The organism is Ruminococcus sp. BSD2780120874_150323_B10 (assembly GCF_015553695.1).
GTDB classification, from domain to species: Bacteria; Bacillota; Clostridia; order Oscillospirales; family Acutalibacteraceae; genus Ruminococcoides; species Ruminococcoides intestinale_A.
In genome coordinates, this window is record NZ_JADNHD010000006.1 from 83,550 (window position 1) to 137,980 (window position 54,431).

The following is a 54,431-nucleotide window of genomic DNA, read 5'->3' on the forward strand; positions in this document are numbered from 1 at the left end:
CCGAATGCATCATTTAAGAAGTTTATGACAGAGGAAGAGCTTTCCGCTATTTACGAAAGACTCGGCGCAGAGAAGGGCGATGTAATCTTCATTGTTGCCGATAAGAACAGCACAGTTCTTACAACTCTCGGTGCATTAAGACTTAAGGTCGCAAAGGTTCTCGACATTATTCCCGATGAATTTAAGTTCCTCTGGATTGTTGACTTCCCGTTCTTTGAGTATGACGAAGAGAGCGGCGAGTGGCTTGCAATGCATCATCCGTTCACAATGCCTAAAGAGGAGTGCTTGCAGTACCTTGACACAGACCCGTCAAAGGTTATTGCAAAGGCTTACGACCTCACTCTTAACGGAACAGAGCTTTCAAGCGGTTCAATGCGTATTACTGATTATGAGTTACAGCAGAGAATGTTTAAGGCATTAAAACTTACCGACGAGGAAATTGAAGCAAAATTCGGCTTCCTTGTAGAAGCGTATAAGTACGGCGCTCCGCCACACGGCGGTATGGGCATTGGCCTTGACCGTGTTACAATGCTTATGTGCGGTACAGACAGCCTTCGTGATGTTACGGCATTCCCTAAGGTTCAGAATGCAAGCGAGCTTATGTCAGCTTGTCCGTCCGTTGTTGACGATGAGAGCCTCGATGTTCTCGGAATTTCAGTAAAACCGCAGGAGTAAACGATGAATCAATTGTTTGTCGGAGCGGTTTCGGCAGGTGTGCCTGTCGGACTTATAGTTACACTTGTATTGATTGCAGCGGCTGCCATTGCCATTGCGGTGGCAGTCTATAAAATAAAACACGGAATCAGACAGATTTCAAGAAATATGTTCGGTACGGATTCTTTTGTACAGGGAATCAATAATCAGAAAAGGGAAATGAGTGAAACTCCACGCTCTTTGCAGGCTATGACGGGTCTTTGTCTGCCGAGAATACAAAGAGATTTCCCGGAGTTTGACTATGACGATTACAAACAAAAAGCAGAAACCGTACTGCGCAGTTATATGAACTCCATTGAGGAAAAAAATCCGGAGCTTTTATACGGCGAGTGTTCCACAGCCTTAAAAGACAGCGTAAAGAGTATTATTACCGACCTGTCAAACAGAGGCTACAAGCAGAATTACGATGATATTGTAATTCACCGTACGGAGATTTCACGATACACAAAGGACGGCGCAACCGCAAGGATTTTGTTTGTATCGTCTGTAGGTTCTTATGCCTATACCACCGACGCCGCAGGCAGTGTGGTTTACGGCAGCAGGGATATGAAAACTCAAAGTGTTTACGAAACCGAGCTTGTGTACATACAGAATGTTGACATGGTTGCAAACGGCAGTGAGGGACTTGGTATTAATTGCCCTAACTGCGGCGCACCGATTAAGAACTTAGGTCAGAAATTCTGTGAATACTGCGGCACAGGCATTACGGAAATCAACATAAGAGCGTGGAAATTCTCGTCAATAAGAGAACAAACCAACGCTACAAGACCATATTAATTTATAAACAATTGCACTTAGGCGATGTTGAAAATCAGAGTGAATTATGGTTTAGCAAATTGTTTTGTTTAACTTGTGTGTTAAATAATAATTTATTTGTTACCCCAACATTTTTGAAACCAAACCTGTAACAGATTAAGAAGATTTAATCTAAAGCAAAAGCCTTCGTTTCAGTGCAATTATATCAGCTCACAAAAATTTAAAAATAAAGAAAATTTCTTGTAAAGGAGATAAGACTATGGGCATTATCAGAGCAGCCATTAACTCGGTTAAAGGCGGATTGGCAGATTCTTGGCAGGAGGTTATCCAGCCAAGACCAATGAGCGGAACTCTCGCAATGGTTCCCGGTGAAAAGATAACACACGGCACATCTCAAAACACAAAGGGCACACCAAACATCGTATCAAACGGTTCGGTTATTCAGGTATATGACAACCAGTGTATGCTCCTTATTGACGGCGGTAAGGTAGTTGACTTTACTGCGGAACCGGGTTATTACCAGGTAAGCAACAGCTCAATGCCGTCGCTTTTCTGCGGCCAGTTTGGCGACTCTCTTAAAGAAACATTCTCCCGTATTAAATACGGCGGAATTCCGTCACAGTCGCAGTATGTAATTTACATCAACCTTGCCGAAATTACAGGTATTCTTTTCGGCACAAAGAATGTTGTAAACTACTTCGACAGTTTCTACAATGCAGAACTTTTCCTCCGTGCGCACGGTACATATTCTATTAAGATTACCGATCCGCTTAAGTTCTATCAGGAAGTAATCGACAAGGGCCTTGTAACAGCTTGTCAGCCGTTTGACTACAAGTCAAAGTCAATCCAGTATAACACAGAGTTTGAGGCAGCTTTAAGTTCTGCTATCAACAACTTCTCTGCTGACGGTTACAGAATCAGCTTTATTAAGGGTAAATCCCGTGAATTCGGTCAGTATATGGCTAAAACTCTCGACCAGGAATGGGAGCAGCAGCGTGGTTTCCAGGTTCAGGCAGTTGCTATCAACATTTCTTATAATGACGAGAGCACAGAGCTTATCAATATGAGAAACAAGGGCGCAATGCTTTCGGACGCAGCAGTTCAGCAGGGCTATGTAGCAACTAATGTTGCGGAAGGTATGAAAGCGGCAGGCTCAAACTCAAACGGCGCAATGGCAGGCTTTATGGGTATGGGCATGGGTATGAATGCAGGCGGTAATATCCTCGGCGGCTATCAGCAGAACCCACACTACAACAATCAGCAGCCACAGCAGCCTCAACAGCCACAGGGCAATCCGCTCGGCGGCGCACAGCCTGCTCAGCCGCAGCAGAACGCTCAACAGCCTGTACAGCCTCAGTCGGCAGACAGCTGGACTTGCGCTTGCGGTGCGGTAAATACAGGCAAATTCTGCCCTGAATGCGGCGCAAAAAAGCCTGATGCACCTAAAAAGCATTTCTGTGTAAACTGCGGATATGAATTAAAAGAAAATCAGAAGTTCTGTCCTGAATGCGGTACAAAGGCAGAATAATTTAAGAGGAATAAGGCAATAAATGGGTACAGTCAATTATAACTGTCCATCCTGCGCCGCACCACTGACATTTAACCCCGAAAGGCAGAGATTTTGTTGTGAATACTGCCTTTCGGAGTTTTCTCCGGAGAAGATTCAGCAAATTTACGCCGAAAGGGAACAAAGCGGTGCTGACAGTCAACAGGAATTTAAAGAGGAATTGCACGACGGTTATGTGTTCCATTGCGATTCCTGCGGCGCAGAGGTTGTTACCACTTCATCTACAGCGGCAACAACCTGCTTTTACTGCCACAATCCTGTTGTAATGAAAGGCAGATTGTCGGGAGATTTCAGACCCGACAGAATTATTCCGTTTAAGTTGTCACGAGAACAAGCTGTTTCAGCTTTCATGGATAAAACAAAAGGCAAAAAGTTTTTGCCCAAAGATTTTTTAAGCGACTCAAATATTGAGAAAATGACAGGAGTGTATTTCCCATATTGGTACATAGATACTCAACAGGATTCTCATATGACGGCAAGGGGCAAAAAGTACAGGCACTGGAAATCCGGTGACAGACGATATACCGAAACTTCGTATTATGACCTGTTCAGAAGCGGCGATGTTTACATACGCAATGTTTTTGAAAGGGCGCTTTCATCTACCGACAGAGAAATGCTGCAGTGCATACATCCGTTTGATTTGTCAGAGGCACAGCCGTTTTCAATGTCGTACCTGTCGGGTTTTCAGGCAGAAAAAAGAGATATAGAAAAGTCCGATATTCAGATAATGGTTGACCAAAAGATTGACGAGTATTGCAAAGAGGTGCTTAAGGGTGCTTGCAGTGAATATTCTGGTATTGAAGTAACCAATTACTATGACCGCACAGATATTGAAAGTTGGAGTTATACGCTTTTGCCTGTGTGGATTATAACTTATAAGTATAAGGGCAAAATTTATCCGTTCGCAATTAACGGTCAGACAGGTAAGCTCTACGGCAGTTTGCCTGCCGATACCGGCAGATTAATTGCAATGTCTTCATTAATAGCCGGCATAGCTTTTGCGTTCGGTATGTTGGGAGGTATATTTTTAATATGAAAAATGTACTTTCCGTTGCGGCCGTATCGCTTGCCGTAACCGCCGTATTTGCCCTGTCGGTAACACCGGCTTTTGCAGAGAGCAGCAAAAAGCTGACAGACGATGCGGATATTATAACTTCTTCGCAGGAAGAAACCATAGAGAATAATCTGAAAAAATGTACGCTTGCCACAGGCTGGGACACAATAATCTATACCAATAACAACAATGTGGATTCGTATGATATGGAAGATTATTGCAACGATTATTTTGATAATCATAATTACGGCTGCGGTGATAAAAAAAGCGGAGTTATGCTCACTATAGATATGAGTTCCCGTGAAATGTATATAATCACCAAGGGCGAGGCGATGTACTGTTTCAGCGATGCCCGAACAGACGATTTGCTCGACAGCGTTCAGTACGAGCTTTCAAGCGGCGACTATGACGGCGCTTGCGATGAATTTATCGAAACGGTTGAGCAATACTATAATGCGGGTGTAGATACAAGCAAAGACGCAAGCTACAGCAATATAATTGAAGCACAGCTTACTCCGCTTGAGAAGGTTATAAAAGGCTTTCTCTACGGTATAATGTTTATGCTGATGGGCGGTTTGGCAGGATTCCTTGTCAGTCTGGGCGTTCGTTACGCTTACGGCAAAAACGGCAAGGGTGCGAGTTATGACCTTGATAAAAACAGCTCGCTTAACCTTACGGAAAGCAGAGATCAGTTTTTATACAAGAATGTGACTTATACTACCGTGTCGAGTTCAAGCTCAAGCTCGTCGTCGCACAGAAGTCACAGGAGCAGCAGCAGTCACCGTTCAAGTCATTCATCACACGGCGGCGGTGGCAGACATTTTTAAATTTGCAACAACGGCGTTCTTTATATCGGCTTAAGAACAAAATCAGAATTTTTACAAACTGTCGGCAGGAATTTTGTTCCTGCCGATTTTTAAAAGAATATTTTTGATGCAGATGAGTTGCGGTTTGATAAAACATACTTTTTACAAAATTATAAAAGTTTGGTCAACCTTTTTAAAGGCTTGAGCTAAATTTTAAAAATTATTTAATCATTACTCCAAACCAAATCCCAACAGGCAATGCAAAAGTATTACCCGTACAGCGTTTTATTAAAGAATATGAAAAATTATGAAATTATAGATAAGCTCTACGCCTATCACAATGCGGACAGAGCAGAGTTTACAGCATTAATAAATACTGTTACAGACGAAGAACTTGAGTACCTGCGCAAAAAGGCACAGCAGACGGCACAAAAATACTACGGTAACAAGGTGTATATCCGTGGTTTGATTGAAATTTCAAGTATTTGTAAAAATGACTGCCTTTACTGCGGAATACGCAGGTCGAATGCAGATGCCGTTCGTTATCGCCTCTCAAAAGAGCAGATTTTACAGTGCTGCGATACAGGCTACCCGCTCGGTTTTCGCACCTTTGTTTTGCAGGGCGGAGAGGACGGATATTTTACCGATGATGTTATGTGCGATATTGTGCAAAAAATCAAGCAAAAATATCCCGACTGCGCAGTAACGCTTTCTCTCGGCGAACGCAGTTACGAAAGTTACAAAAGACTGTTTGATTCGGGTGCAGACCGATATCTTCTTCGTCACGAAACGGCAGACAAAGAGCATTACGAAAAATTACACCCTGACAATATGTCGCATCAAAACAGGCTTGATTGCCTGTACAATCTTAAAAAAATAGGTTATCAGACAGGTGCAGGTTTTATGGTCGGTTCGCCTTTTCAGACCGCCGAAAATCTTGCGGATGATCTGATTTTTATAAAAAACCTCAATCCGCAGATGTGCGGTATAGGCCCGTTTATTCCGCATAAAGACACACCGTTTGCCAAGCAGCCTACAGGCAGTGTGCGGCTTTGCCTTATGCTCATCTCAATAATAAGACTGCTGTTGCCGAGCGTACTGCTGCCGTCAACAACCGCACTCGGTACGGCGGACATCAACGGCAGGGAAAAGGGGATACTGCACGGCGCAAATGTGGTTATGCCAAACCTTTCTCCGCTTGAGCACAGAAAGGACTACTCTCTGTACGATAATAAAATTTGTACGGGTGACGAGTCGGCACAGTGCATAAGTTGTATGAAAAACAGAATGAAGTCAATCGGCTACGAAGTTGTGACCGATGTGGGAAATTATATTGCTCCTTAGTTGCGACAGGAAAGGAAATATGAAATGTATGACAAAAAATCTCTTAAAGCAGAGGAATTTATTAACGACGGTGAAATCCTTGACACTCTAAAATATGCAGACGAAAACAAAGATAACCTTGCGCTCATAGACAAAATCATCGACAAGGCAAGGCTTAGAAAAGGACTTGACCACAGGGAGGCAAGCGTATTGCTTGCGTGCGAGGACAGCGAAAGAATTGCAAAAATTTATGACCTTGCCGAGCAGATAAAAAAAGATTTTTACGGCGACAGAATCGTTATGTTTGCCCCTCTTTATCTTTCAAATTATTGTGTAAACGGTTGTGTTTACTGCCCGTATCATCTTAAAAATAAACATATATGCCGAAAAAAACTTACGCAGGAAGAAGTGAAGAGCGAGGTTATCGCATTGCAGGATATGGGGCACAAAAGGCTTGCGATTGAAGCGGGCGAAGACCCCGTAAACAATCCGATTGAGTACATTCTTGAGTGCATAAAGACGATTTATTCAATTAACCATAAAAACGGCGCAATCAGACGAGTTAATGTAAATATTGCCGCCACCACGGTTGAAAATTACAGAAAGCTAAAGGATGCCGGCATTGGCACTTACATTCTTTTTCAGGAAACCTACAACAAAAAGAGCTACGAGGAATTGCACCCCACAGGGCCAAAGCATAATTATGACTACCACACAGAGGCAATGGACAGGGCAATGCAGGGAGGAATTGACGATGTGGGAATTGGCGTGCTGTTTGGATTGGAACTTTACCGCTATGAATTTGCGGGACTTTTAATGCACGCAGAGCATCTTGAGGCGGTTCACGGAGTAGGGCCGCATACAATCAGCGTCCCACGAATTAAGCACGCAGACGATATAGATCCCGATTCATTTGACAACGGAATAGATGATGAAACTTTTGCGAAAATTTGCGCACTGATAAGAATTTCCGTACCGTACACGGGTATGATTATTTCGACCAGAGAGAGTAAGGCGGTGCGTGAAAAGGTAATAAGACTCGGTGTATCGCAAATCAGCGGTGCGTCCTGCACAAGTGTTGGCGGTTATGCCGAACCCGAAGAAGAGGACGAGAATACGGCTCAATTTGATGTGTTGGACAACCGTACGCTTGACGAGGTTGTAAATTGGCTTATGAGCCTTGGCTATATCCCGTCATTCTGCACGGCTTGTTATCGTGAGGGCAGGACGGGCGACAGATTTATGTCGCTTTGCAAAAGCGGTCAAATTCAAAACTGCTGTCATCCAAATGCGCTTATGACGCTTAAGGAGTATCTTATGGACTATGCAAGCGAGGACACAAGAAAAATCGGAGAAAAGCTGATTGAAAAAGAGCTTTTGAAAATTCCCAATGAAAAAGTAAGAAAAATTGCCGCACAACACATTGCAGAGATAGAAAACGGCAGTCGGGATTTTCGCTTTTAAGAGGTGCTTATGGGACTTAATGACACACCGCTTGCAGAAAGAGTGCATATTGCATTTTTCGGCAAGCGCAATGCAGGAAAATCAAGCCTTGTAAATGCGGTTACGGGGCAGAATTTGTCGGTTGTATCCGATATTAAGGGCACTACTACGGACCCTGTAATGAAAGCTATGGAACTGTTGCCGCTCGGTCCTGTTGTAATAATTGATACACCGGGTATTGACGATGAGGGCAGTCTTGGTGAAATGCGGATTGAAAAAGCAAGACAAGTGCTTGACAAAACGGATATTGCAGTGCTTGTGGTTGACGGTTCGATGGGAAAAACAGCGGCAGATTCTGAACTTATAAATCTGTTTGAACAGAAAAAGATACCGTATGTTGTGGCTTATAACAAGGCTGATTTGCTGAAAAATCCACCGCATACAGATGACGGAATGTTTGTAAGCGCAGAACAAAATACAGGTGTTTTTGAGTTGAAAGAAAGAATAGCAAGCCTGTTAAAATCCGACAGAGAGCAGAGAACGCTTTGTTCGGATTTAATTAGCGCAGGTGATACGGTAGTGCTTGTTGTGCCGATAGACAAGGCGGCGCCAAAGGGCAGAATAATTTTGCCGCAGCAAATGGTAATACGTGAAATTCTCGATTCGGGCGCAATCGCCGTTGTAACGAGGGACAGCGAATTTGAACAGACTTTGAACTCGCTAGCCAAAAAGCCGTCGCTTGTAATTACCGACAGTCAGGCTTTTGCGGCAATCGCAAAACTCACCCCGAAAGACATCAGACTTACTTCTTTTTCAATTCTTATGGCAAGGTATAAGGGCGTGCTTGACACTGCCGCAAAGGGTGCAAAAGCTATAGATTCGCTTTGTGACGGTGACACGATTCTTATAAGCGAGGGATGTACTCACCACCGCCAATGCGACGATATCGGCACGGTAAAACTTCCACGGCTTTTAAGAAAATACACGGGTAAGAGCATAAAAACAGAAACAAGCTCGGGCAGAGATTTTCCCTCTGACCTTACAAAATATAAACTTGTAATACATTGCGGCGGCTGTATGCTTAACGAAAAAGAAGTTGACAGCCGCAGACAAAAAGCCGAAAACGCAGGCGTACCGTTTACAAACTACGGCATAGCAATTTCATATATGCGTGGAATTTTTAACGGCAGTTTGTTTGTAAATAAAATATGATGAAACGACCTCACAAAAGTTATCTGCTTTTGTGGAGTAAATTATGGTTTAGCAAATTGATTTGCCAATCAATTATAAAAGTTTGGTCGACCTTTTCAAAGGTCGTGGGTGTGGGCAAAGCCCACAAATACTTTCCGTTTAAGCAGTATGACGATAGCCAAACAGCTCGCTGTTTGGCGGCTTGAACACAACGGCGTTAGCCTTTAAATGCGAAAGCACCAAGAAAAGGAATTCGTTATTTCATTAATAAAATATATTTTTTTAATGGCTGTCGCCTGTTTTAACAAACTTAGTTTCAGCACGCAAACAGCGTGGCTGTTTGCGCCTGATAAATTGTTGTATCGGAAGATTTTATGGGCGCTGCCCAAACCCGCAATTTTTGAAAAAATTGAGTAAACTTTTTTGCTTTTGGGAGGATAATGTAGCGTTAGCTAAATTTCAATGCCCGACCGACATTCCGCTAAACCATAATTTTCTTACACTTTGAATAAAAATCGTAAAAAATAATTCTCTGTTAAACAGCAAAAATCCGACCTCATAATGAAGTCGGATTTTGCTGTTTATTTATTTGAGCTTTGCATTAAGCTAAACCGCATTTTTCGATAAAGTCGTAAAGACCTTTCTTGTTATTCTTAATCATCTTTGCTCTGATGTTGAACATCATAATTGTGAGGAGTGTAAAGATAATTGCAATTGAGAGAAGAACGATTGTTACTTCAAGGATATTGCCGTTACCTGAAATTGTACCTCTGAATGCGTCAACAGCATAGCTGAATGGCAACCACTTGTGAATTGTAGCAACGAAGTCGCCTGAAATTTCGATTGGGTAAGTACCTGCAGAACCTGCAAGCTGTACAACCATGAAGATAAGCATTAAGAAACTGCCTACCTTACCAAGCCATACATTGAAGAAGTAAAGAATTGACATAAATGCGATTGCGGTAATTCCTGCTACGAGGAATGTGTTTAAAAGCTCGGTAGGTTCAAAGTGTAAGAACAACTGGAGTGAACCTATCATTGCATAAGCGGCAACAAGTGCTACGAGATAAGCAATGCCTGCTTTGCTTAGCCACCAAGAGAAGCCTGACTTGATTGTGCCATGGTGCTCGGTGAGAGGATACATAATACAGAATGCTATGCAAAGTACCCACAAGCCAACGCACATCATATAAGCCGCCATTGCGTGACCGTTATTTTCTACATTTGAAATCTTAGTTTCGTTTGATTTTACAGGGCTTGAAATCATTTCATATACTGCATCGTCGCCCTTGTTTTCGTCTATTGTCTTTTGTCCGTCTTCAAGACCTGTCTTTAAGGTGTTTGCACCGTCCTTAAGGTCTGAAAGTCCGTTGCCGAGTGTAATCGAACCGTCATAAAGCTGACCTGCGCCGTCGTTAAGTGTTACTGCACCGTCGGCAAGCTGATTAGCACCGCTTGTAAGTTTTGAATTGTTTGCTGTAAGTGTAGCAAAACCGTTTGTAAGTGTTTTTGTACCATTGTCAAGAGTTTTAGTACCGTCTGCAAGAGTCTTAGTACCGCTCTTTAATTCGTCCGCACCGCTGTCAAGTGATTTAGCACCGCTTGAAAGCTGACTTGCACCGCTTGAAAGCCGACTTGCACCTGAATTTAATTGAGCCGAATTATCGTTAAGCTGTGTAAGTCCGCTACCTACCTGTGCAACACCGCTTGTGTATGATGTAAGACCGCTTGATAGCGACTTAGCACCGTCAGATACCTGTGAAATACCTCCGTCAAGAGTTGACATACCCGGAATAATCTGAGTATCAAGTGCGTAGCTTACATTTGCAAGACCGCTGTACATTCCGTTTACGGCTGTCTTAGCGCCGCCGAGAACCAACTCTTTGTTTTCGTTAAGCTCTGCAACGCCGTTCTTAAGCTCGGTTACCTTTGAAAGTGAAGGAGTAACCTGCTCAAATACTGCGCCGATTGCTGTTGCGTCATTTGCGGCAGATGTAACATTTGCCGCAAGGCTGTCTGCAATTTCCTTTACCTGAGCGGCTGTCTGTAAATCACCGCTTGCCTGCAACTGAGCTGCAAGCACATAAAGTGATTTTGCATTGTCGCCTGCATTTGTAAGGCTGTTTGTAAGATCGGTTTTAACAGCATTGAGAGCTGCAAGCTCTTCCTCGCTCGGAAGTGAAGTGTTCTGCAATTCATCGTTCATCTTGCCGATAGCTGCCGAATAAGTATCAAGTCCGCCGCTTAATTCGGTGATTTTATCCTCGCTCGGCAAACCGTTTTTTACGGTACTGCTCATCAGGTTTAAACCTGCAAGAAGCTGTGAACTGCCCGATGAAAGCTGTTCGTTGCCTGCGGTAAGCTGCTGTGCGCCGGCTGTAAGTGCCGAACTGTTTGCGTTAAGTGCAGCCGCACCGTCATTAGCCTGTTTTACACCGTCTGTATAGGTTTTTAAACCGCTTTCAAGTGTTTTTGCGCCGCTCTCAAGAGTGGCTGTACCTGATGTGAGAGTTTTTGTACCGTCGGAAAGTGAATTTGCACCTTCATTAAGTTTTAAAGCACCTGTAAGTAAAGATGTAGCACCGTTTGCAAGTGTGGTTGAACCGTCTGAAAGCTGATTTACACCGTCAAGGTAAGATGAAAGTCCAACCTTTAATTCGCTTGTGCCGTCTTTAAAAGTAAGTGTACCTTCCGACAAAGTTTTTAAATTATCTGAAATAGTTTTGTTGCCGTCAGCGAGTTTTTCTGTGCCGTCATAAATTTCGCCTGCACCGTCTGCGGCGTCTTTCATACCGTCACCCGCCTCGGAAATCTTATCAAAGATTGTTTCGGCATAGGTCTTTGTGACCTCCTGAGCGACCGATGTCTTGATTTTTTCAAGAGCGGTTTCGCTCATTTTCATTGCTATATAATTTGTACCCGGATTTGTCTTGTAGTCAAGTTCCATCTTCTTTGGAACTGTGTCCATAAGAGTGGTAGCGTTTTCAGAGAAATTCTTTGGAACGGTGATTACCATATAGTAAGTACCGTTTTTAAGTCCACGCTCGGCTTGGTCTGCGTCTGTAAAGTTAAAACACAGCGAGCCGTCTTCTTTGAGCTTGTCAACAAGTTTTTGACCTACATTAAGGGTTTCGCCCTCATACTCGACCGGTTCGTCAAGGTTTACCACTGCGACAGGCAATTCATCGAGTTTGCCGTATGGGTCCCACATTGAACCGAGGAAAAGCGTGGTGTAAATTGCAGGGATTGCAATGATGAATACTAATACAATCATCAGTATCTTGTTACGCCACAGGCTTTTCCATTCCTGTTTTACCATAACAGTATTCTCCTTTCTTTGCACTAATCAACTCCGTTGTTATTAAACTATATTATATATTTTAATAGATAAGGTGTTGATTTTCTTTGTGATATATATTATAATATCTATAAAAGAAACATTCAAGCATTAAAATTAACGCTTATGTTTAATAATAGACATTTGATGTAATAATGTTGAGGATTGGTGAATAAATTATGGCAGTACGAACAGACAGGCGTGTAAGAAAAACAAAGGCGGCGTTGAGGCACGGACTTGCGGTACTTACAAAGAAAAAAAGCATAAAGGAAATCACGGTAAAAGAGCTGGTTGAAGAGGTTGATATTAACCGTTCGACTTTCTATCTGCACTATACCGATATATACAGTATGGTGGCTGAACTTGAAAGCGAGCTTTTGGAGGAATTTAAGAATGCAATAGATTTGTATCCGCCGACAAACAGTGAAGAAGAGATGTGCAGATTCTTTGAGCACATTTATAATATTTTGAATGACAACCGTGAAATCTGCGTTGCTCTTGTAAGCGAAAACGGCGACATTTCTTTTATCCGTCAGGTCGAAACCTTTGTGTCGGAAAGGATAAAGAAAATATTTGAAAGCGGTATGGTTAAAAATGTGTATGATATAAGATATGTTTTTGATTTTTGCATTTCCGGCGGTATGGGACTTTTCAAGCATTGGCTTACCGATGAAAACGCTCTTGAGCCTGCGCATATGGCAAAGATTACCACGGATATGGTTGTGGGCACTTTAAAGAGTTTTGACAATAACTTTCGGGTGTCGGATTATTCAAAAATAAAGCTATGATTTTTGCGTATTATATAATGTATAGGAAAATCGACTGCGAAAATTTATATACACAGGAAAATTTTGCGTAAAAAGAAAGAAAATCAGAGTTTTTTTCTTAAATCTCTTGCATTTTTTGAAGTTATATGCTATTATAATTGACATATGACTGATACTTTAAGGAGGTGGGACAATGCCAAACATTAAATCTGCAAAAAAGCGTGTAAAGGTTATCGCTACTAAGACAGCTCAGAACAAGGCTGTAAAGTCAGCTTTAAAGACAGTTATCAAAAAGGCTTACTACGCTGTTGACACTAATGCTGCCAACAAAACAGAGGCAGTTAGTCTTGCTATGAAGAAAATCGACCAGGCAGCAGCTAAGGGTATTATGCATAAGAATACAGCTGCAAGAAGCAAGTCATCTCTTGCAAAAAGACTTAATGCATCTGCATAAGTTAAAGATTTTGAATTGCAACCTTAAAAGCAGAGATTTTTCTCTGCTTTTTTTGTTTTTATGTTGACATTTTTTTGAAAAATGGTAGAATATATTTAGATAATACGCATATAATATTGCCGTTAATTTAACATAATCGGGAGGAATAACATATGAAAAAGAAACATTTTTGGCTCATAATCAGCATTATTTCGGCGGTTGCCGTAGCTTCTGCTGCACTTACAGCTTTCTTCATTGTTAAAGATAAGCAGAAGAAAGACGATGAAGAGCTTATGGAGTACCTCGACAGCTCTATTGAATAAAATTCTTAAAGGTCATCCGCTTGGGTGACCTTGTTTGTTACGGAGTGATTTTGTGATACAACACGAGCTTGACAGACTTTTAAAAGAAGCTAAGGGCAATAAAGAGTTGAAAGAAAAATTAATTGCCACAAAAAATGCGGAAGATCCCGTATACGAATTTTGCTCGCTTTGTCAAAGTCTTGGCTATGATATAAAGATAGGCGAACTGTTTGCCTGCGGTCAGGATATGAACGATTCAAAGTTAAGAAGCGTGAACGGCGGCGGAGTAAACGGAATTGACGGTTGGGACGATACCTACGAGCAATTTTTCATTACTCTCGAATGGTGCAAATAAAAAAGCAGGGATTGTGCCCTGCTTTTGTTATTGATTTTAACTTATAAGTGCTGTATAATAAAAGTGTAAAGAAACGGCTTTAGCTGTTTCGCTAAAACGATTTAGTTATTTTTTAATAACCGCCTTGTACTTGCACTACAGGGCGGTTATTTCTTTCTTATGTTCTTTATGATTTCATTTACTGCTGTCAAAGCAATAGCAAATGCAATTAAGTATGTAATACTCTCGACCATAAAATATAACACCCATTTTCACAAGGGAGCTGAAACAGCCGCCACCGTTTCTTTACATTTGACATTATAACAAATTTTTTAAAGCTGTTCACCGAAAAATTTTGTTACACACCGTTGCTTGCAAAATGATAATAATATTGCAATTTTTCGCCATATGTGGTACTATAAATGATGGATAGTATTCGCTTTGAAACTGTACCACTTTAAATTTTTACTATTATCCGTTCGCCTGTATCCGCTCGGAACAGGACTATACGGAAAGCGGTACGGGATTTACTTAGTTTTTGTAAATCCTTTTATTTCTTTTTAGCGGTATGTTCAAATACTTTTAAGGAGAATTACCAATGAAAAAAACTGTAACAACATTTGCCAAAGCTAAGCAGTCGGGAGAAAAGCTTACAATGCTTACCGCCTACGATTATTCAACTGCAAAGCTTATGGATGAGTCCGGTGTAGATGCTATTTTGGTCGGCGATTCACTGGGTAATGTAATTTTAGGATATGACAGCACGGTTGCCGTTACTATGGAAGATATGATTCATCACGGTGCGGCGGTTGCAAGAGGCGCAAAAGAGGCAATGGTAGTTGTGGATATGCCGTTTATGTCATACCAGACCTCTGTTTATGACGCACTTGTAAATGCGGGCAGACTTATGAAAGAGGCTAACGCAGGCGCAGTAAAACTTGAGGGCGGCGAAAGTGTTTGCGAGGCAATCAAAGCTATTACACAGGCAGGTATTCCTGTTATGGCACATCTCGGACTTACTCCGCAGTCTGTAAATGCTTTCGGCGGATTTAAAGTTCAGTGCAAGGACGAGCTTTCCGCTAAAAAACTTGTAAAAGACGCTCTTGCCGTACAAGAGGCAGGCGCTTTTGCGGTTGTGCTTGAGTGCGTTCCCGCAAAACTTGCGGAATATGTTACAAGTATTCTTGATATTCCGACTATCGGTATCGGTGCAGGCGCAGGTTGTGACGGTCAGGTGCTTGTATATCAGGATATGCTCGGAATGTTCAGCGACTATACACCAAAATTTGTTAAGAAATATGCAGATGCCGGTACATTTATGCGACAGGCATTTACCGATTATATAAACGAAACCAAGTCTGGTGCTTTCCCAAGTGAAGAGCATTGCTTTAAGATAGATAAAGATGTGATGGAAAAGGTTATGGAGGAAGAAAAATGATTAAGCGTACAGGTTCTGTTGCGGAAGTAAGACAGCAGGTTAAAGAATGGAAAAAGCAGGGACTTACAGTAGGTCTTGTGCCGACAATGGGATATCTTCATGAGGGTCACAAGAGCCTTATTGACAGAGCGGTAAAAGAAAATGACAGAGTAGTTGTAAGCATTTTTGTAAATCCTATTCAGTTTGCTCCGAACGAGGATTTGGAAAGCTACCCGAGAGATATTGAAAAGGATACCGAGCTTTGCACAAATGCAGGCGCAAGCCTTATTTTTAATCCGACACCCGAGGAAATGTATCCGAACGGATTTTCAACAAATGTTGTAATGAATAATCTTACAAAGGAGCTTTGCGGCAAAACAAGACCTACCCATTTTGGCGGCGTTTGCACAGTTGTAAGCAAACTCTTTAATATTGTTGCTCCTGACAGAGCGTATTTTGGCGAGAAAGACGCTCAACAGCTTGCTATTATTAAGAGAATGGTAGCTGACCTTAATTTTGATATTGAAATCAAGGGTTGCCCTATCGTTCGTGAGGCAGACGGCCTTGCAAAAAGTTCAAGAAACACTTATCTTTCAGCCGAAGAAAGACAGGCGGCACTTGTGCTTAGCAAGAGTATTGCACTCGGCAAAAAGATGGTTGAGGACGGCGAGCGTAACGCTCAAACCGTAATTGACGCTATGAAAAAGTGCATTTCGGCAGAACCGCTTGCAAAGATTGATTATGTAAGCGCAGTTGACGCATTGAGCATTACACCGATTGAAACATACAGCGGTTATGTGCTTACCGCAATCGCCGTTTATATCGGCAAGACAAGACTTATTGACAACTTTATTGTTGACATCGACACACTGTAAGCGTGTTTTCAGAAAGGGAGAGGGTTATGACAGTTACAATGCTTAAAAGTAAAATTCACCGTGCAACTGTTACTCAGGCAGAGCTTGATTATGTAGGCTCAATCACCATTGACGAGGCATTAATGAAAGCGTCGGGCATAATGGAGTACGAAAAAGTACAGATTGCCGATGTAAACAACGGTCAGCGTTTTGAAACCTATGTTATTGCAGGTGAGGAAGGCTCGGGTGTTATCTGTCTTAACGGCGCAGCGGCAAGATGTGTGCAAAAGGGCGACAAGGTAATTATTATGAGCTATGCTCAAATTGACAATACAAAGGCTTTAGAGCACAAGCCAAAGGTTGTGTTTGTCGATGACGACAACCGCATTACAAGAATTACATCATACGAAAAACACGGTCTTTTAAAGGATATGGAGGACTGAAATGTTTAAAGGCAAGAACATAATTCTTGGTGTGACAAGCAGCATTGCCGCTTACAAATCGGCAAATGTTGCAAGCGCACTTGTTAAAAAAGGTTGTAATGTCAATGTGCTTATGACTGAAAATGCAACAAATTTTATTAATCCTCTAACCTTTGAGGAGCTTACAAAGCACAAATGCATTATTGATACTTTTGACAGAAATGTTCAGTATAATGTTGCGCATATTTCTCTTGCTGTAAGTGCTGACGCATTTATAATTGCGCCTGCATCCGCAAATGTTATCGGCAAAATAGCAAACGGAATTGCAGACGATATGCTTACTACCACTGTTATGGCATGCAAGTGCCCTGTTATTATTTCGCCTGCCATGAATACAAATATGTACGAAAATCCAATTGTTCAAGACAATCTTGCAAAACTTGAACGATTCGGATATATTATAGTTCCGCCTGCCGAGGGCAGACTTGCCTGCGGCGCAATCGGTAAGGGCAAAATGCCCGATGAGCAGGTATTGCTCGACTATCTTGAAAGAGCATTGTCGGATAAACAGGATTTCAAAGGAAAAAGGGTGCTTGTTACCGCAGGCCCTACTCAAGAGAGTATCGACCCTGTTCGCTATATTACAAATCATTCTTCGGGCAAAATGGGTTATGCCGTTGCAAGACAGGCCATGCTTAGAGGTGCGGAGGTTACTCTTGTGTCGGGCAAGGTGAATTTACCGCCTGTTCCTTTTGTAAAAATGATATATATAACCACTGCAGAAGATATGTACAATGCGGTCACTGCGGAATTTGAAAATACCGATATTGTTATAAAGGCAGCGGCGGTAGCTGATTTCAGACCAAAGCGGATTGCAGATGATAAGCTGAAAAAAGCAGACGGAATGGACAGCATAGAGCTTGAACCGACAAAAGACATATTAAAAGAACTCGGAAAAAATAAAAAGAATAGGTTTATTTGCGGATTTTCGATGGAAACCAAAAATATGACCGAAAATTCAAGAAAAAAACTTGAAAATAAAAACCTTGATATGATAGTTTGCAACAACTTAAAGGTTGAAGGTGCAGGCTTTCAGGGTGACACGAATGTTGTTACCGTTATAGACAAAACGAATATAACAGAACTTGGTATAATGTCCAAAACAGAGGTTGCGGACAAAATCCTTGACAGAATCGCAGAAATTAATAAATAATAATTTAAAATAAGATTTTCAGATTGGATGATTTTTATGCATGAGAAAATAGTTGAACTTCTCTCTCAAACAGAAGATTATATTTCCGGACAAGAGCTTTCGACACAGCTCGGAGTTTCCCGTCAGGCCGTATGGAAAGCCATAAACACTCTCAAATCACAGGGATATGTTTTTGACTCGATTACACGCAAAGGCTACAAGCTGGTTGCGTATCCGGAGCATCTTAACAAATATGCGGTAAAATCACATCTGAATACAAATCTTATCGGTAAAAATCTTATTGTTCTGGATTCGGTAACATCTACAAACGATTATTTAAAAACTCTCGGTGCAGAGGGCTGCGAAAGCGGAACTTTGGTTGCGGCAAGAGAACAGACAAAAGGCAAGGGCAGACTCGGCAGAGTATGGCAGACAAAGAAAGATTACGGAATTGCATTTTCTTTTCTGCTCCGCCCCGACCTTGCGCCCAATGAAATTACAGGTATCACACCGCTTGCGGGTCTTGCGGTGTGCAAGGCAATAAGGGATTATACAGGCATTGACTGCAAAATCAAGTGGCCTAACGATATTATCACCGGACATAAAAAACTTGTGGGCATACTTACCGAACTAAGCGCTGAATTTTCTGCGGTTGAATACACAATTACGGGTATAGGCATAAATGTTGAGCATACGCAGTTTCCGCAGGAAATTGCGCACAAAGCTACATCAATATTCCTTGAAACAGGCAAGCATATCGACCGCAACGAGTTTTTGGCGGTTGTTATCGAATATCTTGAAAGAGAACTTTTGACTAATGATTTACGACTTACCGAAAAGGCTCTCAAAGAATACACTTCGCTCTGTGCAACTATCGGCAGAAATGTCAGCTTTTTCAGAAATTCACAGCAGCTGAACGGAGTAGCTGAAAAAATTGACAATAACGGCGAGTTGGTCGTAAAACTTGAGGACGGTACTCTGCACACAGTAAATTCCGGAGAAGTAACGGTTCAGGGTATCTATTAATTGGAGGAAGAAATGCCGATATACAAAATAGCCGACCTTAATATTGAGATAAACCCAAAATATGAAAAAACAAGCAAACAGCTTGCAGCTTATATCACAGATGAAAAGACGGCTGACTTTTGTGTTGAGGCAGAGCAAAGCGAGATTGACAGATTGGTTGCCGACGGCGGAATTGATTACCTTAGCGAAAGCTGTATAATCAATACCTTGGTTTGCAGAGAAATTCTTGACAACTATGACGGACTTTTCTTTCACAGTTCAGCTTTAATGTTCGACTGCAAAGCATATATCTTTTCTGCGCCGAGCGGAACGGGAAAATCCACACACACTGCACTTTGGCAAAGACATTTTGGCGGCAGGGTGCAGATGATTAACGATGACAAACCTATAATCAGAAAAAAAGGCGGAGTTTTTTATGTTTACGGAACTCCGTGGATGGGCAAGTCAAATATCGGAGCAAATATTTCTGCGCCGCTCGGAGCGGTGTTCCTGCTTGAGCGTGACAGAGTAAATTATGCCGAAAAGGTAAGTGCGGGAAAAGTTTTTCCGAAACTGCTTGAGGCAACTTTAATTTCCAAAAAACAAGACAGAATGAGCAAAATTCTTGAATTGTACGACGAGATTTTCTCGGCTGTCGATTTGTATTCATTGCATTGCACAATAAGTGACGATGCGGTTACGGCGGCGTACGACGCAATTTGTAAATAACGCTTATCGAAAGGAAATTACTATGGATTTTGAAAAAGTAGTATCTGTTAAAAATATGAGAGAAAGTGACGCACGCACAATTGCGGAGCGTACCCCTTCGGCAGAGCTTATGATGAGAGCGGCACAGGGTATTTTTGATAAAGTGAAGTTTGCGGGAAAAACCTGCGTTGTATGCGGCAAGGGCAACAACGGCGGCGACGGTTATGCGCTTGCGTGTATTCTTGCAAGACATTCTATGGCTTGTACAATTGTGAGAGCTGTTGAAGGCTTTTCAAAAGACGGACTTTATTATTATCAACTTGCAAAATCACTGGGCGTTAATGAAATATCACTTTATGATGCAGGCAATTTTGAGGGATACGACATTGTTGTGGACTGCCTGCTCGGTACAGGATTTTCGGGCAAGGTTGAGGGTGAAATTGCACAGGCAATCACTCAAATAAATATGACTCCTGCGTATGTTGTAAGCGCCGACATTAACAGCGGCATTAACGGCGACACAGGTTACGGCGAACTTGCGGTAAATTCAGACATCACAGTGTCTATCGGCAGTCTTAAGACGGGACTTTTCCTGAATGACGCACCGTATTATATTGATTCGCTTACAAATGCCGACATTGGCATTGAACTTTTGCTTGACGAGTACAAGCTGATAGATTACGATAATCTGGAACTTTTTGAGGGATATAATTCGGAGGTATATACAACCGAAGAATTTATGGAGAAGTTTAATTATTCTCCCGAAACCTGCAACATTACCGAAATCGTAGCAGAGATGAGCGTTAAGAACAAGAAAACAATTGTTGTAAAGACAGAACATTCGGCGGTTATTGCAGATGTAAAATATGTGTATTTCTGCGCCGATTATATAAGAAATTAATAATGCCTTTATTTTGGCTTTTGTATATTGCAAAACATAAAAGCGTATGATAAAATAGCTTTTGAAAGGGATTGATGTTATGCGAAATTTAATGCAGAAATTTGCAGTTTTTATGCAGGGCAGATACGGTACAGATAAGCTTAACAACTGCCTTTTTGTGCTGTTTCTTGTGCTATGGTTTGTAAATATCTTTGTGTTTGCACCGATACCGACGCTGATTATCGACGCCTTTGAAATTGCGATAATTGTTATTACCGTGTTTCGTTCGCTTTCACGCAATATCTCCAAAAGAAGTGCGGAAAACCGAGCTTTTATGCCTGTTTACAATGCCGTTGCAGGTTGGTTTAAGCTGACTTATAAAAAAATCCGTGACCGCAAAGAATACCGTTACTTAAAGTGCCCTATCTGCAAGGCACAGCTTAGAGTACGAAATGTAAAAGGTAAACACAGAGTTCACTGCCCTAAATGCGGAAGTGAATTTGATAAGAAAATATAACCGATAAAAAGCCGCTTGTTCAGAGCGGCTTTTTTGTTTGTACTGCTTTTGTCAAAAATTGGGGTGATTTATTGATATTACTAAACATTTTAAACAGAACCGTTTTTATATAGATTTTCCTATATTTCTTTTTGGCAAATAAGCGTATTATATGAGTTCTTACTGTTGAATTTAGCAATTAATTATGATACAATAATCTATATATGCAATTACAAAATTTTGTTTTGACAGATTACCGAAAGGGGTTTTATATATGTGCGGTATTTGTGGCTTTACAGGCGAAGTTATCGACAGAGATAAGGTCATTAAAAATATGACCGATGTCATCACTCACAGAGGACCTGACTCCGACGGTGTGTTTATGGACGATCACATCGCAATGGGTTTTCGCCGACTTTCAATTATTGACCTTGACGCAGGTCATCAGCCGATTTATAACGAGGATAAAACACTTGTTCTCACTTTTAACGGAGAAATTTATAACTACAGAGAGTTAAGAAAAGTTCTTATTGAAAAGGGACATAAATTCTATACAGACACCGACAGCGAAGTGCTTATTCACGGCTTTGAGGAGTGGAGAGAGGATCTCCTCTTAAAGCTCAGAGGAATGTTCGGCTTTGCTATTTATAATACAAAGGATAAGTCCGTTTTTGTTGCCCGTGACTTCTTTGGCATTAAGCCGATGCACTACACAATGATTGACGGCGAATTTGTTTATGCGAGTGAAATCAAGAGTATTCTTGAGCACCCTAAGTTTGTTAAGAGGTTTAACAAGAGAGCACTCGATACCTACCTTTCATATCAGTACGCTGTTCCGCCCGAAACTTTCTTTGAGGGTGTATTCTGCCTTATGCCGGGTCACTACCTTTGGTACAAAGACGGCGAAGTGGAAACTACACGCTATTGGGAGGCTCGTTTTAATCCCAATGAAGAGCTTACCGAGGAAGAGGCTGTCAACTCAATTGAAAAGGTATTTGAAAATTCGGTAAATGCCCACAAAATCGCTGATGTTGAGGTTGGTTGTTTCCTTTCAAGCGGTGTTGACTCAAGCTATGTTTCAACATATTTTGCAGACCAGAAAACCTTTACGGTAGGCTTTGATTTTGGTGAGCATTACAACGAAATCAGTTGGGCAAAGGGCCTTAGTGAGAAAATCGGTGTTGAGCATCATACACACCTTATTTCAAGCGAAGAATTCTGGGACGCAGTTCCTACCGTGCAGTATCATATGGACCAGCCGCTTGCCGACCCGTCTTGTATTGCGCTTTACTTTGTATCAAGACTTGCAAGCGAGTATGTAAAGGTTGTACTTTCGGGTGAGGGCGCAGACGAATTGTTCGGCGGCTATACTTGCTACAATGAGCCGAGAGTATTTAAAATTTATCAGACAATCGTTCCGCATTGTATCAGAAAAGCAATCAGAGCCGTATGTAAAAAACTCCCTGACATCAAGGGCAGAGATTACCTTATCAGAGCGACAGACCCGCTTGAGGAGCGCTATATCGGTAATGCCTTTATGTATGATTATGCAGAAAAGAGAGAACTTTTAAAAGACCCTAACATTGCAAGCCGTCCGCAGGATTATGCAAAGAAATATTACTACCGTTGCCGCAGATATGACGATGTTACAAAGATGCAGTATCTTGACATCAATATGTGGATGGTAGGCGATATTCTTTTAAAAGCCGACAGAATGAGTATGGCAAACTCTCTTGAGCTTAGAGTTCCGTTCCTTGATAAAGAAGTATTCAAGGTTGCGTCCACCCTTCCTACAAGGCTTCGTTGCAACCGTCACAATACTAAGTACGCTATGCGTAAGGCTGCCGTTCGCCATATGCCGGAGGCTACAGCCGAAAAAGAAAAACTCGGTTTCCCTGTTCCTACAAGAGTATGGCTCAGAGATGAGAAGTATTATAATGTTGTAAAGAAAAAGTTTAAGGGCAAAACTGCCGAGAAATTCTTTAATACAGATATTCTCATTCGTTGGCTTGACGAGCATTTCAGCAACAAAGAGGATAACAGCCGTAAGGTATGGACAATCTATGTATTCCTTGTATGGTATGATATTTACTTTAACGAGGACAACGAAAAGGTAGAAAAGCCTGTAAATCACCTTGACGAATTAAGAGCAATTGCCGAGGCAAGACAGGAAAAAAAGCTTAACGAGTTTGGCGAGGCTATTATGACGGAGGCTGAAAAGCTTGACAAAGATTATGACGCACCAAACTTTGGCATAGATAAATCGGCACAAAAGGCTGAAAAGGCGCAGACAGCGGAAAAAGAACCCGTAAAGGCGGAAAAAGCCGAAAACGAGGCAGAACCTGTTAAAGAAGATGCCGTTGAAGAAGTTAAGGCGGAAAATCAGCCGGAAGAGGTTAAAGCCGAAGAAGTTAAGACGGAAAATCAGCCGCAAGAGGTTAAAGCCGAAGAAGTTAAGGCTGAAAATGAAGAGCCTGCAGAAGAGGTAAAGTCCGAGGAAGAAAAATTCGAGGACGAGCCTGTAATTGAAGATGAACCGCAGGAGCAAGAGCCTGCACAGGTTGAAGAAACACCAAAGGAAGAGGAATATGTAAATATTTCAAATCCGGAGGACAAAGAGGTTTATGAAGAGCCAAAGAAACCGAGAACTCCGCAGGAGGAGCTTGAAATGGCTATTGAGGGCATTGAAAAGCGCTCAAAATATCTTGATGAACCGAATGTAATTTCAGACGAGGCAATTGACGAAATCGTAAAGTCAATTAAGTTCTTTGATGACGAGGACTGATTAAAAACCGTATAAAATATAACTGCCCGACACCACTAAGCGGTTGTCGGGCAGATGATTATAACCACAGAATAAAATATTTTTCAGTTGGAAAATTAGGATTAGTAAGTCGGCTTTTTATCAAAAGGCGGAGTGAATTATTGTTTAGCGCACGGTTAAGATTAAAAGATTTTAGAATTCAGGTCAAGCCTTTGAAAAGTTTGACCGAACTTTTATAATTTTTGCAAAACTCTCTGCTGAATTCTGATTAATTTACTGACATAAAAACTCAAAAACAGAAAAATTATACAATAACTCCGAGGCAGAGCATATTCAGCATAATTTTGTATTCGGGTTCAAAATCGGAGAGTGGCAAGGGGTTTTTGCCTTTTCCCATTTCTATGGTGAGAGCCGGACGGCGGAATTTTTCAATAAACCAATCTTTAAAGCCGCCGCCTGTCGCAATATCCTCGGGTACGGAGATATTGTAACCGCTTGCTTGGGAGAGTACGGACGCAAGCCGAAAACTCATAACGGGAGTGTGCTTGCCGAACGAGCAGTAAATCTCTCTGCCCTGACTGTGAAAAGCAATGGCACGGTCAAAGTTGTTGCGTTTGCACAGGTTTGTGAGCGCCTTGGTTTCGGGCTCGCTTTCGGGAGCGTTGCCGCCGAAACGGGTGGCGGACGGAGCTTTTATGTTCATACTCAGTTCACGGTTTTTAAGCTCGTTCCAACCTGCGTTGAAGTTGTGGTTAATGTCCACACCCCTTGCGTTTGCCTGCCAGACTTTGTTTTCTTTAGAGGCTTTTTCCACAAGAGCTTTGTATTTGAGAGCGGCATCCGAGCCGTGAATTGCGATTTCAACTCCGTCGGGATTTACGCAAGGCACAATCGTAAGTCCTTTTTCACGGAGAAAATCTCGGATTTTATAGCGACCGACAACGGAATCGTTTTCCATTGCATCGGCGCATTGTTCAAAAAATTTGAGAACCGCCGTAACGGTAAGATATTCGGAACCGTGAAAGCCTGCGCAGTAAAGCACGCAGTTTTTTGTGTTGCCGATGTGCAAAACATCAATACATCTGCCGCATACGCTTTTGCCTGCGAATGAATGATGAACAAAACTGTATTTTTCGCAGATGTCGTTAATAATTTTTCTTCTGGTTTGGTAGTCGGGCATTACATTGTAGTCTGTCATAAAAATTTCCTTTCTGTTTTTTTCCTTAAATTAAAATTCAAATGAGGTATAGGTATGAAACTTTTTGAAAAAACCATAAACAGCACTTCTGTTTTTGACGGCAGAATTTTGCATATTACCCTTGACGATGTTGAACTTGAGGACGGTAAAAAGTCTAAAAGGGAAGTTGTAAATCACCCCGGCGGAGTTACCGTAGCCGCCCTTGACAACGACAACAACCTGCTTTTTGTAAGACAATTTCGTTATCCGTACAAAGAGGTTGTGCTTGAGCTTCCTGCAGGCAAGCTCGAAAAAGGCTCAACTCCGCTTGAAAACGGCAAGCGTGAATTGCTTGAAGAAACAGGCGCACAGGGATATTCTTATACTTCACTCGGTCAGCTATATCCGTCACCCGGCTACACCAACGAGATAATTCATCTTTATGTATGCAGAATAAAGAGCGAGGGTGAAAGCAAGCCTGACGAGGGCGAATTTTTGGATGTCGAGAAAATTCCGCTCGACAAGGCGGTTGAAATGGTGCTCAACAATCAGTTGCCGGACGCAAAAACTCAAGTAGCCGTGCTGAAAACGGCAATGCTGCTTAAAAGCGGAAAAATTTAACTTGCAGATGCTCTGCAATTAAGGTATGAATAAATATATGCAAACTTTTTTTGAATTATTACCCGAAAAACAAAATACATCAGCGGCACTCGGCTTTTTTGACGGCTTGCACATCGGTCACCGCAAGGTTATCGGCGAGGCGGTAAGGGGCAGTGAAAACGGACTTGTGCCGATTTGCTTTACCTTTGCACAAAGTCCGAAAAGTGTGCTTAAAAATCAACCGCAAGAGGCGTTGATGAGCGTTGAAGATAAAAAAACAGTGCTGTCCGAAATCGGAATACAGCACCTGTATATGTGCGATTTCAAGTCGGTTGTTGATGTTGCGCCACGAAAATTTGTGGAAGATATGTTAATAAAAACTCTGAAAGCAAAAAAACTTTGCTGCGGTTTTAATTACACTTTCGGTAAAAACGGCGAGGGAAATACCGAGCTGCTCGCCGAAATTTGCAAGGAAAACGGAATTGAACTGCAGGTTTTGCCGCCTGTTGAAGAAAAAGAGGGAGTAGTTTCGTCAACGCTTATCCGTGAACTTATTAAGGACGGAAATGTGCGCAGGGCAAACGAACTTTTAGGTTCATATTTCGGATTCGGCGGAGAGGTTGTACACGGTCAGCACTTGGGCAGAGAACTCGGAACACCGACTCTTAATCAGTCTTTGCACGAAGAGCTTGTTGTGCCGAAGTTTGGCGTGTATGCATCGTGCGTTACTCTTGATGACGGCAGGAAATTCTGCGGCGTTACAAATATAGGAGTAAAACCGACAGTAGGCAATTTTGCCCCGCTTTGCGAAACCTGGATGCCCGACTACAGTGGAGAAGAGTTGTACGGCAAGACGGTAGATGTGCGGCTTATAGATTTTATAAGAGGCGAAAAGAAATTTTCTTCGCTTGATGAATTGAAAAAAGCTATCTTTGACAATGCAAAGACAGCCGAGAAAATGTTTGACGAAAAAATAAAATACAACAGTTAATAATGGTATAACATTAAAATATATTTAATTAAATATAAAACCTTAAAAACGAATACTTAGTAACGGAGGTGCAGTATGGCAACTTATGTCACAAAAAAATGTCCACATTGTGGGTATGCTTATCAATTCATGCAGGGAGGTGATCAACGAAAATATGGTTGCCCTTATAAAATCTGTGAAAGATGCAATAACCCTTATTGGGATACTGATATAAAAGAACCAGCGTTATATGGATATGAAAATTTGCATGAAACAATGGAAAGTGTTAGCCAAGGTTGCACACTTTTTATATGTATTCCTTTCGGCATAATTGCATTATTTGGTGGTATATATCTTTTACTAAATGCAGAAATAATTGGTATTTTTTTACTTGCGCTTGGAGGAATTAATACTTACATAATTTGTTCATATTTAAAAAGAAAAAAGATGAAATTACTAATAGAGATGAAATTATTAAAACACAACAAAAGGAATATGATGAATCAATGAAACGTCTACAAGATATAAATTACCTTTCAAGATTAGCGAAAGTTGATTCACTTGCTAAAAAATTATTGGAAGAACGAAAAAACGGTGAATTAGAGCATTACGCTAAACGTCCACAATAATTGTACTGATAGAAAGAGGCTGTCGCAAAATTGCTGCAGCCTCTTTGAACTAACTTTTATTTCCTATTAAACTTTTTTACCTTTTCCGAAAGGCTTTGTAAATCCTCTTTTGAAAGTTCAGGCAGATGTTCGAGATCGTCAAGAAATTTTGCTATACTTTCCTGTTCCTTTAGCTTTGTACTCTCAATATAATAGCTTGTAATAATTCCCGGTACTACCGCTATTATCAGTATGGAACATATCGACAGGAAAATCGACATTGCCCTGCCGAGTATCGTAATGGCGGTTATGTCGCCAAAACCTATGGTCGTGGCTACGCTGAAACAGTACCATACACTGTCAATCGGAGTTTTTATGTTCGGCTCAACTATCCATACACCAATGCTTACACCTGCAAATATTATTATGTATGTTGTCAAAAACTTAAGTGCTCCTGTCCGTTTAAGTATAATTTTTATCAGCCGAGTTTTTTTCATATCTTCACCGCCTGCCTTTTATAACAAAATTATATCAATTCTGCGTATAACAGTCAATATTTTTAGCAAAATTAAACAGTCAAATTTTTTGTCAGAGCTTTTGCATCGATTTTCACAAAACAGGTGAAAAATTATTATGCAAAGAAAACACCGTCAGCGCAAAGTGTTGACGGTGTTAAAAAGCCTATTTTCTTGTTTGTTTTCATAATTGAAAGGTTTTCGCTATTGTGTTTAAGCTGCCAAACAGCAAGCCGGTTGGCTATCGGAGTTTGCGTTAGCCTTTAATAAACAACTGTTCCCAATAATATCTGTACGGAGCATTTTGGTCAACATAACACGAAACACCGATTTTGTTATATTCGCTGTTCATTATGTTTGCTCTGTGCGACGGAGAATTCATCCATTCTTTTACTACAGCTTCGGGTGTGTTCTGTCCTGCGGCAATGTTTTCGGCTGCCGAAGTGTACGAAACATTATTCTGCTTTAAAACCATAGACCAGCTTGTGCCGTCAGGGCGCTGGTGTGAAAACAGAGTTGCTGTTTCTTTTGAACGAATGTTTGAAAGGTTTGTAAGAGTTGTGTCTTTTGTGAGGGGAGAAAGTCCCTCTTTTGCCCGTGCCGCATTTACAAGTTCAATTACCTTATCGGCAAATTCTTTATTATAGCTTGCAGATCCGCTCGGCTGTGTGGTCGGCTGCGGTTGTGAAGTCGGTTGTACGGTGGTCGGCTGTGTTGCAGGCTGTGTCGGAGTTTCTCCTCCCGAAATGAGCATTTGAGCCGAGGTTACATCCTGAACATCAATTTTGCCGTCATTGTTATAGTCGGCAATTTTTTTCTGATTGTCTGTCAGTTCTCCGTCACCTGCTATTTTTATCTGCAAGTATGTAACATCCTGCACATCAAATCTGCCGTCATCGTTTAAGTCGTATTTTTGCGTATCAAGTGCTGATGCCGAAACAATTGCAGTTGCCGCTACTGCTGTGGCGGTAAGTGTTACGGCGATAATTTGTTTTAAATTTTTCATATGAACTCCTGCGATTTTAACTCTGATAGATATTTAAAAGAATGTTTTTGATGTCCCAAAGCTTTTTCGAGAGGTCAACATAGTAGTTGTGCGGGTTCTCAAATCGCTTTACCTCGTCCCAAAGAAGTCCGATTTGGTCTTTGCAGTATTTTGCAATATCTTCAATCTTTGGCGATTCATACACGCACTCGCCGTCCTTAAATATCGGTACAAGTAATTCTTTTGCGGTAAAGTCTGTGAGAGTTTTTGCTTTCCATGTTGCATTCTGGTCGAAAATGGTGTGTGGTTTTGAGAAATCCATTACTTCGTCGTACACGCAAAGTTCGTCGGCAAGAGCCTTGCCGCTCTCGTTGTCATAATAACGGTAAAGCTTTTTGAAATGAGGATTTGTGATTTTTGTTGTGTTCTCGCTGACTTTGATTTTCGGGATAATTTCGCCGCTTGTGGGTTCTTCAACGGCAACAAGTTTATATACACCGCCGAATACAGGCGAACTTGACGAAGTTATAAGTCTTTCGCCAACTCCGAAAACATCGACCTGTGCACCCTGCATCATAAGGTCACGGATAAGGTACTCATCGAGTGAGTTTGACGCAACAATTTTGCAGTTTTCAAGTCCTGCCTCGTCAAGCATTTTTCTTGCTTTTTTAGAAAGGTAAGAAATATCGCCCGAATCAAGACGAATTGCAAATTTGTTAATGCCCTTTGGAACAAGCACTTCTTTAAATACTCTTATTGCGTTCGGAACGCCGCTTTTAAGCGTGTTGTAAGTATCGACAAGAAGCGTCGGGTTCTCAGGATAAAGCTCGCAGTAGGTGCGGAATGCTGTATATTCGTTGTCGAACATCTGAATCCAGGAATGAGCCATTGTGCCGCCTGCGGGTACGCCGTAAAGTGCGTCTGTAAGTGTGCAGGCTGTACCGGCACAACCGCCTATGTATGCGGCTCTTGCACCGTCAACGGCACCTGTTGCGCCCTGTGCACGGCGAGAACCAAACTCAAGAACCGTTCTGCCCTGTGCGGCACGAACAATTCTGTTTGCCTTTGTTGCAATGAGAGTCTGATGATTGATTGTAAGAAGTAAAAATGTTTCGATAAGCTGTGCCTCTATGGCAGGAGCTTTTACCGTAATAATCGGTTCGTTAGGGAAGATAGGAGTTCCCTCGGGAATAGCGTAAATATCACCTGTGAATTTGAAATTTGAAAGATATTTTAAAAATTCTTCGTCAAAAATTCTTTTTTCTCTAAGATACTCAATATCGGTTTCGGAGAAGTGGAGATTTTTGATGTAGTCAATTACCTGCTCAAGACCTGCCGCAATGGCAAAACCGCCGTTGTCGGGCACTTTGCGAAAGAAAAGGTCGAAGTAAACAGTCTTTTTGTAAAAGCCGTTTTTAAAATAGCCGTTTGACATTGTAAGCTCGTAAAAATCGCAGAGCATGGAATAGTTAGTTTCTGTCATTATAAATCACCTTAATAAAATTTGATTTGCATTGTGTTTCTAATCTATCAGCTTTCGGTTTGTTCAAGATTTTTTACACCCTTGCTAAGGCAAAGCCTTTGTGCAAAAACCGCAAGCACATACATAACAATAACAAGTCCAAGGTTAATTATAACAGGTTCAACACCAAAAATCCATAGCAATACAAGAGAAATTGCACAAATAGCGGCGGTAATTGCTATAATTATGGCTGCATTGATTACGGTATTGTAGTTACCTCGCAAAGCGTTGATTTCATCGTCCCATACAAGTTTAGGGTTTATTGTGTCCAAGAATATACCGAGGTAGGTTACAAAAACAACGCAGATAAGGCTTAAAAGAATATGTATAAGCGGAATTACGATGAATACAAACGGGTTAAAGCTGTCTGCGAGAATTGCGCAGTAAATATTAAATGCAATTACATAGAGCACCATAACAGAGCCGCTGATGATTATACTTGTAAGTGCTTTTGCATTCAGTTGAACTCTTAATGTAACGGGAATATAGCGCATAAATTGGAAGTGCTTGCCCTCTCTTGAAATTGCGGAAGAAGCGATACTGTTAATTGCCGTGACAAGGGCGGAAATTACAACAGCCGCTACGGTAATTACAGTAATACTTTTTTGATCTCCCGCAAGGTACGGTGTAAGTGTGCCCGACAAAAAGTTTGTACTGCCCTGCAAAATCATAATAACAGCCATAAAAACAGGCCACAAAAGGTTAATGGCTATGCAGTCCATAAAGAAAGGCGGAGTTCTGAAAAGGATAAGAAATTCTTTTTTCAAATAACTTGCAAAAACTCCTTTTTGGGTTGATTTTTCAACAGCCTGACTTGCAATGCTTTTACTGCGTTTGGATTTTGTGGTATTGATGTCCGACACACCTTTGATATACATTTTTGACGCAAGGAAAAGGAAGACTGCAACGAAAATTACATTTGCAAGCAAGTATAAAAGCAGTTGATATACGGATTCGCTTGAGATAGAATCCATCATAAGCGGAATGTGCGGAAAAATAAAGTTCATAACATTTAAAAATCCGTTGTCTGCGCTTGCAAGCGAAGTAACGATTGCGTCGGGATTAAATCCGCTGATGCTTACGAGAGCAACCAATGCGCCGACTATAAGCACGGCAGTGCCGATACCTGTAATTTTATTGAGGAAATCACGGTTTTTTACCGAGTGGGTAAAGTACATAAATATAACGGCAATAATTCCGCAGTAAGCAAGAGGAATAATGGGAACGGTAAGTATGCCGATTATTGAAGTTATAACACCTGTCAGCGAAAATCCCTTTGCCGACATAAAGCCTACGCAAGCGCCGAGAATAAGGATAAATTCCATTATGTTTTCCGAAAGCAGGGAATAAGCAAACTTTGCGCTTACGATTTCTCTCGGCTTTAACGGAAGAGGAATGAGATTTTCAATATCGTTTGAAAAATAAAATATATTGATAATTACATTAATTCCGAATACTACGGAAAGGATAGAAATAATATGTAAAATTACTTCCGCACCCTGTGTTGCTCCGCCGTATGTCATTACGCCGAGTGTTAGGGCATAGGTGATTATTCCTACAAGCGCACCTGCCGGTATCATAATAAGAAGCACAACCGCCGTACCCATAATTGTATAAAAATGTTTGGAACGCTTTTTTTCTGCGGAGGTTAGCTCGGTTGTTTTTATAAAGGTTTTTAATAAATTAAAAAAATTACTCATTTTCAGTCAGCTCCAAAAAGATTTGTTCAAGTGATTTGCCTGTGTTCTGACTACAAAGATTATCGAGAGTGCCGTCATAAAGCGATTTGCCCTTTTTAATTATGATAACCTTGTCGCAGAGTTTTTCGGCAACTTCAAGTATGTGGGTGGAGAAAAATACGCAGTTACCCGCATCTGCGTGTTCACGCATCATAGCTTTCAGTTCAAAAGCACTCTTAGGGTCAAGACCGATGAGCGGTTCGTCAAGAATCCATACATCGGGATTGTGCACAAGTGCGGCGGCAACCATAATTTTCTGACGCATACCGTGCGAGTAGCTTAGCATAGGTGCGTTTAAGCTGTCGGTAAGTCCGAATCTGTCGCAAACTTCGGTAAATCTCTTTTTGCGCACATCTGACGGAACTTTGTAGATGTCACCGATGAAATTGAGAAACTCAATTCCTTTGAGCCTTAAGAACATATCGGGACTGTCGGCAATGTAACCGATACTTTTCTTTGCCTCAAGCGGTTCTTTTTTTATGTCGTGACCGTTGATACTTATTTCACCGCTGTCACTTGAGAGAATACCTGTAAGCATTTTGATTGTGGTGGTTTTGCCCGAACCGTTCGGTCCGATAAATCCTACAATTTCGCCTTTATTTACAGTAAAAGACAGATCGTCTACTGCTTTTAAAGTGTTGTTAAATACTTTTGTAACATTATTGAATTTTATCATAATATCAGTCCTTTGTATGAATGTATTTATATAAATATTATAAAATCAGATATAGTCGCTGTCAATTATTTTTACATTGTTTTTAAAATTTGTTCTGATGCGACATATTTTGAAAAGCTTTTTGTATATGCAAAGTTTGACAACAACAATAACCCCTCCGACAACGCATATTAACAGCGTTGCCGGAGGGGTTATGCTTTTAAGCCTGTAATTGATTTAAAATTTTATTTCTTATTCTTTTTTAGTTTACCGATTACATAAATCAGTACAAAGCCGAGCAGGAAAGCACCTACTACACATTTAAACACAATTCCGAGCACACCGTCAAACATTGCAATTCCCGAAAAACTGTTCATAGCGTACCATACAGTCATAAAGCTGAAAAAACCCCCGATGATGTAGCACAAAGAACCGAGCTTTTTTGCCGATACGAACATATACAGAGCGATTATTGCCCATAATATAAAGTAAAAGGATTTTATGGTTTCCATTTGTTGATCTCCTATAAATCTAATGTATTAATGATTTAAAGTTTAAGGTCGGGAATATACTGCTTTATAATTGAAATTAATCCGACCTTTGGAGTATCTTCGTCGGGTAACTGTGGAAAGTCATATGCCGCATAGTCATTGCCCTCGATAATCGCAGGTCCGTTCTCCGAAATGCATACATCCCAACCGCAATACTTAAATTCGGGTTCTTCCAGTGCCGCATTTTTAACAAGCTCCTTGACCTCTTCGCAGTAAGGAATTTTAAAACCTTTAAATTTTATTCCCGAATACGGGTGTTCGTATGCAATTTCCATATCGGAAGTATGTCCCGGCCCTGTTACCGTACCTGTATCGAGGTCAAAGTGACAGGCAAAACCGCCGTTTTCAAGATTATCTACAAATTTACCGTTATTTCCTGTTTTAAACACCGCATACAAAATATTCGGCTTGCCGTCTACCACAAGTGTGGCAATTCTTAAGCAGTTAATTGAGTGAGGATAAATTTTTGAAACATCGGGGTGTTGTTTTATTGCCTCTTCAAGTACACCGAATTCGTTTTCTTTGTCAAAAACATAATTATAAAATTCTTCGTCACTCTTAAAGTCTGCTTTAACAAGTTTTTCAATGCCTTTGCCGCATTCGCCGAAAGCAGGCTTTGCAATGAAAACATCCCAAGGCTTAATAAATTCGCTGAATTGCTCCAAAGTAATCTTTTCCTCAATTACAAGTACCCGTCTGCCAAGATATTTTGCAAATCTGGTATCAAATAATCTTTTATCGTTAAATATTTCGGCACTTGTAAGATCGTTCTGCATTAACATAAAACGCTTGTTTTTAAAGCGTGTCATATACGTTTTGCGTTGGTCTGCAGTCATATTGTAGTATTCAAACAGAACATAGTCATTATATCCCGCTCTGTATTTTAAAAAGCAACCTACCATATCAAAGAAAATGCCGGCTTTGTTTTTGCCGGATTTTGTGTGAACGGTATTTATTGCGCCGGAAAGTTTGCTGAATGTTGCGCCGGAGCAAACTCTGAAAAAGTAACCGATTCTCATAATAACCTCTTTTGTATCTTAGTTGTATCAAAAATTACGGCTAATTTAAGCCATTTTGTGTAGTTAAGGGTGTATTTGTCAATATAACTTCCATTATAGTATATTTTGCGCTGAAATGTCAATAATGGTGACGGATTTGTGAAAAGTTTTTGAAAAGTAAAATTTTTCTGATAAAACTCTTGACTTTTGCTGACTTTAAGATTATAGTATAAGCATAAGAGTTAGCACTCACACACAGAGAGTGCTAAAACAACAAAAAACGCAGGCAGAGAGGTGATACCTATGGAGCTTGCGGAAAGAAAGCAAAAAATTCTTTCGGCTGTTGTTGAAAACTTTATAAAGACAGGTGAGCCTGTAGGTTCAAAAACTCTGATAGACGAAACGGATTTAAAAGTTTCATCGGCTACGGTAAGAAATGATATGGCAGACCTCACACAAAAGGGTTATCTTGTTCAGCCGCATACATCGGCAGGCAGAATACCTACTCAGCAGGGCTACAGATACTATGTTGACAATCTTATGAAGATTGTGGCGGTGTCACAGCGGGGCAGAGAACTTGTGGAGGATAAACTTTACAGAAATGCCGAATCACCCGAAAATATTTTAAAATCGGCGGCAGATCTTCTTTCGGAGCTGACAGGACTTACCGCAGTTGCCACAACACCGAATTCCGCAGAAAGCAGGATTCACAAAATCAGCTTTGTGCAGACGGGTTCGCACACGGCAATGACTGTTGTAATTGCCTCAAACGGCATTATAAAAAATCAGCTTTTCAGATGCGAATTTATAATCACTCCCGAAATCCTTGAAGTGTTTGACAAAGCACTTAACGAATTGTTTGACGGAGTAAGGCTTTCTTCGATAAATCGTCCGTTTATACAGACGGCAGCGGCAAGATTTGGCGAGTTATCGCTCTTTATGCCAAGTGTGCTTACGGCGATAAAAGATGCGGCAGACAAGGCAAACGAAGTCGGAATCTTTTTGAGCGGTCAGACAAAGCCGTTGTTTATGCAGAATGTAAATTTTCTTGCGGCAAGAAATGTAATTGAACTTCTTTCAAGAAAAGGAGATCTTGCAGGTGTTCTTACAAGCCTGCCGATAGGTACTTCGGTAAGTATAGGTACAGAAAACAGCCGTATAGAACTTGCGTACAGCTCGGTAATTTCTTCAAGCTACAGCGTAAAAGATACACCGTCCGGTACGCTTGCCGTAATAGCTCCTATACGAACGGATTACGGCAGAGTGATTTCGATTATAGAATGTATAAGCGAATGTGTAAGTAAAATAATAAGCGAGCTTATAGAGCATTAATATAGAAAGGAAAGGTAATATGTCAAAGAAAAAAGAAGTGACAAAAGACGAAGCTGTTGTAAACGAGAATACATCCGAACAGACAGCTGAAGCGGTTACGGAAGAGATTGATGAAACCGCCAAAAAAATAGCTGAACTTGAGGAGGAGCTCAACTCACAGAAAGACAAATATCTTCGCCTTTGTGCCGAGTATGACAACTACCGCAAGCGTACAGCAAACGAAAAGCTTTCTATTTATGATGACGCAACAGCAAAGGCGGTTACAGAGCTTTTGCCTGTAGCAGACAGTATTCAGATGGCTATTACAAATTTAAAAGATTGTGACCCCGAAATTTTAAAGGGCATTGAGCTTATTTCAAATCAGCTTGCAAAGTCGCTTGAAAAGCTCAAGGTTGAGCCTTTCGGTGCGCAGGGTGAGGAGTTTAATCCGGAAATTCACAACGCAATCTCAAAGATTGACGATGAGAATTTTGAAAAGAACTGTATTTCACAGGTGTTCCAGACAGGTTACAAAATCGGCGATAAAATTATTCGTCATGCAATGGTTCAGGTTGCAAATTGCGACTAAGACCTTTATATAAATAAATCAGTATAAAAGTAAAACAAATATATTCAGGAGGAATTCATTATGGCAAAGACAATAGGTATAGATTTAGGTACAACAAACTCATGTGTAGCAGTTATCGAAGGCGGCGAGCCTGTAGTTATTCCTAACGCCGAGGGCGCAAGAACAACTCCTTCCGTTGTTGCTTTCTCAAAAGACGGCGAGCGTATGGTAGGTCAGGTTGCAAAGCGCCAGGCTATCACAAACCCTGACAAGACAGTTTCTTCTATTAAGAGAGAAATGGGTACATCATATAAAGTATCAATTGACGGCAAGCAGTACACACCGCAGGAAATTTCAGCTATGATTCTTTCAAAGTTAAAGGCAGACGCTGAAGCATACCTCGGCGAAAAGGTAACACAGGCAGTTATTACAGTTCCTGCTTACTTTACAGACGCACAGCGTCAGGCTACTAAGGATGCAGGTAAGATTGCAGGTCTTGATGTAAAGAGAATTATCAACGAGCCTACAGCAGCTGCTCTTTCATACGGTATAGATAAAGAAAAAGACCAGAAGGTTATGGTATATGACCTCGGCGGCGGTACATTCGATGTATCTATCATTGAGATGGGCGACGGTGTTCAGGAAGTTCTTGCTACAGCAGGTAACAACCGCCTCGGTGGTGATGACTTCGATAAGAGAATTATCGACTGGATGGTAACATCATTCAAAAACGAAACAGGTATTGACCTTTCATCAGATAAGGTTGCTATGCAGCGTTTCAAAGAGGCTGCAGAGAAAGCTAAGATAGAGCTTTCGGGCGTTACAACATCTTCAATCAACCTCCCATTCATTACAGCAGACCAGACAGGTCCTAAGCACCTTGACTTAACACTTACAAGAGCTAAGTTTGACGAACTTACAGCAGACCTTGTAGAGGCTACAATGGGTCCGGTTCGTTCGGCTCTCTCTGATTCAGGTTTACAGATCAGTCAGATTGACAAGGTTCTTATGGTCGGCGGTTCTTCAAGAATTCCTGCTGTACAGGAAGCTGTTAAAAAACTTATCGGCAAAGAGCCGTTCAAGGGCATTAACCCTGATGAGTGCGTAGCTGTAGGTGCTGCTATTCAGGGCGGCGTTCTCGGCGGCGAGGTAGAGGGACTTCTTCTCCTCGATGTTACACCTCTTTCACTTGGTGTTGAAACAATGGGCGGCGTAATGACAAAGATTATTGAGAGAAACACAACAATTCCTACAAAGAAGAGCCAGATTTTCTCAACTGCCGCTGATAACCAGACACAGGTTGAAATCAATGTTTTACAGGGTGAGCGTGAATTTGCAAGAGATAACAAGCAGCTCGGTTTGTTTGCTCTCACAGGCATTGCTCCCGCTATGCGTGGTATCCCGCAAATTGAAGTAACATTTGATATTGATGCAAACGGTATTGTTAATGTATCTGCAAAAGACCTCGGTACAGGCAAGGAGCAGAAGATTCAGATTCAGAACTCAACCTCAATGAGCAAGGAAGATATCGACAAGGCTGTTAAGGAAGCAGAGCAGTACGCCGCAGAAGATAAGAAGCACCGTGAAGAGGTTGACGCTAAGAACGAAGCAGAGAACCTTGTATATCAGGCTGAAAAGCTCGTAAACGAGAGCGGCGACAAGATTTCAGAGGACGAAAAGAATACAATCAATACAAAGTGTGCTGCAGTTAAGGACGCTATCGCTAAGAACGACAAGTCTATGATTGACACTGCTAAGGAGGATTTACAGAAAGCTGTTTACGAAGTTTCCGCAAAACTTTATCAGCAGGCAAATCCGCAGGGTGCACAGGGTGCGGCTCCGCAGGGTGACCCACAGCAGGGCACACAGGGCGGCTCAAACGGTGACCCTAATGTATATGATGCCGATTTTAAGGATGTTGACGGCAACTGATTAAAAACGGCAGCCTATAAATAGATTTACACAATGATTGACTTCATTTGTTTTTCCTGTTAAAATTTGTTAAAGGGGCTGTTTTTTGCAACGGCTCCTTTAGCACTGTATGGATTTTTGACAGCGTATACAGCGTATATAGATAACCTTTATACAGCTGATAACAAGTTATTAAAAGGTGAGAATGATGGCAGATAAAAGAGATTATTACGAGGTGCTTGGCGTTTCTAAGGGAGCAAGCGAAGATGAAATTAAAAAGGCTTACCGACAGAGCGCTAAAAAGTACCACCCTGACCTCCATCCGGGAGATAAGGAATGTGAAGAAAAATTCAAAGAAGTCAACGAGGCTTACGAGGTACTTTCAGATAAAGATAAAAAAGCCCGCTATGACCAGTACGGTCACGCAGGCGTAGACCCTAACTTCGGTGCGGGCGGCGCAGGCGGTTACGGTGCATACGGTCAGGGCATTGATATAGATGATATTTTTTCAAGCTTTTTCGGCGGATTCGGAGGCAGACGCTCCAATAATCCTAATGCTCCGAGCCGAGGCAGCGATGTTGAGGCAAGCATTTATATTTCATTTGAAGAGGCTGCAAAGGGCTGTAAAAAGACTGTAAGCTACGATTGCGTTTCTTCTTGTGACGAATGTCACGGTACGGGCGCAAAACCCGGTACTCAGCCTAAGACCTGCTCTGTGTGCGGAGGCTCGGGCAGAGTTACAATCAGCCAGCGTTCACCTTTCGGAGTTGTTCAGACACAGCGTGCCTGTGACGCTTGTCACGGTAAAGGCAAGATTATTGACAGTCCTTGCCCTAAGTGCGGCGGTTCGGGCAGAAAGCGCAGGACTAAAACTGTTGATATTACAGTTCCGGCAGGCATTAAAGACCAGCAGATTCTTAATGTTGGCGGCAGAGGCAACGCAGGTTACAACGGCGGCCCTTCGGGTGACCTTCATGTATATGTAAATGTTCAGCCGCATCCTGTATTTGAACGCAGAGGCGACGATGTATGGTGCAATCTTCCTCTTACATTTGCACAGGCTGCTCTCGGCGCAGAGGTGGTTGTTCCTACTCTTGACGGCAAGGTTTCGTATCAGGTTCACGAGGGTACACAGCCGGGCGATGTATTTAAGCTTAAGGGCAAAGGCATTCAGCGCCTTAACGGCAGAGGAAAAGGCGACCAGTATGTGCGTGTAACCATTGAAGTTCCGAAGAATCTTAACGCTAAGCAGAAGAATCTTATAAAAGAATTTGAGAATGTTACAAACGAAAAGAACTACGCACAGCGCAACAGCTTTTTTGAGAAAATAAAGAGAATGTTCAACGAATAATTCTGATAACAGTATATAAAGGGGCTTAACAAATGGAGTCTTGGACAGAAATAAAAATTGCGGTAAACGCAAAGGATATAGACAGGGCAGGCGACATTGCGAATGTTGTAGTGCCTTACGGAATTTATATTGAGGACTACACTGCTCTTGAGCAGGAAGTGCAGGAGATTGCACACATTGACCTTATAGATGAGGATTTGCTCAAGAAAGACAGGAGCGTTGCCTATGTTCATATTTACCTTGAGCCTGATGTTTCTCCGAACGAGGCTGTAGCCTTTTTGTCCGAAAGGTATAATGCAGAGGGCATTGAGCATAAAATTGAATTGCTCGACTGTGCCGAAGAAGATTGGAGAAACAATTGGAAAAAGTATTTTAATCCGATTGCCGTTGGAGAAAAGCTCCTTATTCGCCCGAGTTGGAGAGATGATTACGATCCGCAGGGCAGAATAGTTTTGAATATTGACCCGGGTCTTGCGTTTGGCACAGGCAGTCACGAAACCACAAGACTTTGCCTTGAAATGTGCGAAAAGTATATGAAAAAAGGCGACAAAGTGCTTGATGTGGGTTGTGGCAGCGGTGTGCTCGGTATTGCGTCTTTGCTTATGGGTGCAGAAAGTGCCGTAGGAGTTGACATTGACGATGTTGCGGTAAGAACCGCAAAAGAAAATGCCGAAATTAACAATGTGGCTGACCGCTTTACTGCAATCTGCGGCAGCTTTACAGATAAAGTAACAGGTAAGTATGACATTGTACTTGCAAATATTGTAGCAGACGCAATTATGTTCCTTTCAAAAGGTGTAAAAGACTTTATGAAAGACGATGCGGTTTATATTATGAGCGGTATTATTGATACCCGTGCCGAAGAGGTAAAGGAATCAATTGGCAAGGATTTTGACATTATAGAAGAACACCTTGAAAAAGGTTGGGTGTGCCTTGCCGCAAAAGCAAAAAAATAAGGTAATAAATGTGCTGTATAGTGCGATATTTACTGAACATTTGTCATAAAACTGTCACAATAGTGTGATAAAATCTAAATAATTTTGATGCTCGGAGGCACGATTATGAAAAAACCAAATAAAAAGAATACAGTAAATCTGTTTTTCTCTGCATTCCTTATTCTTGCGTTTGTAGTATGCGCACACTTTTTCTCTAATTTTGCACTTGGACAGAATCAGGTGCTTTCAAATGTAATTCAGTTGTTTGTTTACACAGTGTTCGGTCTGCTTTTGTTCTACGCAACAAGAGTCGGCGACGGAAAGCCTGTAAAGCGTTTTTCACCGATTACATTAATAATTATGGTATTGCCTGCGCTTTACATAATGATTGCAAGCATAGCAAGCGGTATGCCGCTCCACAGCGCATTTGTTATAAATGACAGTTCAATCAGCATTGTAACAACACTTGCAGCCGTTGTATTCGGTTACGGTATTCCATACACATTCTTAAGCGGTTTTGAAATTGCCGAGGAAGAGAACGAAAGCGAGAAAAAATTCGTTGAGGGCGGTATAGAAGCTGACATTCAGGATGTTGAAAATGAAGAAGAATCAGAGGAAACTTCCGAAAATGCCGAAGAAACCGAAACAAGCGAAGAAAACACAGAAGAATAATTTGTTTTACTTATTAATTTGACAGCGACTTGACAAAATCGAGCCGCTGTTTTATTATTTAAGCGGTGCCTTATACGGTTATTTAAGAATTAAAGGCTTTTTATCATAAGTTTGGGTAATTTACGGTTTAGCGGAATACATCAGCCAAGTAATTATAAAAGTTTGGCAACCTTTAAAAAGGCTTGACCTAAATTTTTAAATTATTACACTAAACCGTGAGCCAAACAATAATTTATTATTGTTACCCCAACATTTAGAACCGAATTAAAGAGGGTGAATTTATGGACGAAAAGGATAAGTTTGACGGAACAGAAAAAATTGAAGAGGAAGAAGAAAAAGTATATATTGCCCGTCACGCAAAAAAAGACGAAGAGGACAGATTTGCGGATATTGAAAATTTTGATGTTGATAATACCGAAACTGTTGAAAATAAAGAAGTTGAAAAAAATTCAAACGATGTACCGAATAATGAGCCTGCCATAGACAGCACAGAGAATTTTGATGTTCACAGCGATAATTACGGCGATGATTTTGACTGTCAATCGGTAACAAGCAAAAATCATATACCGTCGGATAATCCGAAAAAAAGCAACAGAGATTACGGTGACGGTTTTGACGCTCAAACGGGTGAGGACAGACACGAATTTAAGCGCAGACAACCGAATAATGATGACTATTATGAGAATAATGCAGATACGGACGATTATTCGGGAAAGCCGAAAAAGCAGAAAAAAGCGAAAAAACAAAAGCAGAAAAACAGTAAGGCGGCTATGGTATGCGTAGTGGTAGCCGTTGCGGTTATAGTAGTATGTGTGCTTGCTTTTGTGCTTTCAAAATGTTCGTTTGACAATAAAAAATCGACGGTGACAACTGCACCTACCACGAAAGCGACTGTTGCCACAACTCAAGAGCCGACAACCGAGTATTACGAGCCTGAAACCGAATCGGAGTATGTTCCCGATTACACGGAGTCTGTGGAGGAAACCACAGAACAGCCTTCCACAGAGGAGTACACCGAGCCGGAAACAGAGCCTTCCACAGAAGAATATACCGAACCCGAAACTTACGAACCTGCCCCGGATACAGAACCTGTAACGGAGTATGTTCCTGACGAAACAACACAAATTGTATAAAATGGAGATGTAAAAAATATGGGATGTAGTCATGATTGTTCATCTTGCAGCTCTGACTGCAAGTCAAAAAATTCGGAAAGTTTGCATGAAAGCCTTAATCAATACAGCAGTGTAAAGAAAGTAATTGCCGTAGTATCGGGCAAGGGCGGAGTAGGCAAAAGCCTTGTTACTTCAACTCTTGCGGTAACTTTCAATCGTCTTGGTAAAAAAACGGCTATTCTTGACGCAGATATTACAGGCCCGTCAATTCCAAAGGCTTTTGGCATTAACGAAAGAGCAAAGGGCAACGAATACGGAATTATTCCTGTTACAACCGAAACGGGAATTGATATTATGTCAGTAAACCTTTTGCTTGAAAATCCGACCGACCCTGTTGTATGGCGTTCACCTGTCATTACAGGCACGGTAAAGCAGTTTTGGAAAGATGTTATCTGGGAAAACGAGGACTATATGTTTGTTGATATGCCTCCGGGAACAGGAGATGTTCCGCTTACCGTATTCCAGAGTTTGCCGATTGACGGAATCATTGTAGTTGCATCTCCACAGGAGCTTGTTTCCATGATTGTCGAAAAGGCGGTAAAAATGGCAAATATGATGAATGTGCCGATTCTCGGTCTTGTTGAGAATATGAGTTATTTTGTATGTCCCGATTGCGGCAAAAAGCATAATATTTTCGGTGAAAGCCATATTGATGAAATTGCCGAGCGTTACAATACAAAGGTACTTGCAAAGCTTCCTATTGACAGCGACCTTGCCAAGTGTGTCGACGATGGCAGAGTAGAACTCTTTGAGGGCAACTACCTTGATGATGCCGCACAGGAAATCGAAAAAGCACTTGCGTGAATAATAAGTTATGACTTTGCGCAAATTTAAGATAAAATCTTATAATCGTTTTACGAAATGTTTTTCTGAAACATAATTTTAAAGCTAAGGCTCTTCTAAACGGAGAGCCTTTTGTTATGCACTTTAGTTAAATAAATTGTAATTTTATGCTTTATTATATCCAAAAATATGCTTGTATTTATATGCATTAAAATGGTATAATTACGCTGTTCTATGGAATGTAATTGATATGAAATTTGGAGGAACAGAAAAATGCACAGATGTCCGGATTGCGGAGAAAGATTTGAGGGTAATATATGTACCTTTTGCGGCAGACCCGTACCGCAAGAAGAATCAGAACAGGAAAAAGCCGTTCAGGAAAAATCAGACGAACAGGAAAATATAAATAATTCTGAAGAAGTGTCGAAATCTGCAGTTGAAAATACTGCTTTAAACAGTGCCGGTGTTCAGCCTGTAAACGAATACGCACAAAACGGTTACAGCACGCAGTCTGTAAACAACTATGCTCAAAAAAATTACAATTCACAGCATAGTTACGGAAACCTTAATTACAACAACAGCGCAATGCCGAGCGGTTATACTAATCAAAATCAGCCGTTTTCGGATGTTGTAAATACCCGTGAAAAGAAAAAATCAAAAACAGCTCGCATAGTTGTTCCTGTTGTTGTAAGTGTATTGATTATCAGCCTTTGTGTTATCGGATATATCGTCATAATGAATGTAATCAAAAATAATAAATTTAATAAGGGAATAGGTGAGTTTACGGGTGCGGATGACTCTGCTGCCGTTTCGTCCGTGAGTATGGATTTGGACGAAAACTCGTATTGCTTTTACACTGAAAACGATGACGGAACTGTTACAGTCACAGGTATTGACACCGTGGATTACTACAATGATTTTAAGGATGAAGTTGTAGATGATACTTACAATTTTTATTTTAATATTCCGAGTGAAATTAACGGCAAAACCGTAACTGCTATCGGAAAAATCAATCCGACCAATCCTCTTTCCTCGGGTACTCTCCATATTTATATTACAGTACCCGGTACAGTAAAGACAATACAGAGCGATACTTTTAAACTGTCGGAACATGTGCGTGAAATTACCTTTGAAGACGGTGTTGAAACTCTTGAGCCTGACGCTATTGTAGATTGCTATTCGCTTGAAAGGGTTAATATTCCGGAATCGGTGACCGTTATTGGCGAGCATGCGGTAGGCTTTTTTATTGCGGGAGATACATTTTCAGAGCCTGTCGGCAAAAGAGAATATACCCGTTCTCCGCTTACTCACATATACGCTAAAGAAGGCTCGGCTGCCGACAGATACGCTAAGGATAACGATTTGTATATTGAATATAACTGATGCTTTGGTTAATCGTGAGCGTTTAAATTCTAAAGGCTTTTATCGAAGGTTGAGATAATTGCTCAGATGAAATTATGTAAAATAATAAACTTAAGGTTCTCTGCTGCGGAGAACCTTTTTGTTATGAAATTATAAAAATATACAATATATTGCTTTTTTATATGTAAATAAAAGCAATTGATTTTTGCATAAACAAAATGGTATAATTATGCAATAGTATGGCAAATATATTTTGCTTATTTAAGGAGAGGTATAGTAAATGAAATGTCCTAATTGCGGAAATGAAATCACAGGTAAGTTTTGCACAAGCTGCGGCACACCCGCTCCTGTCGAAGAGCCTGTAAAAGAGCAGGAAACTCAAACACAGCCTGCACAGTCGGATAATTTTGCGGCAAACAATTATAATTCCGAACCTGCACAGCAGAATGTTGCTGACAACAATTCACAGCCAAACAGCTTCGGTGCGGATAATTACAACACACAGCCAAACAATTTCGGTTCGGACGCATATAATTCACCTTCGGGTTTTGGTGCCGACGCAAACAATGCACAGCCTGCACCACAGCCGTATCAGTATAATTCATCTGCTAATCAGCCAAACGGTATGCCTGTAAATAACGGTTACACAGGTCAGCAGTTTACAAATGTTCCTAACAACAATATGCCTAATCAGCCTAAAAAGGGTATGAGCGGTGGTAAGATTGCGGCTATTGTAATCAGCGTTATTCTCGGTATCATAATTATTCTTGCTGTTGTTGTCGGTGTTGTAGCCTGCAACGCTTTTAAGACTGTCGGTTCGGTTATTGGTGGCGTTAAGGAAGGCGTAAGCATATTTGTAGAAGATAATGAAAGCAAATACAACAGTGACAGCAGCGCTGAGAGCAGTGAAAGAAATTATGACAGTGCAAGCCATTTTTACTATCAGGAGATTAACGACGGCAGCGAAATTGAAATCACAGGCTATAATTATATGGACATATTTGACGAAACATTTACCGATAAGAATTTTGAAATCAGAGTTCCGAACGAAATTAACAGCAAGCCTGTAACAAGCGTTTATGAGATATATGTTTATAATTATTCGAATATCGACACCGATGATTTGAATATGAAGCTTATAATCCCCGGCTCTGTTAAGAATATTGAGAGCTATGCTTTGTGGGGCTTAGAGGGCGTAACCGAAATTGTTTTTGAAGATGGTGTTGAAAGCATTGGAGACTATGCTGTTTATAACTGCAAGTATCTTAAAAAGATTACAATTCCGGAGTCTGTAACATATATCGACGATGTCGGTGTCGGATATTTAGATTCAAATGAAGAAAATGTTATTTCAAAAGACCTTGTTATTGTAGCAAAGAAAGGCTCAGCAGCCGAAAAATACGCTCAGGATAACGGCTTTAAGGTTGAGAATAACTGATTTGGCAAAGCTAAAAATTGATAACCTTTTATATAAAACTGCTCTCTGATTTGTCGGAGGGCGGCTTTTTCGGTATATAAAGAAAAATTTGGGGTAAAATAGTATCTGCTGCGGCACAAATTTGAAAAACTCAAGTAAAAATGCCGTAAAATCGGGATAAAAACGCTTGACAAAACGATATTTGTTGAGTTATAATACTAAATTGCAGAGCAATGTGTAATTGCACCTTGTTCGGCATTTCGGCCCTGCTTGACAGGGCGGTTAATCAATTTCTTAATATTTTGGAAAGGAGGAAAAATATGCCTACATTTAACCAGTTGGTAAGAAAGGGCAGAGAGGTTTCCGAAAAGAAAGCTAAGGCTCCTGCACTCTTAAAGGGTTGGAACTCTAAGAAGCGTGTTGCTATCAACCAGAGCTCACCACAGAAGAGAGGTGTGTGCACAGCCGTAAAGACTGCTACACCTAAAAAGCCTAACTCAGCTCTCAGAAAGATTGCCAGAGTAAGACTTTCTAACGGTATCGAAGTTAGTTCTTACATTCCAGGTGTTGGTCACAACCTTCAGGAGCACAGCGTTGTTCTTATTCGTGGTGGCCGTGTTAAGGACTTGCCTGGTGTTCGTTATCACATTGTTCGTGGTACACTCGACGCACAGGGCGTTGCAGGAAGAATGCAGTCCCGTTCTAAGTATGGCGCAAAGCGTCCAAAGGCAGGTAAATAAGGAATTGACATAACTTCGGCTTAAATTGATTTTAAGTTCTGCTATGCGGCAGGATTTCTATATATATTTATGGATTTCTTGTTGGCATACGGGAGTTTGTCGCTTTCGAGTACCTATGATATCTCAATTATTGTGAAGGAGGGAAGCAAAGTGCCAAGAAGAGGTTCTATTGCGAAGCGTGACGTATTACCGGATCCGCTTTATAATTCAAAACTTGTAACTCGTCTTATCAATAACATTATGTATGACGGTAAAAAGGGCGTTGCTCAGAAGATTGTTTACGGTGCATTTGAAATCATTGCTGATAAGACAGGTAATAACCCACTTGAGGTTTTCGAGCAGGCTATGGAAAATGTAATGCCAGTTCTCGAGGTAAAGGCTCGCCGTGTAGGTGGTGCCACATATCAGGTTCCTATGGAGGTTCGTCCTGAGAGAAGACAGACACTCGGTCTTCGTTGGATTTCAACTTACTCAAGAGCCAGAAATGAAAGAACAATGAAGGAAAGACTTGCAGGAGAAATTCTTGATGCTACTAACAGCACAGGCGGTGCCTTCAAAAAGCGTGAAGACACTCATAAGATGGCTGAAGCAAACAAGGCTTTCGCTCATTACAGATGGTAATTTTTATTACCGGAGTAATTTTTAGAGGAGGATTTTATGCCAAGACAGGTTTCACTTGAACAGACAAGAAACATCGGTATCATGGCTCACATCGATGCCGGTAAAACTACAACAACAGAGCGTATCCTGTATTACACTGGCGTAAACCATAAAATCGGCGAAACACACGATGGTGCTTCAACCATGGACTGGATGGTTCAGGAGAAAGAGCGTGGTATCACAATCACTTCTGCTGCAACAACAGCATTCTGGTTCGGTAGCAAGCATCAGTACAAGAAACACAGAATCAACATCATCGACACACCTGGTCACGTTGACTTTACTGTTGAAGTTGAGCGTTCACTTCGTGTACTCGACGGTTCTGTAACAGTTCTTTGTGCTAAGGGCGGCGTTGAGCCTCAGTCTGAAACAGTATGGCGTCAGGCTGATAACTACGGTGTACCAAGAATGGTTTACGTAAATAAAATGGACATTATGGGTGCTAACTTCTACCATGTTGTTCAGATGATGAAGGACAGACTTAAATGTAACGCTGTTCCGATTCAGCTCCCAATCGGTGCCGAAAGCGACTTCACAGGTATTATCGACCTCGTTACTATGAAGGCCGAGATTTACCACAATGAAGACGGTACAGATTACAGTGAGGAAGAAATTCCTGAGAACATGCAGGATCTTGCTAACGAGTATCACGAGAAACTCATCGAGTCAGTTGCTGAGCTTGACGAGGATCTTATGGAGAAATACTTCGGCGGCGAGGAAATTTCTATAGATGAAATTAAGAAAGTTATCAGAAAAGCTACAATCGACAATACAATGGTTCCTGTAACTTGCGGTTCTTCATACCGTAACAAGGGCGTTCAGATGCTCCTTGACGCTATTATCGATTATATGCCTGCTCCAACCGACGTTCCTGCTATCAAGGGTACAAACCCTGAAACAGGCGAAGAAGTTGAAAGACATTCTTCTGATACAGAGCCTTTTGCGGCTCTCGCATTTAAGATTGCAACTGACCCGTTCGTAGGTAAGCTCTGCTTCTTCAGAGTTTACTCAGGTATTGTTAAGGCCGGAGATACAGTTTACAACTCTGTAAAAGACAACAACGAGCGTATGGGCAGAATTCTTCAGATGCACGCTAACGACAGAAAAGATATCGACTGCTGCTATGCAGGTGATATTGCTGCTGCTGTTGGTCTTAAGAATACAACAACAGGTGACACACTCTGCGACGAAAAGAATCCTGTAGTTCTTGAGTCTATGGAGTTCCCGGAGCCTGTTATCAGAGTAGCTATCGAGCCTAAGACTAAAGCCGGTCAGGAAAAGATGGGTATTGCTCTTGCAAAGCTTGCAGAAGAAGACCCAACATTCCGTGCTTATACTGATGAAGAAACAGGTCAGACAATTATCGCAGGTATGGGTGAGCTTCACCTTGAGATTATCGTTGACCGTCTTCTCCGTGAGTTTAAGGTAGAGGCTAATATCGGTGCTCCGCAGGTTGCTTACAAAGAAACAATCCGTAAAGAGGCTTCTGTTGATGAGAAGTATGCTCGTCAGTCAGGTGGTAAGGGTCAGTACGGTCATGTTAAGATTAATGTATTCCCTAACAAGGACAAGGGTTACGAGTTCGTTAATAACATTGTCGGCGGTGCTATTCCTAAGGAATATATTCCTGCTGTTGACCAGGGTATCCAGGGCGCAATGCTCAGCGGTGTACTCGCAGGTTACAATGTAGTTGACGTTAAGGTTGAGCTTTATGATGGATCTTACCACGAGGTTGACTCATCAGAAATGGCATTTAAGATTGCCGGTTCTATGGCATTCAAAGAGGCTATGAGAAAAGCTGATCCTGTTCTCCTTGAGCCTATCATGAAGGTTACAGTTATCGTTCCTGACGAATACCTCGGTGATGTTATCGGCGACCTTAACTCTCGTCGTGGTATGATCCAGAGCATGGAAGCAGAGAACGGTGCACAGAGAGTAACAGCTCATGTTCCGCTTTCAGAAATGTTTGGTTATGCTACTGATATGCGTTCTAAGACACAGGGCCGTGGTCAGTATGTAATGGAGCCTGATACTTATGCAGAAGTTCCGAAGAACATTGCTGAAAAGATTATGAGCGAGAGAGCTAAGAAGGACTAATTAATCCTTTTTGCTGAATATATTAGGTTTTTTATAAAAACCTCTTGATTTTTTGCTGATTTGTTGGTACAATAGCATTAAATCTATTGTAATGTAAATTACAATGAATTACCATATTTAAGGAGGAAATTTCCAATGGCAAGAGAAAAATTCGAAAGAAATAAACCCCATGTAAACATTGGTACAATCGGCCACGTTGACCATGGTAAAACAACACTTACAGCTGCAATTACAAAGGTTCTCAACTTAGAAGGCGACGCTGACTTCGTTGATTACGCTAACATCGATAAGGCTCCTGAAGAGAGAGAGCGTGGTATCACAATTAACACAGCTCACGTTGAGTACGAGACAGAAAAGCGTCACTATGCACACGTTGACTGCCCAGGCCATGCTGACTATGTAAAGAACATGATCACAGGTGCTGCTCAGATGGACGGCGCTATCCTCGTTGTATCAGCTGCTGACGGTCCTATGCCACAGACAAGAGAGCACATCCTTCTTTCTCGTCAGGTAGGTGTACCTTACATCGTAGTATTCATGAACAAGACAGACCAGGTTGACGATCCTGAGCTTCTTGAGCTCGTAGAGATGGAGATCCGTGACCTCCTCAACGAGTATGACTTCCCGGGCGATGAAACACCAATCATCAAGGGTTCAGCTTACCTCGCACTTACAAGCGATTCTAAGGATCCTAATGCTCCTGAGTATGCTTGCATCCACGAGCTTATGGACGCTGTTGACGAGTTTATCCCAACTCCTGACCGTAAGGCTGACCAGCCATTCCTTATGCCTGTTGAGGACGTATTCACAATCACAGGTCGTGGTACAGTTGCTACAGGTAGAGTTGAAAGAGGTCAGATCAGAACTTCTGAGGAAGTTGAGATCGTTGGTCTTACAGATGAGAAGAGAAAAGTTGTTGTTACAGGTCTTGAGATGTTCAGAAAGACTCTTGACTATGCTGAGGCTGGTGACAACGTAGGTGTACTTCTCCGTGGTGTTCAGAGAACTGAAATCCAGAGAGGTCAGGTACTTGCTAAGCCAGGTACAATTCACCCACACACAAAGTTCCGTGGTCAGGTTTACGTTCTTACAAAGGACGAGGGTGGCCGTCATACACCATTCTTCAACAACTACCGTCCACAGTTCTACTTCAGAACAACTGACGTTACAGGTACAATCTCACTCCCAGAGGGTACAGAGATGTGTATGCCTGGCGATAACGTTGAGATGGATGTTGAGCTTATCACTCCAATCGCTATCGAAGTAGGTCTTCGTTTCGCTATCCGTGAGGGTGGTAGAACAGTAGGTTCAGGTGCAGTTATCGCTATTAACGAGTAATTCACTTTGAATTTATAACACTTTCTTAAATAATTGAGCCGATTCGCAAGAGTCGGCTCTTTTTGTGTTTATTGAAAAGTAAATTTGGGTTTTGACTATTTGTAAAATGTGGGAAAGTATGATTTCCTGTTTAAGTGAAATAATTAAAAAATTTAGGTCAAGCCTTTTTAAAGGCTTGCGGGTATGGGCAGCGCCCATAATATCTTCCAATATAACAATTTATCCGGCGCAAACAGCGACGCTGTTTGCGTGTTAAAACTAAGTTTGAAAAAACAGGCGACAGCCATTAAAAAAACCTATATTTTATTAACAAAATAATGATTTCCTTTTCTTGTTGCTTTCGCTTTTCAAGGCTAACACCGTTGTGTTCAAGCCGTAAAACAGCAAACTGTTTTGCTATCATTAGATTTCATAAACGAAAAGTATTTGTGGGCTCTGCCCACACCCACAACCTTTGAAAAGGTTGACCAAACTTTTCAAATTATTTAATCACAACAGTTTGATAAGTTATTCATTAATCATTATTTTAATTATTTATTTAATTATCAAATTAAAATGCATTATTTTATGTAATAATAAAAATATATTGCTTTTATTATTTCAAGACAGTATAATTAAAAAGAATGGGGTTTTTACGGATAAAAACTCAAAAAAAGAGAAAGAGGAATTAAAATGGATAAAAACAATGGCGCAATCTATGATGCCCGCAAACTTGGCAAACCAAAGATGATAATCCTTGGTATTCAACATATGTTTGCAATGTTCGGCGCAACAATTCTTGTTCCTATTATCACAGGACTTGACATCTCGACTACCTTGCTTATGGCAGGACTCGGTACTCTGTTGTTTCACTGCATAACAAAGTTTAAAGTACCTGCTTTTCTCGGTTCTTCATTTGCTTTTCTTGGCGGTTATGCCGCTATCAAAGCGCTTGCACCCGATGACCCTAACAGTATGTTGCCGTATGCTTGCCTCGGTGTAGCGTGTGCAGGTTTGGTTTATTTCATTCTTGCCGCAATTATCAAAGCTGTCGGCATTGAAAAAGTTATGAGATTTTTCCCTCCTGTTGTTACAGGTCCAATCATTATTGCTATCGGTCTTGGACTTGCTCCGTCTGCCGTTTCAAACTGTACGACTAACTGGCTGCTTGCCTTTGTTGCTCTCGCCGCAATTGTTATATTTAACATATGGGGCAAGGGAATGGCAAAAATCATTCCGATTATTCTCGGATTGCTTATTTCTTACGGTGTAGGACTTGTCCTGTACTTTATTTCGCAGGCAAACCCTGACCTTATTCAGAATATGCCATGGCTTTTCTCAGGCGGTGCAGACGCAAATGGTGTTTATCAGCCTATTTTCGATTTCACAAGTGTAAACACAATTTGCGATAATATTGCTAAGGGCAATATTTTTGGCAGTGAAGGTCTTATCGGTATTCCTATCCATTGGGAGAAAACCGTATTCGGCGGTATCGACTATTCTAACACCGCTCTTATCGCATCATCAATTATTGCCATTGTTCCAATCGCTTTTGCCACAATGATGGAGCATATCGGTGACATTTGTGCTATCAGTTCAACAACAGGCAACAATTATATTCAGGATCCGGGTCTTCACAGAACTCTTACCGGTGACGGTTTAGCAACAACTGTTGCTTCACTTTTTGGCGGCCCTGCAAACACAACATATGGCGAAAATACAGGCGTACTTGCACTTACAAAGGTTTATGACCCACGAGTAATCAGAATTGCCGCTTTCTTTGCTGTAGGTGTATCATTCTTCCCGATTGTATCTGCAATTATCGGTTCAATTCCAAGTTGTATTATCGGCGGTATTTCATTCGTACTTTACGGTATGATTTCTGCAATCGGTGTAAGAAATGTTGTGGAAAATAAGGTTGACTTTACAAAAAGCCGTAACCTTATTGTTGCCGCTGTAATCCTTGTATGTGCGCTCGGACTTTCAAGCGACACAGTAAGTTTTGCAATCGGCAGTGCAACAATTACACTTTCACCGCTTGCCGTTGCTTCAATCGCAGGTATAGTTCTTAACGCAATTTTCCCCGGTAAGGACTACAAGTTTAATTCTGCAAATGCCTCCGATGCCGCTAACTTTGAAAAAGAAGTTGAGCCGAAAGAGGAGAAAAAGTAAATTAATTTAATAATATAACATGCATAAAAAGCCTTGCAGATTTTTAACTGCAAGGCTTTATGCTATGTAGGAGTTGTTTTACTCTTTAATTTGAATTTGCAATAAATTGTTGAATATAGGTTACATCTGTAATATTTATTTTACCGTCTTTATTTGCATCAGCAACAGCCATTTGTTCGTTATTTAGTGTAGTTGTATTTGCAATAAATTTTTGAAGTTCTGTTACATCTGTAATGCTTACTTTGCCATCTAAATTTATGTCCATTAACAAAACATGTCTTTTAATAATGATTTTTATTGTATCGTAACTTGAAATGTTTGAATTAACATAATGAATTTTTAATGTATGTTCGCCCAAGGCATAATCTTTAGGATTAATTGAAAATGAAAAATAACTTGAATCATCAGATTGGATATGACCTGTTACAGGTACATCGTCCATATAAAAGACAGCGAAATGGTTAGTATCATTATCAAACCGTTTTGCCCATATTTTAGTTGTTTCGTTTATTTCTTGATTATTGTTAATGTCCCATAGTACAATATGACTGTTTGTTTGAACTTTAATAATATCGTAACTTGAAATATTTGAATTAGTGTAAACAATTTTTAATATATGGTTTCCCGGTGTATAATCATGTGGGTTTATTGAAAATGAAAAATAACCTGAATCATCAGATTGAATGTGACCTGTTACAGGTACATCATCCATATAAAAGACAGCGAAATGGTTAGTATCGTTATCAAACCGTTTTGCCCATATTTTAGTTGGTTCGTTTATTTCTTGATTATTGTTAATATCCCATAGTACAATATAATTGTTTATTTGAACATTAATAATATCATAACTTGAAATATTTGAATTAGTGTAAACAACTTTTAATGAATGTTTTCCAGGTGTATAATCATGCGGGTTTATTGAAAATGAAAAATAACCTGAATCATCAGATTGAATGTGACCTGTTACAGGTACATTGTCCATATAAAAGACAGCGAAATGGTTAGTATCATTATCAAATCGTTTTGCCCATATTTTAGTTATTTCATTTATTTCTTGATTGTTTTCAATATTCCATAATTTAACATAACCTGTTAAATTATTTCCATTACCGGAAATTGTTTTCGGGCAGGAAAGTACATAGTTAATGGGATAATATTTGTCAAATAAGCTTATATTATTTCCTGAAATATTTGCATTTCTGTCCCAATGAATTACATTACCACCGGGCCAGTTGCAATCCACATACTTTAATGATGTTCCCTTAATATCTGTGACCATAATTGTATGCTGATCGTAAAAGGTTCTAATGATATCTCCAGCCTTTAATTTACCGGAGGAAATATAGTCTGATAGGCTGACTCCACTATATTTTATCCAAGTATATGGGTCTGTATCAGTTAACTCATAGCCCAATTGCAATGCAAACCCATGACACTCAATGGCTCTGCCTGACTGATATGTACTATTCCATACGGTGTTGTCTTGATATTTGCTTTTTAAGCTATCGAATGTTGTAGCAGCATTTGCAGTAATTATGTTAAATGTTATTATAAAACCAGTTATCATAATTATTAGCAAAATTATAGCTATTCTTTTAGACTGCTTTCTCACAAAAATTCCTCCTCAAATAAAAAAGTGCACAACCGAAGCTGTGCACGAAAAACGCATAGCTCCGATTTGTTGCGACACAAAATTTTCAACACTTTTGAGATGCGAAAAAAGAGCCTGCATTTTTACCGTAATAAAAACGCACACCTCAAAGTGACCCGACCCCCAAAAGTTAGACCTAAAAAATCTAATTTTGGAGGTCGGTATTTTTATGTCAAAATACAGTTATGAATTCAAGAAGAAGGTAGTAATGGACTACATAAATGGAA

Annotated in this window: 49 protein-coding genes (1 of these 49 only partly in view); 39 read left to right on the top strand and 10 right to left on the bottom strand. The window is 40.9% G+C overall.

Features of this window, described 5'->3' with window-relative positions; genetic code table 11:
• The 8 genes from aspS to hydF all read left to right on the top strand — a co-directional run.
• On the top strand, positions 1 to 675 hold the 3' portion of the coding sequence (gene aspS / locus I2E21_RS05480) for an aspartate--tRNA ligase (protein ID WP_195410664.1). The gene continues 1,101 nt to the left of window position 1, outside the view; only the last 675 of its 1,776 coding nucleotides appear in the window; its start codon lies beyond the left edge, outside the window; it ends in the stop codon at positions 673 to 675.
• A gap of 3 nt (positions 676 to 678) precedes the next feature.
• Positions 679 to 1,491: a zinc ribbon domain-containing protein gene (locus tag I2E21_RS05485; RefSeq protein WP_195410665.1), complete on the top strand. Its 813-nt coding sequence runs from the start codon at positions 679 to 681 to the stop codon at positions 1,489 to 1,491.
• Between the two features lie 238 nt (positions 1,492 to 1,729).
• Entirely contained in the window at positions 1,730 to 2,998 is a 1,269-nt protein-coding gene (locus I2E21_RS05490) for an SPFH domain-containing protein (protein WP_195410666.1), read from the top strand.
• 22 nt (positions 2,999 to 3,020) lie between these two features.
• Entirely contained in the window at positions 3,021 to 4,073 is a 1,053-nt protein-coding gene (locus I2E21_RS05495; protein ID WP_195410667.1) for a TFIIB-type zinc ribbon-containing protein, read from the top strand.
• Positions 4,070 to 4,918: a TPM domain-containing protein gene (locus I2E21_RS05500; protein WP_022235338.1), complete on the top strand. Its 849-nt coding sequence runs from the start codon at positions 4,070 to 4,072 to the stop codon at positions 4,916 to 4,918. Before I2E21_RS05495 ends, I2E21_RS05500 begins: the two co-directional genes overlap by 4 nt.
• A gap of 276 nt (positions 4,919 to 5,194) precedes the next feature.
• On the top strand, positions 5,195 to 6,241 hold the full coding sequence (gene hydE / locus I2E21_RS05505; protein ID WP_195410696.1) for a [FeFe] hydrogenase H-cluster radical SAM maturase HydE: 1,047 nt from the start codon (positions 5,195 to 5,197) through the stop codon (positions 6,239 to 6,241).
• 24 nt (positions 6,242 to 6,265) lie between these two features.
• The gene (gene hydG / locus I2E21_RS05510; protein WP_195410668.1) at positions 6,266 to 7,684 is read left to right on the top strand and encodes a [FeFe] hydrogenase H-cluster radical SAM maturase HydG; all 1,419 of its coding nucleotides are present in this window, start codon (positions 6,266 to 6,268) and stop codon (positions 7,682 to 7,684) included.
• Between the two features lie 9 nt (positions 7,685 to 7,693).
• Positions 7,694 to 8,875 carry a [FeFe] hydrogenase H-cluster maturation GTPase HydF gene (gene hydF / locus I2E21_RS05515; RefSeq protein WP_195410669.1) on the top strand — a complete coding sequence of 394 codons (1,182 nt, stop codon included), beginning with the start codon at positions 7,694 to 7,696 and terminating at the stop codon, positions 8,873 to 8,875.
• Between the two features lie 580 nt (positions 8,876 to 9,455).
• On the opposite strand, the gene I2E21_RS05520 is transcribed toward hydF, so the two are convergent.
• Positions 9,456 to 12,173: a YhgE/Pip domain-containing protein gene (locus tag I2E21_RS05520; RefSeq protein WP_195410670.1), complete on the bottom strand. Its 2,718-nt coding sequence runs from the start codon at positions 12,171 to 12,173 to the stop codon at positions 9,456 to 9,458.
• Positions 12,174 to 12,370: 197 nt separating this feature from the next.
• Between I2E21_RS05520 and I2E21_RS05525 the strand changes: the two genes are divergently transcribed.
• The 13 genes from I2E21_RS05525 to asnB all read left to right on the top strand — a co-directional run bounded on the left by I2E21_RS05525 (position 12,371) and on the right by asnB (position 23,786).
• Positions 12,371 to 12,979, top strand: coding sequence for a TetR-like C-terminal domain-containing protein (locus I2E21_RS05525; protein ID WP_195410671.1), 609 nt, complete (start codon positions 12,371 to 12,373; stop codon positions 12,977 to 12,979).
• 172 nt (positions 12,980 to 13,151) lie between these two features.
• Positions 13,152 to 13,412: a 30S ribosomal protein S20 gene (gene rpsT, locus I2E21_RS05530; RefSeq protein ID WP_022234005.1), complete on the top strand. Its 261-nt coding sequence runs from the start codon at positions 13,152 to 13,154 to the stop codon at positions 13,410 to 13,412.
• 152 nt (positions 13,413 to 13,564) lie between these two features.
• Complete coding sequence (locus I2E21_RS05535; protein WP_022234004.1) at positions 13,565 to 13,714, top strand: hypothetical protein; 150 nt, start codon at positions 13,565 to 13,567, stop codon at positions 13,712 to 13,714.
• A 52-nt stretch (positions 13,715 to 13,766) separates the two neighbouring features.
• Positions 13,767 to 14,048 (top strand): hypothetical protein, encoded by a 282-nt coding sequence (locus tag I2E21_RS05540; protein WP_195410672.1) that lies wholly within the window; start codon positions 13,767 to 13,769, stop codon positions 14,046 to 14,048.
• Positions 14,049 to 14,625: 577 nt separating this feature from the next.
• Positions 14,626 to 15,465 carry a 3-methyl-2-oxobutanoate hydroxymethyltransferase gene (panB, locus tag I2E21_RS05545; protein WP_195410673.1) on the top strand — a complete coding sequence of 280 codons (840 nt, stop codon included), beginning with the start codon at positions 14,626 to 14,628 and terminating at the stop codon, positions 15,463 to 15,465.
• The gene (panC, locus tag I2E21_RS05550) at positions 15,465 to 16,319 is read left to right on the top strand and encodes a pantoate--beta-alanine ligase (RefSeq protein WP_195410697.1); all 855 of its coding nucleotides are present in this window, start codon (positions 15,465 to 15,467) and stop codon (positions 16,317 to 16,319) included. Before panB ends, panC begins: the two co-directional genes overlap by 1 nt.
• A gap of 26 nt (positions 16,320 to 16,345) precedes the next feature.
• Positions 16,346 to 16,741, top strand: coding sequence for an aspartate 1-decarboxylase (gene panD, locus I2E21_RS05555; RefSeq protein ID WP_022234000.1), 396 nt, complete (start codon positions 16,346 to 16,348; stop codon positions 16,739 to 16,741).
• 1 nt (position 16,742) lies between these two features.
• On the top strand, positions 16,743 to 17,933 hold the full coding sequence (gene coaBC / locus I2E21_RS05560; RefSeq protein WP_195410674.1) for a bifunctional phosphopantothenoylcysteine decarboxylase/phosphopantothenate--cysteine ligase CoaBC: 1,191 nt from the start codon (positions 16,743 to 16,745) through the stop codon (positions 17,931 to 17,933).
• A gap of 36 nt (positions 17,934 to 17,969) precedes the next feature.
• Positions 17,970 to 18,938, top strand: a complete 969-nt coding sequence (locus I2E21_RS05565) for a biotin--[acetyl-CoA-carboxylase] ligase (RefSeq protein WP_195410675.1) — start codon at positions 17,970 to 17,972, stop codon at positions 18,936 to 18,938.
• A 12-nt stretch (positions 18,939 to 18,950) separates the two neighbouring features.
• Positions 18,951 to 19,646, top strand: coding sequence for a hypothetical protein (locus I2E21_RS05570; protein ID WP_195410676.1), 696 nt, complete (start codon positions 18,951 to 18,953; stop codon positions 19,644 to 19,646).
• A 22-nt stretch (positions 19,647 to 19,668) separates the two neighbouring features.
• Positions 19,669 to 20,526, top strand: a complete 858-nt coding sequence (locus I2E21_RS05575) for an NAD(P)H-hydrate epimerase (protein ID WP_195410677.1) — start codon at positions 19,669 to 19,671, stop codon at positions 20,524 to 20,526.
• A gap of 79 nt (positions 20,527 to 20,605) precedes the next feature.
• Positions 20,606 to 21,022 carry a hypothetical protein gene (locus I2E21_RS05580; RefSeq protein WP_195410678.1) on the top strand — a complete coding sequence of 139 codons (417 nt, stop codon included), beginning with the start codon at positions 20,606 to 20,608 and terminating at the stop codon, positions 21,020 to 21,022.
• Between the two features lie 253 nt (positions 21,023 to 21,275).
• Positions 21,276 to 23,786, top strand: a complete 2,511-nt coding sequence (gene asnB, locus I2E21_RS05585) for an asparagine synthase (glutamine-hydrolyzing) (RefSeq protein ID WP_195410679.1) — start codon at positions 21,276 to 21,278, stop codon at positions 23,784 to 23,786.
• 283 nt (positions 23,787 to 24,069) lie between these two features.
• On the opposite strand, the gene I2E21_RS05590 is transcribed toward asnB, so the two are convergent.
• Positions 24,070 to 24,963, bottom strand: coding sequence for a M14 family metallocarboxypeptidase (locus tag I2E21_RS05590; RefSeq protein WP_186935523.1), 894 nt, complete (start codon positions 24,961 to 24,963; stop codon positions 24,070 to 24,072).
• 54 nt (positions 24,964 to 25,017) lie between these two features.
• Here I2E21_RS05590 and I2E21_RS05595 point away from each other — a divergent pair, with 54 nt between their 5' ends.
• The 3 genes from I2E21_RS05595 (at position 25,018) to I2E21_RS05605 (ending at position 27,022) form a co-directional block, all read left to right on the top strand.
• Positions 25,018 to 25,563 (top strand): NUDIX hydrolase, encoded by a 546-nt coding sequence (locus I2E21_RS05595; protein ID WP_022233944.1) that lies wholly within the window; start codon positions 25,018 to 25,020, stop codon positions 25,561 to 25,563.
• 37 nt (positions 25,564 to 25,600) lie between these two features.
• Positions 25,601 to 26,533: a bifunctional riboflavin kinase/FAD synthetase gene (locus I2E21_RS05600; RefSeq protein ID WP_195410680.1), complete on the top strand. Its 933-nt coding sequence runs from the start codon at positions 25,601 to 25,603 to the stop codon at positions 26,531 to 26,533.
• Positions 26,534 to 26,608: 75 nt separating this feature from the next.
• Positions 26,609 to 27,022, top strand: coding sequence for a hypothetical protein (locus tag I2E21_RS05605; RefSeq protein ID WP_195410681.1), 414 nt, complete (start codon positions 26,609 to 26,611; stop codon positions 27,020 to 27,022).
• 175 nt (positions 27,023 to 27,197) lie between these two features.
• On the opposite strand, the gene I2E21_RS05610 is transcribed toward I2E21_RS05605, so the two are convergent.
• From I2E21_RS05610 to I2E21_RS05640, 7 genes are all read right to left on the bottom strand, one after another.
• Positions 27,198 to 27,617: a potassium channel family protein gene (locus tag I2E21_RS05610; RefSeq protein ID WP_195410682.1), complete on the bottom strand. Its 420-nt coding sequence runs from the start codon at positions 27,615 to 27,617 to the stop codon at positions 27,198 to 27,200.
• Between the two features lie 274 nt (positions 27,618 to 27,891).
• Entirely contained in the window at positions 27,892 to 28,641 is a 750-nt protein-coding gene (locus tag I2E21_RS05615; protein ID WP_195410683.1) for a CAP domain-containing protein, read from the bottom strand.
• Positions 28,642 to 28,657: 16 nt separating this feature from the next.
• A complete protein-coding gene (locus tag I2E21_RS05620) occupies positions 28,658 to 30,103 on the bottom strand; it encodes a nicotinate phosphoribosyltransferase (RefSeq protein ID WP_195410684.1) in 1,446 nt (481 codons plus the stop codon).
• A 47-nt stretch (positions 30,104 to 30,150) separates the two neighbouring features.
• Complete coding sequence (locus I2E21_RS05625) at positions 30,151 to 31,842, bottom strand: hypothetical protein (protein ID WP_195410685.1); 1,692 nt, start codon at positions 31,840 to 31,842, stop codon at positions 30,151 to 30,153.
• Positions 31,835 to 32,557, bottom strand: a complete 723-nt coding sequence (locus I2E21_RS05630; protein ID WP_022234065.1) for an ABC transporter ATP-binding protein — start codon at positions 32,555 to 32,557, stop codon at positions 31,835 to 31,837. Before I2E21_RS05630 ends, I2E21_RS05625 begins: the two co-directional genes overlap by 8 nt.
• Positions 32,558 to 32,781: 224 nt before the next feature.
• Positions 32,782 to 33,048, bottom strand: coding sequence for a hypothetical protein (locus I2E21_RS05635; protein ID WP_022234066.1), 267 nt, complete (start codon positions 33,046 to 33,048; stop codon positions 32,782 to 32,784).
• A gap of 35 nt (positions 33,049 to 33,083) precedes the next feature.
• Complete coding sequence (locus I2E21_RS05640) at positions 33,084 to 34,106, bottom strand: sugar-transfer associated ATP-grasp domain-containing protein (RefSeq protein WP_195410686.1); 1,023 nt, start codon at positions 34,104 to 34,106, stop codon at positions 33,084 to 33,086.
• Positions 34,107 to 34,388: 282 nt separating this feature from the next.
• Between I2E21_RS05640 and hrcA the strand changes: the two genes are divergently transcribed.
• From hrcA to I2E21_RS05715, 15 genes are all read left to right on the top strand, one after another.
• On the top strand, positions 34,389 to 35,417 hold the full coding sequence (gene hrcA / locus I2E21_RS05645; protein WP_186935516.1) for a heat-inducible transcriptional repressor HrcA: 1,029 nt from the start codon (positions 34,389 to 34,391) through the stop codon (positions 35,415 to 35,417).
• A gap of 19 nt (positions 35,418 to 35,436) precedes the next feature.
• Positions 35,437 to 35,985 carry a nucleotide exchange factor GrpE gene (gene grpE, locus I2E21_RS05650; RefSeq protein ID WP_022234069.1) on the top strand — a complete coding sequence of 183 codons (549 nt, stop codon included), beginning with the start codon at positions 35,437 to 35,439 and terminating at the stop codon, positions 35,983 to 35,985.
• A 60-nt stretch (positions 35,986 to 36,045) separates the two neighbouring features.
• The gene (dnaK, locus tag I2E21_RS05655; protein ID WP_195410688.1) at positions 36,046 to 37,896 is read left to right on the top strand and encodes a molecular chaperone DnaK; all 1,851 of its coding nucleotides are present in this window, start codon (positions 36,046 to 36,048) and stop codon (positions 37,894 to 37,896) included.
• A 187-nt stretch (positions 37,897 to 38,083) separates the two neighbouring features.
• Complete coding sequence (gene dnaJ / locus I2E21_RS05660; protein ID WP_117705249.1) at positions 38,084 to 39,226, top strand: molecular chaperone DnaJ; 1,143 nt, start codon at positions 38,084 to 38,086, stop codon at positions 39,224 to 39,226.
• Between the two features lie 32 nt (positions 39,227 to 39,258).
• Positions 39,259 to 40,182 (top strand): 50S ribosomal protein L11 methyltransferase, encoded by a 924-nt coding sequence (gene prmA, locus I2E21_RS05665; protein ID WP_178587269.1) that lies wholly within the window; start codon positions 39,259 to 39,261, stop codon positions 40,180 to 40,182.
• A 105-nt stretch (positions 40,183 to 40,287) separates the two neighbouring features.
• Positions 40,288 to 40,833 carry a hypothetical protein gene (locus tag I2E21_RS05670; protein WP_022234073.1) on the top strand — a complete coding sequence of 182 codons (546 nt, stop codon included), beginning with the start codon at positions 40,288 to 40,290 and terminating at the stop codon, positions 40,831 to 40,833.
• A gap of 281 nt (positions 40,834 to 41,114) precedes the next feature.
• The gene (locus I2E21_RS05675) at positions 41,115 to 41,966 is read left to right on the top strand and encodes a hypothetical protein (protein WP_195410689.1); all 852 of its coding nucleotides are present in this window, start codon (positions 41,115 to 41,117) and stop codon (positions 41,964 to 41,966) included.
• An 18-nt stretch (positions 41,967 to 41,984) separates the two neighbouring features.
• Positions 41,985 to 42,809, top strand: coding sequence for an Mrp/NBP35 family ATP-binding protein (locus tag I2E21_RS05680; RefSeq protein WP_195410690.1), 825 nt, complete (start codon positions 41,985 to 41,987; stop codon positions 42,807 to 42,809).
• A 252-nt stretch (positions 42,810 to 43,061) separates the two neighbouring features.
• Positions 43,062 to 44,171, top strand: a complete 1,110-nt coding sequence (locus I2E21_RS05685) for a leucine-rich repeat protein (RefSeq protein WP_195410691.1) — start codon at positions 43,062 to 43,064, stop codon at positions 44,169 to 44,171.
• Between the two features lie 259 nt (positions 44,172 to 44,430).
• Entirely contained in the window at positions 44,431 to 45,588 is a 1,158-nt protein-coding gene (locus tag I2E21_RS05690; protein ID WP_195410692.1) for a leucine-rich repeat protein, read from the top strand.
• Positions 45,589 to 45,887: 299 nt separating this feature from the next.
• Positions 45,888 to 46,307 carry a 30S ribosomal protein S12 gene (gene rpsL, locus I2E21_RS05695; protein ID WP_022234078.1) on the top strand — a complete coding sequence of 140 codons (420 nt, stop codon included), beginning with the start codon at positions 45,888 to 45,890 and terminating at the stop codon, positions 46,305 to 46,307.
• A 150-nt stretch (positions 46,308 to 46,457) separates the two neighbouring features.
• Positions 46,458 to 46,928, top strand: coding sequence for a 30S ribosomal protein S7 (rpsG, locus tag I2E21_RS05700; RefSeq protein ID WP_022234079.1), 471 nt, complete (start codon positions 46,458 to 46,460; stop codon positions 46,926 to 46,928).
• A 36-nt stretch (positions 46,929 to 46,964) separates the two neighbouring features.
• A complete protein-coding gene (fusA, locus tag I2E21_RS05705; protein ID WP_022234080.1) occupies positions 46,965 to 49,064 on the top strand; it encodes an elongation factor G in 2,100 nt (699 codons plus the stop codon).
• Between the two features lie 135 nt (positions 49,065 to 49,199).
• Complete coding sequence (tuf, locus tag I2E21_RS05710) at positions 49,200 to 50,402, top strand: elongation factor Tu (RefSeq protein WP_178586333.1); 1,203 nt, start codon at positions 49,200 to 49,202, stop codon at positions 50,400 to 50,402.
• 672 nt (positions 50,403 to 51,074) lie between these two features.
• A complete protein-coding gene (locus tag I2E21_RS05715; protein ID WP_195410693.1) occupies positions 51,075 to 52,553 on the top strand; it encodes a solute carrier family 23 protein in 1,479 nt (492 codons plus the stop codon).
• Positions 52,554 to 52,638: 85 nt separating this feature from the next.
• Here I2E21_RS05715 and I2E21_RS12540 read toward each other — a convergent pair whose 3' ends face one another.
• Entirely contained in the window at positions 52,639 to 54,165 is a 1,527-nt protein-coding gene (locus tag I2E21_RS12540; protein WP_195410694.1) for a dockerin type I repeat-containing protein, read from the bottom strand.
• Positions 54,166 to 54,431: the final 266 nt, after the last annotated feature.

What these genes read in the sequence shown, in the direction of transcription:
- I2E21_RS05485 (WP_195410665.1), top strand. Translation starts at nt 679, where the DNA reads ATGAATCAATTGTTTGTCGGAGCGGTTTCGGCAGGTGTGCCTGTCGGA.
- I2E21_RS05490 (WP_195410666.1), top strand. Translation starts at nt 1,730, where the DNA reads ATGGGCATTATCAGAGCAGCCATTAACTCGGTTAAAGGCGGATTGGCA.
- I2E21_RS05495 (WP_195410667.1), top strand. Translation starts at nt 3,021, where the DNA reads ATGGGTACAGTCAATTATAACTGTCCATCCTGCGCCGCACCACTGACA.
- I2E21_RS05500 (WP_022235338.1), top strand. Translation starts at nt 4,070, where the DNA reads ATGAAAAATGTACTTTCCGTTGCGGCCGTATCGCTTGCCGTAACCGCC.
- hydE (WP_195410696.1), top strand. Translation starts at nt 5,195, where the DNA reads ATGAAAAATTATGAAATTATAGATAAGCTCTACGCCTATCACAATGCG.
- hydG (WP_195410668.1), top strand. Translation starts at nt 6,266, where the DNA reads ATGTATGACAAAAAATCTCTTAAAGCAGAGGAATTTATTAACGACGGT.
- hydF (WP_195410669.1), top strand. Translation starts at nt 7,694, where the DNA reads ATGGGACTTAATGACACACCGCTTGCAGAAAGAGTGCATATTGCATTT.
- I2E21_RS05520 (WP_195410670.1), bottom strand. Translation starts at nt 12,173, where the DNA reads ATGGTAAAACAGGAATGGAAAAGCCTGTGGCGTAACAAGATACTGATG.
- I2E21_RS05525 (WP_195410671.1), top strand. Translation starts at nt 12,371, where the DNA reads ATGGCAGTACGAACAGACAGGCGTGTAAGAAAAACAAAGGCGGCGTTG.
- rpsT (WP_022234005.1), top strand. Translation starts at nt 13,152, where the DNA reads ATGCCAAACATTAAATCTGCAAAAAAGCGTGTAAAGGTTATCGCTACT.
- I2E21_RS05535 (WP_022234004.1), top strand. Translation starts at nt 13,565, where the DNA reads ATGAAAAAGAAACATTTTTGGCTCATAATCAGCATTATTTCGGCGGTT.
- panB (WP_195410673.1), top strand. Translation starts at nt 14,626, where the DNA reads ATGAAAAAAACTGTAACAACATTTGCCAAAGCTAAGCAGTCGGGAGAA.
- panD (WP_022234000.1), top strand. Translation starts at nt 16,346, where the DNA reads ATGACAGTTACAATGCTTAAAAGTAAAATTCACCGTGCAACTGTTACT.
- coaBC (WP_195410674.1), top strand. Translation starts at nt 16,743, where the DNA reads ATGTTTAAAGGCAAGAACATAATTCTTGGTGTGACAAGCAGCATTGCC.
- I2E21_RS05565 (WP_195410675.1), top strand. Translation starts at nt 17,970, where the DNA reads ATGCATGAGAAAATAGTTGAACTTCTCTCTCAAACAGAAGATTATATT.
- I2E21_RS05570 (WP_195410676.1), top strand. Translation starts at nt 18,951, where the DNA reads ATGCCGATATACAAAATAGCCGACCTTAATATTGAGATAAACCCAAAA.
- I2E21_RS05575 (WP_195410677.1), top strand. Translation starts at nt 19,669, where the DNA reads ATGGATTTTGAAAAAGTAGTATCTGTTAAAAATATGAGAGAAAGTGAC.
- I2E21_RS05580 (WP_195410678.1), top strand. Translation starts at nt 20,606, where the DNA reads ATGCGAAATTTAATGCAGAAATTTGCAGTTTTTATGCAGGGCAGATAC.
- asnB (WP_195410679.1), top strand. Translation starts at nt 21,276, where the DNA reads ATGTGCGGTATTTGTGGCTTTACAGGCGAAGTTATCGACAGAGATAAG.
- I2E21_RS05590 (WP_186935523.1), bottom strand. Translation starts at nt 24,963, where the DNA reads ATGACAGACTACAATGTAATGCCCGACTACCAAACCAGAAGAAAAATT.
- I2E21_RS05595 (WP_022233944.1), top strand. Translation starts at nt 25,018, where the DNA reads ATGAAACTTTTTGAAAAAACCATAAACAGCACTTCTGTTTTTGACGGC.
- I2E21_RS05600 (WP_195410680.1), top strand. Translation starts at nt 25,601, where the DNA reads ATGCAAACTTTTTTTGAATTATTACCCGAAAAACAAAATACATCAGCG.
- I2E21_RS05605 (WP_195410681.1), top strand. Translation starts at nt 26,609, where the DNA reads ATGGCAACTTATGTCACAAAAAAATGTCCACATTGTGGGTATGCTTAT.
- I2E21_RS05610 (WP_195410682.1), bottom strand. Translation starts at nt 27,617, where the DNA reads ATGAAAAAAACTCGGCTGATAAAAATTATACTTAAACGGACAGGAGCA.
- I2E21_RS05615 (WP_195410683.1), bottom strand. Translation starts at nt 28,641, where the DNA reads ATGAAAAATTTAAAACAAATTATCGCCGTAACACTTACCGCCACAGCA.
- I2E21_RS05620 (WP_195410684.1), bottom strand. Translation starts at nt 30,103, where the DNA reads ATGACAGAAACTAACTATTCCATGCTCTGCGATTTTTACGAGCTTACA.
- I2E21_RS05625 (WP_195410685.1), bottom strand. Translation starts at nt 31,842, where the DNA reads ATGAGTAATTTTTTTAATTTATTAAAAACCTTTATAAAAACAACCGAG.
- I2E21_RS05630 (WP_022234065.1), bottom strand. Translation starts at nt 32,557, where the DNA reads ATGATAAAATTCAATAATGTTACAAAAGTATTTAACAACACTTTAAAA.
- I2E21_RS05635 (WP_022234066.1), bottom strand. Translation starts at nt 33,048, where the DNA reads ATGGAAACCATAAAATCCTTTTACTTTATATTATGGGCAATAATCGCT.
- I2E21_RS05640 (WP_195410686.1), bottom strand. Translation starts at nt 34,106, where the DNA reads ATGAGAATCGGTTACTTTTTCAGAGTTTGCTCCGGCGCAACATTCAGC.
- hrcA (WP_186935516.1), top strand. Translation starts at nt 34,389, where the DNA reads ATGGAGCTTGCGGAAAGAAAGCAAAAAATTCTTTCGGCTGTTGTTGAA.
- grpE (WP_022234069.1), top strand. Translation starts at nt 35,437, where the DNA reads ATGTCAAAGAAAAAAGAAGTGACAAAAGACGAAGCTGTTGTAAACGAG.
- dnaK (WP_195410688.1), top strand. Translation starts at nt 36,046, where the DNA reads ATGGCAAAGACAATAGGTATAGATTTAGGTACAACAAACTCATGTGTA.
- dnaJ (WP_117705249.1), top strand. Translation starts at nt 38,084, where the DNA reads ATGGCAGATAAAAGAGATTATTACGAGGTGCTTGGCGTTTCTAAGGGA.
- prmA (WP_178587269.1), top strand. Translation starts at nt 39,259, where the DNA reads ATGGAGTCTTGGACAGAAATAAAAATTGCGGTAAACGCAAAGGATATA.
- I2E21_RS05670 (WP_022234073.1), top strand. Translation starts at nt 40,288, where the DNA reads ATGAAAAAACCAAATAAAAAGAATACAGTAAATCTGTTTTTCTCTGCA.
- I2E21_RS05675 (WP_195410689.1), top strand. Translation starts at nt 41,115, where the DNA reads ATGGACGAAAAGGATAAGTTTGACGGAACAGAAAAAATTGAAGAGGAA.
- I2E21_RS05680 (WP_195410690.1), top strand. Translation starts at nt 41,985, where the DNA reads ATGGGATGTAGTCATGATTGTTCATCTTGCAGCTCTGACTGCAAGTCA.
- I2E21_RS05685 (WP_195410691.1), top strand. Translation starts at nt 43,062, where the DNA reads ATGCACAGATGTCCGGATTGCGGAGAAAGATTTGAGGGTAATATATGT.
- I2E21_RS05690 (WP_195410692.1), top strand. Translation starts at nt 44,431, where the DNA reads ATGAAATGTCCTAATTGCGGAAATGAAATCACAGGTAAGTTTTGCACA.
- rpsL (WP_022234078.1), top strand. Translation starts at nt 45,888, where the DNA reads ATGCCTACATTTAACCAGTTGGTAAGAAAGGGCAGAGAGGTTTCCGAA.
- fusA (WP_022234080.1), top strand. Translation starts at nt 46,965, where the DNA reads ATGCCAAGACAGGTTTCACTTGAACAGACAAGAAACATCGGTATCATG.
- tuf (WP_178586333.1), top strand. Translation starts at nt 49,200, where the DNA reads ATGGCAAGAGAAAAATTCGAAAGAAATAAACCCCATGTAAACATTGGT.
- I2E21_RS05715 (WP_195410693.1), top strand. Translation starts at nt 51,075, where the DNA reads ATGGATAAAAACAATGGCGCAATCTATGATGCCCGCAAACTTGGCAAA.